The organism is Streptosporangium lutulentum, assembly GCF_030811455.1.
Taxonomy (GTDB): domain Bacteria; phylum Actinomycetota; class Actinomycetes; order Streptosporangiales; family Streptosporangiaceae; genus Streptosporangium; species Streptosporangium lutulentum.
Map to the genome: position 1 here is coordinate 6,476,942 of NZ_JAUSQU010000001.1, position 57,671 is coordinate 6,534,612.

Sequence of the window (57,671 nt, forward strand, 5' to 3'; positions counted from 1 at the left end):
GTGATCGGGGCGTCGGGGCGGGACGGGCGGCTCTGGGCGACCGCGCTGACAGGAGCCGCGGGATTCACCCGGGCCACCGGCGAGCGGACGATCGTGATCGACGCGCTGCCGGGCGAGCACGATCCGTTGGCGGGCCTCGCCGAGAACGCCGAGGCCGAGATCGGGATGCTCGCGATCGAGCCGCGGACCAGGCGCAGGATGCGGGTCAACGGCCGTGCCGTGCGGGACGGTGCGCGGCTGGTCGTGCACACGGAGCAGACGTATGCGAACTGCCCCAAGTACATCCAGGCGCGGGACATCACCGAGGAGCCGGCGGAGCCCGGCGCCGGAGGCTCCTCCTCCGCGAGGCTCCTCACCGGCGAGCACCGGGCGTGGATCGAGAGCGCCGACACGTTCTTCGTCGCCACCCGGGCTCCCGGCCTCGGCGCCGACCTGTCGCATCGGGGCGGCGACCCGGGGTTCGTCCGGGTCGCCGGCGAGCGCCGGCTGGTCTGGCCGGACTACGTGGGCAACTCGATGTACATGACGCTGGGGAATCTGGAGCTGGACGAGAGCTGCGGCCTGCTCTTCCTCGACTGGGACAGCGGTGACGCGCTGCACCTGACCGGACGCGCGCACGTCGACTGGGATCCGGGCGAGGTCCCGGGCGCGCAGCGGCTGGTCGAGTTCGAGCTGGACCTGGCCGTCCTCGTCCGGGGAGCCAGCCCGCTCCGCTGGAGGTTCGAGGACTACTCCCGCTTCAATCCGCCCGTCTCATCCGCTTCGCCGGCGTCAGCCGTGGACGACGAAGAGCACCGTGGAAAGTGAGATGAATCGGCAAAGGCATTAAATAGATGGTGAAGGAGGGTATTGAGCAAGGGTTGACCCGGAACTACAGGGGCGTAGGTTCACATTTGTCGGCTTTCACAGCTCCATCTCTTCTGGGTGCACCTGGAGGATGTATGCCCCGAATCACCATCACCGTCGACGGAATCACCTACCAGGAGGACGTCGAGCCACGTCTCCTCCTTGTTCATCTATTGCGAGATCGGCTCGGTAAGACCGGTACTCCCATCGGCTGCGACACCGGAAACTGCGGCGCCTGCACCGTGATGCTCGACGGCGTGAGCGTGAAAAGTTGTTCCGTGCTCGCCGTACAGAGCGACGAGAGCGACGTCGTCACGATCGAGGGCCTGGCCCGGGGGAACGAATGGCACCCCATGCAGAAGGCCTTTCACGAGGAGCACGCCCTGCAGTGCGGATACTGCACCCCCGGCATGATCATGGCCGCGATCGACCTGCTCAGGGATGATCCCGACCCGTCGGAGGAGACCGTCCGAGAAGGGCTCGAAGGCAACCTGTGCCGCTGCACGGGTTACTGCAACATCGTCCGGGCGGTACGGCGTGGCGCCCGGGAGATGTCGCAGCGGAGCGCCGGCGAGCGGGCCGAGCAGGAGGTGCCGACGCCATGAGCGAGCAACTCGACGCCGGTATGATCGCCGAACAGATCGCCGAGAGCGACCAGCTCAGCAGGCCCACCGACGCGCGCGAGATCGGCAGGGCCCGCAGGCGCAAGGAGGACGCCCGGCTGGTCACCGGCCGGACGACCTGGACCGACAACATCCAGCTTCCGGGCATGCTGTACGTGGCCTTCCTGCGCAGTCCGATGGCTCACGCCCGGATCACCCGGGTCGACACCTCGGCCGCGCGCACCCGGCCCGGCGTGGTCGCCGTCTACAGCGGGCAGGACTTCGCCGACGAGCAGGGCAGCCTTCCCTGCGCCTGGCCGGTCACCGAGGACATCGTGATCCCCGACCACCCGCCCATGGCCGTGAACGAGGTCCGCTACGCCGGTGAGGCGGTGGCCTGCGTGGTCGCCACCGATCGCTACAAGGCCGCCGACGCGCTGGAGGCCATCGAGGTCGACTACGAGCCGCTGGAGGCGGTCGTCGACATGACCGAGGCGCTCACCGAGGGCAGTCCCAAGGTCCACGAGAGCGGCAACAAGGCGTTCACCTGGAAGTTCGCCGGAGGCGACATCGACGCGGCGTTCCGCGACGCCCCCGTGGTGATCGACCGCACCTACGTCCAGCAGCGGCTCATCCCGAGCGCGATGGAACCCCGCGCGGTCGTGGCCACCACCGACGGCGAGACCTTCACCCTCTACTCCGCGACCCAGATCCCGCACGTGCTGCGCGTCATGCTCGCGCTGACCACCGGCATCCCCGAGCACAGGCTGCGAGTGATCGCCCCCGACGTGGGCGGCGGCTTCGGCTCCAAGCTCCAGGTCACCGCGGAGGAGGTGCTCGGCCTGCTCATCACCCGGAGGCTGGGCAAACCGGTCAAATGGACCGAATCCCGGTCCGAGGGCAACCTGACCGTGCACCACGGCCGCGACCAGCTCCAGCGGATCTCCATCGCGGCCGAGCGGGACGGCCGCATCAGGGGCGTCCGGGTCGATCTCCTCGCCGACATGGGCGCGTACCTGATGCTGGTCACGCCGGGCATCCCGATCCTCGGCGCGTTCATGTACAACGGCATCTACAAGATGGACGCCTACGATTTCACCTGCACCGGCGTCTTCACCACCAAGATGCCGACCGACGCCTACCGGGGCGCGGGGCGTCCCGAGGCCACCTTCGCGATCGAGCGGGCGGTGGACGAGCTCGCGCACGAGCTGGGCATCGACCCGATCGAGGTACGGCGCCGCAACTGGATCACCCATGAGGAGTTCCCGTACACCACGATCTGCGGGCTGACCTACGACTCCGGCAACTACGAGGCCGCCACGGACAAGGCGCTGGCGCTGTTCGGCTACGACAAGCTCAGGGCGGAGCAGGCCGACCGGCGCGACCGGCGTGATCCGGTGCAGCTCGGCATCGGCGTCTCGACGTTCACCGAGATGTGCGGGCTGGCTCCCTCGCGTGTGCTGGGAAGCCTGAGCTACGGCGCGGGCGGCTGGGAGCACTCCTCGGTCCGGATGCTTCCCACCGGAAAGGTCGAGGTGATCACCGGGACGAGCCCGCACGGCCAGGGACACGAGACGGCCTGGAGCCAGATCGTGGCCGACACGCTGGGGGTGCCGTTCGACGACGTCTCCGTGCTGCACGGCGACACGTCCATCTCGCACAAGGGCATGGACACCTACGGATCCCGCTCGCTGGTCGTGGGCGGCATCGCCGTGCTCCAGGCGTGCGAGAAGGTGAAGGACAAGGCCCGGCAGCTCGCCGCGCACATGCTGGAGGCCTCGGCCGACGACATCGAGTTCGCCGGCGGCTCGTTCAACGTCCGCGGCACCGGCTCGGGCAAGACCATCCAGGAGCTCGCGCTGGCCACCTTCGCCGCGCACGATCTCCCCGACGGCTTCGAACCGGGGCTGGACGCCGACGCGACCTTCGACCCGGACAACTTCTCCTTCCCGCACGGCACCCACCTGTGCGCGATCGAGGTGGACACCGAGACGGGCGAGTCGAAGATCCGTTCCTACGTGGCCGTGGACGACGTGGGTTCCGTGGTGAACCCGCTGATCGTCGAGGGCCAGGTGCACGGCGGCATCGCGCAGGGCATCGCCCAGGCGTTGTTCGAGGAGGCGGTCTACGACTCCGAGGGCAACATGCTCACCACGACGATGGCCGACTACCTGATCCCGTCGGCGTCCGACCTGCCCGACTTCACCACCGACCGGACCGAGACCCCGGCCACCAGCAACCCGCTGGGCGTCAAGGGCGTCGGTGAGGCGGGGACGATCGCCTCGACCCCGGCCGTCGTCAACGCGATCGTCGACGCGCTGCGCCCGTACGGCGTGCACGACGTGCGAATGCCCTGCACGCCGGAACGGGTCTGGAGGACCGTCGCCGAGGCCGGCGAGACCGCCTGGGCAGGGCCGCCCTCCGCCGGCGACACCACCGCATGGGTGGGACCCACCGCCGCCGGCGACACCACCGCATGGGTGGGACCCACCGCCGCGGAGGGAACCGAATCCGAGGGAGGAGACCGATGATTCCCGCACCGTTCGACTACGTCAGGCCCTCGTCCCTGGACGAGGCCTGCCGGGTGCTGGGCGAGGCCGCCTCCTCCGGAGACGACGTCAAGGTGCTGGCCGGCGGGCAGTCCCTGCTGCCGCTGCTCCGGCTGCGGCTCGCCTACCCTTCCACGCTGGTGGACCTCGGGCGGCTGCCCGAGCTGCGCGGGGTGGAGGATCGGGGCGACCACGTGTTCATCGGCGCGCTCACCACGCATGACGAGGTGCTGCGCTCCAGCGTGGTCAAGGAGCGGATCCCGCTGGTCGCGCTGGCGACGGCCACGGTGGCCGACCCCGCCGTACGGCACCGCGGCACGTTCGGCGGGTCGATGGCCCACGCCGACCCGGCCGGAGACCTGCCCGCCGTCGCGCTGGCGCTGGACTGCGTGTTCGTCGCCCGGTCGGGCGAGGGCGAGCGGGAGATCCCGGCGTCCGAGTTCTTCCTCGACTACCTGGAGTCGGCGCTGGAGGCCGGTGAGGTGCTGCTCGGCGTCAAGGTGCCCGCGCTCGGTCCCGGGTGGGGCTTCCACTACGAGAAGTTCCACCGGACCGCGCAGGCGTGGGCGATCGTCGGCGTGGCGGCGGCCGTACGGCGGAGCAACGGGACCATCGAGGAGGCCCGGATCGGGCTGACCAACATGGGTTCCACGCCGGTTCGAGCGCGGGCGGTGGAGGCCGCGATACGCGGCGTGAGCATCGCGGCGGCCGGTTCCAACGGCGCGCCCGATCCGGTCGGGGACGCCTGCGCCGGGGCGGACGAGGGCACCTCGCCCCCGGCGGATCTGCACGCCCAGCCCGACTACCGGCGCCATCTGGCCCGGGTGCTGACCCGCAGGGCGATCGGGGCCGCGAGCCGCTGAACCTCGTTTCCGCAGGCGGGGGCTCCGCTTCCCGCCTGCGGTAGCGGCATACTGGTAAATGCGCTCCCGTATGTGGTCGTAATGTCGCGGGAGCGGCCGACCGACAAGGAGCGGGTCGATGGCGATGCGGTTCGAGCACGAGTTCACGGTTCCGGTGCCGGTCGAGCAGGCGTGGTCGGTGCTGCTCGACGTCGAGCGGGTGGCGCCCTGCCTGCCCGGTGCCGCCGTCGACAAGGTGGACGGCGACTCCTTCACCGGCCGGATCAAGGTGAAGGTGGGGCCGATCACGGTCACCTACCAGGGCGAGGCCACGTTCGAAGACGTGGACAAGGACGCCCGGTCCCTGACCATCAAGGCCGCCGGCAAGGAGGCCAGGGGCTCGGGCACGGCCGGGGCCACGGTCGTCGCACGGCTGCGCCCCGAGGGCACGGACACCCGGGTCACCGTCGACACCTCGTTCAACGTGACCGGCCGACCGGCCCAGTTCGGCCGGGGCGTGATGGCCGAGGTCGGCGGCAAGCTGATCGACAGGTTCGCGGCCAACCTGGCCGCGCTGCTGGGCACCGGCCCCGAGGTCTCCGCGCCGGCCGGGGGAGGCAAGGGCACGGAGGGCCCCAGGGTCATGGAGGGCCCGGAGATCACGGAGAGCCTGGAGGTCACCGAGGGCGAGCTCCTCGAACAGGAGGAGCCCGTCCGCCACCTCACCGCGGTGCCCTCGCCGTCCGGGGTCGCCACGACGGAGAAGGCCGTCTCCCGCGAAGCCCACCCGGCGGGCACCTCCCGCACCTCTCTCTCGCCGGACGAGGAGGCCCTCAACCTCCTGGAGGTCGCCGGTCTCCCTCTGCTCAAGCGCGCCGCCCCGGTGGCCGCCGTGCTGGCGGGCGTCGTCCTGATCGGCTGGCTGGTCCGCTGGGTCCTGCGCCACCGCTGACCCGTCGGTCCAGCCTCCGTGACGGGTCCAGGCGCCCCCGTCGGCCCGGCCTCCGCGACAGGGCCGGGCGTCGTCGTCCGTTTCCCTTTCCCGTCCCGGAGATCCGCCGACGTCAGCGAACGCACACTCCGCCCGTCTTCTCCATGCTTGACGGGCAGTTCCCGGGAAGCCGGAAGGACTCGTCGGTCCAGCCCATCTTCACGAATGCGACCTCGTATATGACCGTTCCCGGTGACAGGCCGGTCTGGTCGGCCATAGAGCCCTTTTGCAACGGATCCGGCTTCAGCAGCACGGACCGGATGGCCGTCAGCGTCCCTGTCCTCCGGTCGATCACGACGTGGCTTTCCCGGTAGGGCAGGAAGGGCCGCGCCACCGTCACCTCCTTCACCCCGCCCAGGACACGGGAGCCGGGAATGTCCGCCAGCATGCGGTAGAGGGCCGCGCGGGCCTCCGGGGAGGTCGGCATCTCTTCGAGGATGCCGACGCCCACCTCCCAGAGCCAGTCGTCCATGGTCATTTCCGGCTTCACACCCGCCCGTACCCGCTTCTCCAGGTAGGCGGGCCAGGATTCGAGCAGTTCGGACCTGAGCGTGACGGGATCACGCGGCAACTTCATGGATTCCGCGGTCTCCAGGTCGAGACTGAACAGCCCTTGGCGAACGGTCCTCGCCTTCTGGCGTGTGTCCAGTGTGTATCGCGTCTGGCCCGGTAGGACCGTTTCGCCTTCGCACGGCAAGCCGTTATCGCACAGCTTCGGTGAGCCCGCGCGCTTCCATGTGGCGCTGTCGGCCGAGGTGAGCGGTTTCATACCGACGAATTGCTGCTCGGTCACCTTGGGCTGGTCCGTGCTCCACCACAAGGTCTGCCGGGTGGTCCCACGAACGAAATAGCGCGAGTCGATCCGCTCAAGGCGTGTCTGCTCTGTCGTCGTTCGCCAGTACCGGCCGGCCGCGGGCTCGGATCGCCCGGCGAGCGAGGCGGCCGCCGCGTCCAGTTCCTGCCTGGGACCGACTGCCGGGAGCACCGGAGACACCTCGGGCGCCCTCAGGCGAGGCACGACCATGACCGACACGACCACGACCACGGTGGCCACCGCGGCGACGACCCATCCGAAGCGTCCCGGGGACAGTCCTCCGAGCCGCCGTCGCGGAGGCCTCCCGCCGTTCAGCGCTCCGGCCCTGGCCTCGGCCGTCTTCCCCGGATCGGAGGGCGGGACGTCCGGCATCACGTCGTCGATGAGCCTGAACTCGTTCATCGGGCCTCCACTCCCAGCGACTTGTGCAGCTTGGCCCTGGCCCGGCTGAGCCGGGAGGCCACGGTGCCGTAGGCGACCCCGAGTGCCTCGGCGACCTCGTCATAGGTCAGCCCGCCGTACGCGATGAGCAGCACCACGTCGCGCTCCCCCTTGGACAGTCCCGCCAGCGCCTCCGAGAGCCGGCCGACCGTCACCCCCGCCGTGACCCGGTCGGCGACCCGCTGGTCGTGGCCGTCCTCGTCGGGGGGCGGGCCGGTTCTGGCCAGGGCCCGGTAGCGGCGCAGCTCGGCCCGGCGGTGGCGGCCGATCAGGTTGGTGGCGATGCCGTACAGCCAGGGCCGGATCGTGCCCCGCGCGGGGTCGAACCGGCCGCGCCGCCGGAACGCGATCAGGAAGGTCTCGGCGGCGAGGTCCTCGGCGACGCCGAGGTCGAGCCGCCGCCCGATGTAGCGGCGGATCTCCTCGTAGTGCGCGTCGAAGACGGTGCCGAACCGCTCGGGATCGACGACCGAGGCGGTGTCGGAAACAGCGATCATGCAAGGGTCTCCCCTGCCGGAAGAGTGGGACACCCCTTCTTCCCCGGTGGTCACACCACCCTTCCCTGTTTTTTCAGCCGTGCCACCATCGCCGATCAGCCGCGCCCAGCCGTGCCGAGCTCACGACCGGACAGGGCCACGACGGACCTGAAGGCTTTCAATGTGACCGGTGACGTGGGAAAGCTTCGAGCGATCATCGATCGGTCACGCCCGGCCTTCGCCACAAACAGGATGCCGTTCGAGGTATCGGCCGATGACGATGATCCCGGAGGACCGCCACTTCCGCTCTGTCCGAAGCCAATCGTCTTTGGTCATATCCGACGTCGCACCCTGGTCCAGAGCATCTGTGTCGCGACAGACTCCAAGGTTGTCGATTTATTGTCGATTTCGTTGTAGATTTAGATTGTGGATTTGAGAGAGCTTAGAGCGATCATCGGCCGGTTGCGCATAGAGGGCGGAGACGTTGCCGATATCGAGGCAAAGACCGCCGCTGACGGCTTTCCGAAAACCGTCACTTCAACCCTTTCCGCCTTCGCGAACACTCCAGGAGGCGGTCTGTTGATCTTTGGGGTGGATGAGCGCAGCGGCTTCACCGCCACTGGCGTCTATGACGTCGCTCTCTGCAAGAGCGCTCTTGCCACTGTGGCACGCCAGAACCTGGTACCTCCCATCACGTTCGAGGTTCAAGACTTCGAGTTCGAAGGTGCCCGCGTAGTCGTCGCTCAGGTCCACGAGATTCCCAACTCGGCTAAACCCTGCCACGTTCGAAGCACAGGAAAAGCGTATCTACGCGCACATGACGGTGACTATGAACTCTCGCAGATCGAAGAACAAGCGTTTCTTGCATCCAGAGATACTCCTCGGTTCGATCAGGCGACCATCTCCGGGGCAACTCGCGATGACCTCGATCCAGAGTTGCTGATTTCCTACATCGTCAGCTCCCGAGCCGGTTCGACCAGCCTCGCCCGACTCAGCGACGATGACATTCTGTTCCGCACTGGCGTCACTGCCGGCCCGGACCGAACGCCTACAGTGGCCGGCCTGCTCGCTCTCGGCGTTTATCCCCAGCAGTTCATGCCCAACGCGATCATTCAAGCCAGTGTCACAGCGAGAAAGGCCGATGCCGCAGGTATCCGTGTTCTCGACGTGCAACGTTTCGACGGTCCCATCCCCTTGATGCTGGAACAAGCTCTCAACTGGGTCCAGCGAAACAGTCAGACCCGCATCCGCCAGTCGACTCAAGGACACACGCACGATGAGCGGGAATATCCCCCCGAGGCGGTGCGAGAGTTGCTCTCCAACGCCCTCGTACATCGTGATCTGGGCCCCTATGCGCTCACTCAGGCCATCACCTTGCGACTCGAACCCGGCCAACTGATCTTGACCAATCCTGGCGGCCTGTGGGGGGTGACGGTCGACAACCTCGGTCGGACAGGAGTGACCTCGTCTCGCAACGCCTGGCTCCTACGAATCTGCCAGAACGTCCGTTTCGGACCCGAACGAAGAGTCGTGGAAGCACTCGCCTCCGGGATTCCCACCATCCTCACCAGCCTCCAGGCCGCTCAGATGCCTCCACCTCATTTCCATGATCAAGCGATCCGGTTCACAGCCCGACTCGTCAATTCCGCCCTACCGGCAAAGAAAGGGAAGCCTAAAAAATCACGATCCGTTAATGCGGCCCTTTTAATGGAAGCTCTCGAAAAAAAGGCTGCCACCATGACCCAGTTGGTGGCAGAAACCGGGCTCAGCGAACGCCAAATCCAATACGCGCTTAAGCCTCTGCGGGCCGACGGCCTGGTGCGGGTACATGGAGGCCGCGGAAGCCACACCGTGTACCGACTGGCTGGATCAGACAACGAAACCTGATACTGGCTGAGACCCACATCTCCGTCGTGCCCCCTGGTCAATGGCGGGCATGAGGCCGGAAGACAAGGCGACGAAGCGAGAATCATCTTCTTTCAGATAAGCCCCAAAATACGGTCATCACTCCACAGGACGGACAAGACCACCTTTAGTTACGGGAACAACTCACAGTGTGATCAAAACACCAGAATGCAGCGTGGTCGTCATCGGTTACAACGACGACATACGGCTTCCCAGGGCCGTGCGGTCCGTGCTCGGCCAGTCGCTGCGGAACCTGGAAGTGGTCATCGTGGACGACGCGAGCACCGACGACACCGAACGGGTCGCCGGTGAGCTCCGGCGGGAGGACCCCCGGATCCGCTACCTGCGGAGGGACGTCAACAGCGGCGGATGCGGGGCGCCGCGGAACGACGGGGTCGAGGCGGCCCGCGCGCCGTACGTCATGTTCCTCGACAGCGACGACGAGCTGCCCAGGCACGCCTGCAAGAGCATGATCCTGGAGATCGAGCGGACCGGCGCCGACTTCGTCACCGGGCAGATCTCCCGGCTGTACGAGTGGAACGGCAAGACCCGGCCCTACTATCCCGAGCTGTTCGCCAGGCGCAGGACCGTCGAGGGGATCGCCGAGGCGCCCGAGATGTTCCTCGACTCCTTCAGCACCAACAAGCTCTACCGGACCGAGATGCTCAGGCGGCTGCCGTTCCGGGAGGACCTGTACTACGAGGATCACGTCTTCACCGCCGAGCTCTACTGCGCCGCCCGGCGGTTCGCCGTGGTCCCGTGGGTCGTCTACCTGTGGCACCGGGCCCTGGAGGAGGGCGACGCTCGGCTGTCGATCTCGCTCCGCATCAAGGAGATGGACAACGTCCGGCAGCGGATCAGGGCGGCCCGGCTGAGTGACGCCATCCTGCGCGAGAACGGCCTCGCCCACCTGGTGCCCGAACGGCAGCACCGGTTCGTCCTCCAGGACCTGCGGGTCTACCTCAACCCGCTGCCCTCGCGCGACGCCGGATGGGCCGAGGAGTTCGTCTCCCTGGTCCGCCCCTACCTGGCGGAGCTGGACCCGGCGGCGTTCGAGCCGATGGATCCGGTCGTCCGGGTCTGTTGCGATCTGATCCTCGGCGGCCGGACCGACGAGCTCCTGGTCGCCGCCCGGTCCCTGAACGGACCGAGGGCCGCGCCGCGCTTCGCCGTACAGGAGGACGGGCGGACCTACTGGGGCACCGTCCCCGCCGAGGGACGGGAGATCACCTCGCTCCGGATGGCCGAGCTGCCCTATACCGAGGCCCGGCTCCGCCACGAGGCGGCCTTCACCGGCGAGGGCACCACGATCAAGCTGACCGTCAGGACCTACGACCCGTTCGGGGTGCTCGCCGCCAACCCGGGCTGGAGCGCGTTCCTGCGGTTCAAGAACCACGAGGTACGGCTGACGCCGCGAGAGCAGGACGACGGCAGCCACCTGAGCGAGGCGACCGTCGACCTCGCCACGCTGAGGCACGGCCGCCTGGGCTTCGACGGCCGCTACGACCCGAAGATCGCGATCGTCCGCGCCGACGGCCGGATCACCTCCGATCAGTTGCTCGTCGACCCGGCCGCCGAACCGGTCAGGGTGCTCGTCCCCTGGCACGAGGTCACGGTCGGGGCGGAGGGTCCGGCCGCGTTCCTGCGGGTGCGGTGGCGCCGGAGGGGCTCGGTCTGGAAGATGCCCCGACTGCTGTGGCGAACCCACGTCAAGCTGCTGAAACGGCTGGGCCGGCCACATGTGAAACTCCGCGTCTACAAGGGACTGATCAGGATCCTGCCGCCTCGCGAGAACCTGGCGCTGTTCGAATCGGACGTCGGCGCCGGATACACCGGCAGCCCGCGCTACGTCTACGAGGAGCTCAGGCGGCGCGGGACGCCGCTGGAGATGGTCTGGTCCGTCGCCAGAGCCCGGCGGAACTTCCCCCCGGACGCCAGGCTGGTGCGGCGGATGAGCTGGCGCCACATCTGGACCATGGCGAGGGCGGGCTACTGGGTGGACAGCCACGGCATGCCGCTGGCCTATCCCAAACCGGCCGGGACCCGCTACCTGCAGACCTGGCACGGCCAGGGCATCAAGTCGACCGGCTTCAACTCACCCGACCTGCGCGCCGACTTCCCGGGGCCGAGAGCCCAGTGGCGGGCCGCGGTGGAGCGGTGGGACGCGCTGGTCTCGCCGAGCGCCGAGTTCGAGCGGACCTTTCTGCCCGCCAACGACTACAGAGGACTGGTCCTGCGGTACGGCTCGCCCCGGTGCGACGTCCTCGTCCACGGCGACGACGAGGCGGCCAGGCGGGCGAAGGCCCTGCTGGAGATCCCGCCGGGGCCCAAGGTGCTGCTCTACGCGCCCACCTATCGGGACCAGGCCAGGTCCTCGGGGCGGTCCGTCAGGGCCGACCTGACGATGATGGCCGAGGCGCTGGCGGGCGAGTGGGTGGTGATCCTGCGCCCCCACCCGGTCGAGCGCTACCGGGTGCCGCAGCACCTGCGCCACTTCGTCCGTCCCGCCGGGTGGTATCCGGAGGTCAACGACCTGATGCTCGCCTCGGACGCGCTGCTGACCGACTACTCGTCCCTGATGTGCGACTACGCGGTCACCGGCCGGCCGATGCTGTTCCTGATCGACGACTGGGACGAGTACCGGAGGGTGGAGCGGGGGGTCTACCACGACCTGCCCGAGATCGCCCCCGGCCCCTGCCTGACCACCACCGAGGAACTGATCCACGTGCTGAACGACCTGGACGACGTGGCCGCGTCGTTCACCGCGAAGTACGTCGAGTTCCGCAGGATGTGGTGCTCCGACGAGAAGGGGCACGCCGCGGCGAAGGTCGTGGACGCCTTCTTCGAGCCCACCAGGGCACAGGTCCCCGTACAGGTCTGGCCGCCCGTCACCGCGCGGCGCCCGATCCGGCTGCCCCTGCTGGAGTGGCCGTGGTGAGCGGGCCGGAAGCGCCTTCGGTGGTGTTCGCCTGCATGGACGCCGACACCCTGGGCGGCATCCAGCGGGTCACGCACACCGTCGCCCAGGGGCTGGCCGAGCGGGGACACGACGTGCACGTGATCGGGTTGCACCGTGCCGAGATCCCGTTCCGCTACGTGGAGCGGCCCCGCTACACCCGTCACGTGATCCACCGCACGCCCGTCGGCAGGCTCTCCCCGCGGGGCGCGCGACGCGAGCGCCGGACGCTCCGAGGGCTGTTCCGCCAGGTGGGACCGGGCTTCGCGGTGCTCTCCTCCCCCGGCGTGGTGACCCGGCTCAAGCCCCTGCTGCCCGAACGGCTGCTCCCGATCGGCCAGTACCACGGCTCCTACGAGCACGCCCGGGGGTCCTGGCACCTCGGCTCGGTCCGGGGCCACTACGGCGGGCTGGAGAAGGCGGTCTTCCTCAGCGAGGACGACGCGTGGCTGTTCTCCGAGCACGCGTTGCTGCCCAACACCTGGACCATCCCGAACCCGCTTCCCGTCTGGCCGTCACGGACCGCCGACCTGAGCGGCCACCGGGTGCTGGGGGTCGGCAGGCTGGAGGGCGTGAAGCGGTTCGACCGGCTGATCTCGGCCTTCGCGGAGGCCTGCCGGGGGGACGTGGACGCGGGCTGGGAGTTGCACCTGATCGGCGAGGGCGCCGAACTGGACCGGCTCAGGGCGCACGCGCTGACCTGCGGGGTGGCCGGACAGGTGGTGTTCCGCGGCACGGTGGCCGCGAGCGGGATGGAACGCGAATATCTGGAGGGGTCGGTGCTCGGGCTCTCCAGCGAGCACGAGGGGCTGCCGCTGGTGATCGGCGAGGCGGCGTCCTACGGCGTGCCCACGGTGGCGTTCGACGTCTCGGGCGGGGTGCGGTCGCTCGTCCTCGACCGGGAGACCGGGCTGCTGGCGCCCCCCGGCGACGTGACGGCGTTCGCGACCGCGCTGGGCACGCTGATGGCCTCGGCCCGGGAGCGGCGGCGGCTGGGCACCGCCGCTCGCGCGCACGTCGGGGCGTTCACGCTGGACCGGGTTCTGGACCGGTGGGAGGCTCTTTTCGAACAGGTCACCCGTTGACCGCGATGGGTTCGTTGCGGGGCATCGGCACCCCTGCCAGCACGATCTGACCGGAGGTCAGCCGAGCGCCCAGCTGGTTCGGCTCGCGGAGCCGCATCAGCCGGTCGAAGGCGACCCGCTTGACCCTGGCCAGCTTCCGCTTGGCCGCGGTCTTCTCGTAGGTGACCATCCGTGAGGTTTCGATCTTCGGCGCCCCGCTGAGCTCGTAGCCGTAGGTCTCCAGCCGGTCCCCCAGGACGCTCTCGCACAGCGAGATCTCACCGGGGTCGAGCCGTTCCCGCCACGTGCCCGTCCGCGAGGTGGTCACCTCGTCGTGCGTGCGCGCGTGCCAGGTCTTGTGCGAGGGCACGGCGATCCCGGCCAGCGTGCTCGGCTCGCACATGGCCGGGGCGAAGTCCTCGCCGAGGAACTCGCACAGCCTGCGCAGATGGGCCTCGGGATCGGCCGTCAGGTCCTCGTAGCGCAGCTCGTGGTAACTGCCCTCGGGAAGCTTCGGCGCGCCGTGCCGAGCGAAGTCGATCGCCTCCGCCCACGCGCAGACCGCGCTGTAGACGCTTCCGGTGTACCAGGGCATCTCCTTCAGCGACGCCACGCAGTCCCGGCCGTCCCTGATCAGGTGGACGAACTGGGCGTCGGGGAAGAGGCGCAGCAGCACATCGGTGTACTGGAAATACGACGGCCGCTTGTCACCCCAGCGCGGCTTCTCGTGCCTGATCGCGTAGGCGCGCAGCACGATGCCCAGCGCCGAGCCGAGCGTCGGCGGGCCGTCGACGATCTGCCGGGTCACCTCGTCACCGTCCAGCCCCAGCTCGTGGAAGCGTGACTGGGTCCGTTTGACCACCCACTCGGCCAGCTCGCGCCTGCGTTCCGGCTCGTTGAGATTGCCGAACTGGAGCCGCCGCTGGTAGGCGGAGACCATGAACCGGGTCTCCGGCGGAATCGCGATACGCGGGTGGGCGTGCGTCATGAGCTGAAGCATCGTCGTCCCCGAGCGGGGACAGCCCAGGATGAATATAGGTCGATCCGATTTCATGGTCAGACCTTCGCCAGTTCGCCCAGTTGCCTGGTGGTGAGCTGCGCGGCCACGGGACCCGGCTCACGGAACCGGTTCAGGCGGTCGCGGATCTCCTTGCGCCGGCGAGCCCAGCGCCGCTTGGACGCCGCCTTCTCGCACGCCGCGACGTGGCTCTTCTCCGCCTTGGGCGCGCCGCTCAGCTCGTACCCGTTGGCGGTCAGCCGGTCGGCCAGCACGGTCTCGCACACCGAGATCTCCCACGGCTCCAGCCGGGACTTCCACGAACCGGACCGGGCGGTGGTGACGCCGCCGTGGGTGTTGCTGTGCCAGACCTTGTGCTGCGGGATCGCCACCCGGGCCACGTGGTACGGCTCGCTCATCGCCGGGTCGTAGTCCTCCCCGAGGAAGTCGCACAGCTTGCCGAGCTCGGTCTCCGGATAGGCCGTCAGGTCCTCGTAGCGCAGCTCGTAGTAGCTGTCGGCGGGGAGCTTCCTGGCGTGGTGCCGGCCGAAGTCGATCGCCTCACCCCAGTTGGTCACCGCGTGGAAGACGTCCTTGGTGTACCAGGGCATCTCCTTCAGCGACGCCACGCAGTCCCGGCCGTCCCTGATCAGGTGGACGAACTGGGCGTCGGGGAAGAGACGCAGCAGCAGGTCCACGTGGTGGTAGTAGCTCGGCCGCTTGTCGCCCCAGCGGGACTTGCCGTACTGCTCGGCGTAGGAACGGAAGGAGATCCCGAACGCCGAGCCCAGCGTCGGCGGGCCGGCGACGATGTCGTCGATCAGCTGGTCCCCGTCGAGTTTGAGCTCCTTGAACTTGGTGTCCTTGTCGCTCACTATCCATCGGCCCAGCCTGCGCCGGTTGTGCTGCTCGCGCAGATCTCCGAAGAAGAACCTGCGGTAGTAGCCGGGCACCAGGAAGCGCGTCTCCGGCGGCACCGCGATGCGCGGATGCGAGTGCAGCATGAGCTGCAGCATGGTGGTGCCGGAGCGCGGGCAGCCGATCACAAAGATCGGTCGGTCGGATTGCATGACAATGAACCCCCGTTGAGTTTGATCAGACAGATACACGCGGCGCTTCCTGCGGGTGCGGCGCAGCAGGCACCACCCGGGTGAACAGCCACATTCGGTAGATCAAAAAAATCTCGTTCAGTAGAAGCAGCGCCCCTGCCACGATCGAGACGGGTATCAGCGCCGCCACCCCGATCAGCGGTGCGACGACGAACACCGCGGCGTGGAACTCGATACCGCTGATCAGATGACTCCGCACCCGGTGACGGGCGAAGAACCGTCCCAGCCGGCGGCCCCTTCTCCCCGACCTGGACGCCCTGGGTGTCGCGCGTTCGATCGGCTCCGGAATCTCCTGATCCAGGCTCTCCCGGCACTCCAAGCTCTCCAGGCTTTCCCGGCTCTCCGGAAGCGCCGTGAGCGCGGTGAGCGCGGCCGCCTCGGCGTCCGCCGCCAGTCGTTCAAGCCGGTTCTCCTTGACCACCTCGCGCACGCGCTTCATCTGCGGCGCGTTCACGTAGCGGAAGAGGTCCAGTACGGCAACTCCGGCGCCGAGCAGGATGTAGGCGACGTCCCCCGTCGTCACGTACTGCCCGAACGCCAGACCCACGGCACAGCAGACCACCCGGATCCGGTCGCCCACGTAGTCGAGCCAGAGGCCGAACGCGGTCCCCGTCCCCTTGAGCCGGGCGATCTTCCCGTCCATGCAGTCGACCGCGAAACTCACGTAGAACACCAGGGCCCCCGCGACCAGCTGCCCGAACCCGAAGCAGACCGCGGAGACCATCCCGAGGATCAAGGACAGGCGGGTGAGGCCGTTGGGCGTGATCGCCGTGTGGTTGGCGACGAACAGCGTGAGCCTGCACGCCACCGGGTCGACCAGGAAAACGGTCCACCAGGAGTCTCTTCGTTTCCGGGTCGCGTGAACGTCGTTCAACGAATAGGCCCTCATGCCTTCCAGCATGGCGACACTCGGCCATCAACTCGTGACTCTCTGCAACCGCCTGGAATTCTCCATGCTGGTTCTTGACCAAGAGTGGGCGGTGGCCCATCAATCGGACTGGACCACGACCACCAGGCGACCGTCCTTGCCCAGCGCCGCCCGGACCCCGGCCCGCCCGCCCTTGGGCAGTTGCCGGGGGCTCGCTCCGAGAAGGCTGCTCAGGCGCATCCCGTTGGCCGCGACCTCCGCGTGCACGGACCACCGGCCGGGAGCGACCCCCTCGATCTCGGCCACGAACCGGGCGCCGTCCTGCCGGGCCGGCAGGACGATCCGTGAGGTGCCCTTCTTCGCCTTGCCCTTCCCCTCGATCCACACCTTGATCCGGCTCTGCCGCTCGTCGAGCCGCTTGATGGAGGCCTGTCCCTCGACCAGGAGCCGCCCGCCCGACCAGCGCACCCGGTCGGTGTGAACCCGCAGGATCAGCTCCTGGGTGACGTCGTAGAGATGGTCGGGAATGCCGCGCGATCTGTCCCTGAAGAACGGGTAGGCCGCGTACCACCGGGGCGGTTTGCTCCCCCGGCGTACCACCTTCACCTCCTCGTCCCGCCGGAACCGCCGGACCTCGCCCAGCTCGGACGCCATCCGGTGGTGCAGCAGATACAGCTCCAGCCGTCGCGAGGCGGGCAGTCCGGCCACCATCATCGGGTCCAGGGCTTCGACGCAGGGGGCCACGACGTCGAAGAGCCGCTCCAGGTCCTCCCCCGCCTCCTCCTCCAGCGCCTCCACCACCGCGTCCTTCACGAACTTCAGATCCCAGGAGACGACCATGTCGTCGAAGTCCCGCTTCAGGTGGGGCGACCGTTCGGCGAGGAACGCCTGCACCCCGCGCAGGGACGCGACCCGCTCCTCGACGTTGGCCACCTCCGTGCGGCGCTGGGTGGTCGACGCGGCACCGGTGTCCCGCAGCCGCCAGTGGTAGACCACCTCGTTCAGGATGTCCACGCTCCCCGCCAGGACGTGCGCGGCGATCGCGACCGGCACGTCCTCGTAGAGCCCGCGAGGGAACTCCAGGCGGTGCTCCTCCCAGAAGGAGTGGCGGTAGACCTTGTTCCACACCGTCCGATCGCGGATCAGGTCGGGAAAGGTCTCTATGTGGGTCCGCCGTGCCGGCTTCCGGAACAACTTGGCGTACATCGCCGACGGGACGAGCCCGTCGGAGGTGATCCTGCGGACACCTCCGCAGGCGATGTCGGACCCGCTCTCCTCCAGCGAGCCGACGAGCAGCTCGTAGGCCTTCTCCGGCACGACGTCGTCGCCGTCGGCGAAGGCGAGATAGGTGCCGCTCGCGTGCCGGATCCCCAGGTTCCTGGCCGGCCCCGGCCCCTGGTTGTCCTGTCGCAGAACCCGGAATCGGGAGTCACGGGCCGCGAACTCCTTGGCCGTCACGTCGCCGCCGTCCATGGAGCCGTCGTCGACCAGGATGAATTCGACGTCCGTGAGGGTCTGCGCGGCGAGAGAGGTCAGACACTCCTCGATGTAACCCACCACGTTGTAGAACGGCACGACGACACTGAGCAGTGGCGCTTTCAAAGAAAGTCCTCCGGTCGAGGGCGTCCATTCAGTCGCCGCCCAGAATGCCCCTCTCCGGGATTCTCCATGACCTACCCTGCCTCTCCCTGGCTGATCCTTTGCCCAACCGTGAGCGGGCCTCCACCGGAACGGCCCATCCGGAAACCGGTGCGCCCGGAGCCGGAACGACGTGACCGCCGGAACGGCCCGCTCAGCGGCCACGCCGATTACGCGGGCTGCCGACCTCGAATTCGCTGGCGACCGGGAAGTAACCCGCCAGGAAGACGGAGATCGCGCGGCGCTTCTCCTCCTCCGGCATGTCACCCTCGTCGGCGTCGTTGACGCAGAAGGCGTCCCGGTCGCGAAGGGTCAGCAGCCGGGTCAGCCGGGGCAGGTGTTCGCGCTCTCCCAGGGAGATGTAGTCGACGGCCATCTCCCCGGGAGCGGCCTTCCCGCTGCGGAAGGCGTGGTAGTGATGCAGCGACGACGGCAGCGAGACGTCCTCGCGCGAGCGGGACCGGCTCCGGCTGGTGGCCGTGACCTCCGGGGCGTATCTCTCCGCGAGTTCGCAGAGCACGCTTTTGCGGAGCGCGTACGGCGCGTGCAGGAAAGTGTTCGCCGTCGTGCAGCCGAACTCCCGCTCCATGAGGTCTCGCGTCGTCTTCGCCGCGGCGTAGAAGGATTTCTCGTCCTCCTGGATCGGCGTCGGGAGAACCGTCGCCGGAGACCGGAAGAACAACGGGATCCCGCTGGGCAGGAAGAAGAGGTCGGGGTTCAGCGGACGCCCGAGGAAGAAGTCGTCGTTGAAATAGAGGAAATGCTCCGCGAGCCCGGGGATCACATGGAGCCGGCTCTCGATCGCGTGCGAGTTGAACGTGGGGAGCGCGTCGGCGTCGCTGAAGATCTCCTTGTGGTCGACGACGCTCACCTTGGGATGGGAGACGTCCAGCCAGGAGGGAACCTGCTGGTCGGTGACGATCCAGATATGACGGACCCAGGGCGCGTACATGGCCAGCGAGCGCAGCGAGTAGCGGAGCTCGTCGCGACTGGCGTAACGGTTGTCGGCGCGGTCGGCCGCGTTCGTCACCGCGTTCCGGCCGGACAGGGTCTCCTCCCGCCGGGCCCGCCAGCTCGGATCGGCGCCGTCCACCCACGTGTAGACGACGTCGATCGGAAAGGTGATGTCGTCCACGAAGGGCCGCGTGAAGGGTTCGTACGTGGGATGGCTCCGTTCGCCCACCCTGAGCGTCGCGGGGCGCATCGCCTCGCGGGGCAGTTCGCGGCCGAGAAGGGTGGGGCGCACGGCCCGCAGTCCGCCGTCCTCGGTCGGGGTCCAGAACTCGACGTCACAGCCGAACGCCGACCCGTGGCGGAGGGTGCGCGAGGCGACGGAGTAGATCGTGTAGACCCGCAGGCCACCGACCTCGCCCCAGCCGGCGACCTGCCCGGCCAGGGCGACCGGAGGGGCGCACACCGTCGGCTTGAGCGGCTGGACGTAGACGGGCTCGTCGGCGAACTCCCGTGCGACCGCGGAGAGCACCGCGGCCCGGTGCGCCTGGTCGACGGCCACCCGATGACGCGATCCCCGGTCCCGGACCAGCGCGTACGGAACGGCGGCGTCACGAAGGACCCTCGTCACGGCTTCCAGGTTCAGGCGGAGGGCGTCCTCGGGTGTGACGTCGTCACGGATCACGCAGAGCCGGGCACCGGAGCGGGCCAGGGCCGGGTTCCCGTCCGTCAGCCGCGCTTCGAGCTCCCGCAGGCGCGGCCCTCCGCCCGGCTCCGGATCGGCGGAGGCGACGGGCACGAACCCCGAGACCGACCGGAGCGCGTGGTGGGCGATCCGCTCGGCTCTCCGTACGGATCTCGTCTCCCTCTCCGCGCCCAGTCTCTCGAAGAGCTCCAGCCAGGATCCGGCGATCCGCTCGGGCGACAGCCAGGTCCTGATCTCCTGCGCCGCCGTCCCGAGCTCACGCAGCGTGCCGGGGCTCTCCATCAGCTCGGTCATCGCGGCGGCCAGGGAGTCGATGTCGCCCTCGGGCACGAGGAGGCCGTCGACCCCGTGCCGCACTATCTCGCTCGTCCCTCCGGGGCAGTCGTAGGCCACCACCGGGACCCCCGCGGCGAGGGCCTCGGTCAGCACCAGCGGGAATCCCTCACTCGTCGAGGTGAGAAGGCACACGCTCGCCTTCGCCCACTCCTCCGCCATGTGCGGCGACCTGCCCATCAGGTGGACCTGGTCCTGGAGCTCAAGGCTCTGGACCAGGTGACGCAGTCCTCCGGCCAGGGGACCGTCTCCCAGGATCCGCAGCGACCAGTCGGGAAACCGGCCGGCGATCAGGGCGAAGGCCCGCACGGCGTGGTCGACCCGTTTCTCCCCGACCAGCCGCCCGGCGATGACGAGCGTGCGGGTGTCCAGACCGGACCGCGGGCGATACCCGCTCGGCAGCGCGTTCGGGATCGTCGCGAGACGGGGCGCGGCGTCCTTGAGGGACTGCGCGCACCACAGCTGGGTCCGGTGGGTCAGCGAGACGAGCGCGTCCAGCCGGGGGGCGAACCTCAGGAGCGGTTCGCCGGACGAACCTCTCAACTCCGAGCAACGGTGATCCTGATGGACGATCATCGCGCGCTCCGGGCACAGGTGTACGGCGAGCGCCATCAGCGCGGGGGTGGACGAGATGACGACGTCCGCGTCGAGACCGCGGAGCGCGTACTCCACCTCCACGTCGGCCAGCCGGTTGAACGCGCCCTCCCAGGCGGGATCGACGAGTTCGCTCGGCGTCGCGGCGAGCGCGGCGCAGGTGGCGTCGTCCAGGTTCGTCTCGCGGCACGGGCGCCGCGCGGCACCCGTCTCGTCCACCAGGTAGCGCAGACGGACCTTGGGAGAGACCTCGCAGAACGGGGCCTTCTCCCTCCGGAAGACGCTGATCACCTCAACGGCGTGGTGTTCGGCGAGATGCGAGGCGAGGGTGAGGACCGCCGCCTCCGTGCCCCCCATGACATCCGCCCACATGAGCAGAAAGGCAATCTTCAAGGTAAGTCCTCAGAATGGGAACAGGAAAGCAGAAGCCTTCCCGCCGGGGAGTAACCGGGCCGCACGTGGAGCAGGGACCTGCCTGACGCCGCGATATGACGCCCCTCGTATTGAACGACGCGGTGAGGGTGGCGAAAATCATTCAGAAAGCGACCGACCTCGATGTCTCCGGCCCGGGACGAGACGACGTCGAAGACCCACGTCGCCTCCGCTCCGGCCAGCGCGTCGCCGGGCACCTCGAAACGGAACAGGGCTCCGTCCGTCGTCACCGGAAGCCGGTGAGAGACCCGCCGCCCGTCGAGGCGCCGCATCCGCGCCTCCGTGCCGTCGACCCGGGCGACCCCGCTGAGCCGCCCCTCGACGACCACCCGGTCCCAGTCGGCGCGCACCCTGGTGACCTGCGCCCGCGGGCCGGGAGGCGACGCGGAGATCGTGACGTGCCCGGCCGGGCCGGTCTCGACGGCGTAGACCGTGCCGGTGCGAGGACAGAGCGGGGCCGCGATCGCCGGGCCCTCCGGCAGCACGTCCTTGACCGGGCCGAGCAGGGGCACCTCCACGCGGCCGCCGTCGGCGAGGATCATCTCGATCCGAGGTCGCCAGAGACCCGTGCCGAGCAGGGCCAGCGGGCCGCCGTCCTCGCTCAGCCGTATCGCGCCCCCGGCGAGGCCGTCGCCGTCGAGGCCGAGGTCACCCCGCCACCGCCGACGCCCTCGCACCGCCACGAACCTGACGGCCCGCACGGGCGCGCTGCCGCCGCGGGAGGGAAGGCGAACCTGAAGGTTCAGGGTGCCCCCGTCGAGGATGCCGGCGTATGTCACCGCGGCCCCCTCGGAACCCCTCCGGCCCACGACCGCCGAGAGGACCGCCGGCAGCCTCACGGCCCGCGTGAACGCCCGTCTCCCGCCCCCGGCCCCACGGAACCGCTCACGGAACGCGGAAGGCAGCCGCTCGGAGGCGATACGTCGCAGCCTGACCGGCTTACGCTCCATTGGTCTCCCCCCGAAGAAAGAACGTGACGGAGAGAATACTCTCCGTCACGTCGAGAGAATGCCGGTTCTCCGTCAGGCCGTCCCCGAGAAGGCGCCCGCTCGCTGAAACGGCCCACAGGGATCGGTGAGGAAACGGTTCGGGAAGGTCAGCGCCGAATCTCCTCGAAGAGCGAATCCCACTTGTCGAGGATTTTCTCCAGAGAGAACTCGCGCACGTGGTCGCAGGCGGTGCTGCCCATTCGCGCCCGCAGCTCCGGGGCACGCATCAACCTCGCCAGCGCGGCGGCGAAGGCCCCGACGTCCCCGGCGGGCGCCAGGAGTCCGGAGACGCCGTCGGCGACGAGGTTCTTGACCCCGCCCGAGACGTCGAACGCGACGGCCGGCAGGCCGAGCGCGGCGGCCTCGGCCAACGCCATCGGATGCCCCTCGTGCTCGCTGCTGAGCGCGAAGATCGCGGCATCCCGGTAGTGCGAGTGCACGTCCTTGCACCGGCCCTGGAAGACGACACGGTCCGCGACCCCGTGCTCGGCCGCGCACGCGCGAAGCTGCTCCTCCTCGTAACCGTCGCCCACCAGGTGAAGCTCCCACCGCTCGGGAACCTCGGCACTCGCCCTGGCGAACGCGGCGATGAGCAGGTCGTAGCGCTTGATGGTGGCGAGCCTGCCGACCGTGACGATCCTGCGGCTCTTGTCCGGGGTCGCCACGCGCTCGGGTTCGAAGGTCAGCGGATTGCCGATCGCCCTGGCGTTCGGCAGCCGATGACGGCTGAAGGAACGGGCGTCGTCCTCGCTGAGGAACACCGACTTGGCGAGGTTGGGATAGAGCCGGCGGATGAGCTCCAGGTGGGAGGGCGAGGAGAACTTCGCGTGCTCGTAGGAGGAGTGGTACTGCCCGATCCTGGACAGATGCGGCGCGGGCACCGCCGACGCCCATTTGACGCTCCAGGGCGTCCCGAGGATCAGATACCCGGACCTCGCCCCCGCGAACAACTCGGCGAGGCGCTTCCTCGCATCGGCGAGAAGCACCGCCGGCGTGTCACGACGCCCCCGCTTCTCCCGATAGAGAATCGTCTTCTCGTACGCCAGGCCGTCATCGAACCCGAACGGGGAATGGACCCGCTCGATGCCCACCAGGCGGACCCGGTGCCCCCGGAGTCCGAACCCCTGCGCCAGCACGTGAAAAACCCGCTGGGTTCCGCCGAGATTGTCGATGTTGGGCGCGAGAATGAAGATGTCCCTGGGCACTCGTCACCCCTTGGTTTTTTTGAGGTCGGAAAAGAAGGCGTCCACCACTGCTTTGGCGGCCTCGCCGCCCTCCCAGGAACACCAGGTCACGCGGAAGCGCTCGTAGGCCTCGGCGTACCGGGCGGCGGTCGCGGAAAGGTCCGCCAGGGCGTCGGCCAGCTCGGAGGTCTCCGTCAGCATCGGCCCCGGCGCGATGTCGGGCAGGTGGTGGTTGAGACCGCGCTCGTTCCGCACGTACTCGTGGTAGTCGTCGGTGAACAACAGGATGGGCTTGCCGGTGTTCGCGTAGTCGAACATCACCGACGAGTAGTCGGTCAGCAGGGCGTCGGACGCCAGGATGAGATCGTTGATCTCCGGATAGGCGGTGACGTCCTCGACGAACCCGCGCAGTCTCGGTGGAAGCTGGTACCGGGCATAGGGATGAACGCGCAGCGCGACGATCCACTCGTCGCCCAGCCGCGCGGAGAGCTGGTCGAGGTCGACCCGGACCGACGTTCCCGGCCCCCGCGTGCGATCACGGAACGTGGGCGCGTAGAGAAGCACCTTCTGCCCGGGGCGGACACCGAGTTTGGCGCGGACCTGCCTGGCCACCGCGAGCTGTTCGGGCTCGGCGCAGCGCACCAGGACGTCGTTGCGGGGGTAGCCGGTCCGGAGGACCTCACCGGAGAAGCCCGTGCTCGCGCCGAAGACCCGCTCGTACTCCGCACAGGGAGCCACGATCGTCGTCCAGCGATCGACGCTGCGCTGCCACCGGTGACGCTCGGGCCACTGGTCGCCGCGCAGCCCCGGCGTGTTGAGCCCGATGGTCTTCAACGTCTGCCCGTGCCAGGTCTGCAGGTAGCGGGTGCCGCGCCGCCTCTCGTAGCAGTAGGGCAGGTTGTGGCTCTCCACCCAGTAACCGGCCCGGGCGAGGGTCCACATGAACCTCCAGCCACCCTGCTTGACCACGCGCGTGCCCGGCGGGAACTGCGAGCGGTTGGACGCGTACGACCACACGCAGCGCGCGCGGATCCTCTGTCTCACGACCTCCTCGTAGATGTAGCGGGGATTGCCGGTGTAGGCCCTGCCCTCCGAGCTCTCGAACAGCACCAGCCTCTTGCTGCGCGGGACGAACCTCATGACGATCCGGTAGAAACCGAGCCTGGACCTGCCGTTGCTGACCCGCCCCACCACGTCGGTCCGCAACTTCTTCCAGCGGCGCGTGGCATGGGTGATCTTCCGGGAGGTCCACGTGATCTCCACCTTGTTCGTCGTGCTCATCCGGGTGAACGTCACCACGGCATCGGGCAGCAGACGCCGCGAACAGACGATCCTGCGGAGGGGAGGCCGTTCCGGGGCCACCAGCGGCGCCTGGTGCGAATCGCCCTTCCTGTGGATGAGCAGGCGAATCCCGGTCGTGCGGTTGATACCGCGCAGGGAACGCGGCGCGTTTCCCGGGTTCAGCGTGAACTCACTCCAGAAGTGCTCGCCCGCCGGGCGCAAAGTGATCGGCACCCGCCACAGCCCGCCTCCGGGCGCCCGGATCTCCACCGCGCCGGAGGCGCCCTTGGAAGGCAGCACCCCCAGGGGGTCGTAGGTCCGCACCCGTATCCGGATCCCGCGGTCCCCGGGCTCCACGCTCTCGATCTCATGCCTGATCGCGGCGCGGGAGAACGGTCTCCGATCGAGCTCCAGGCTGGAGATGTCGAGCTCGGCGGGCGCGTCGCCGGAGGGGTCGTGCACACCCCAGTAGACGCGATCGCCGATCTTCGTGACCCGGCGGGGAATCGGAGAGGACACCCGGAGCAGCCGGGCCGCCTCCCTGAGCTCCTCCGCCTGCCCCTCCCGGAGCAGGTGAAGACAGATCCGCAGCATCACCGGCAGCCTCAGAACCATCTTCCTCGGAAGACCGTCGAGGTAGTCACCCGTGATCCGCTGGAGCTCGGCCACCCACTCGTCGGACTGCCCGGGAAGCCGGCGCAGCATCGGGGCCAGCTCCGCCCGCAGGAAACGCCGGATCAGCCGGGGCGCCAACCGGCCGAGCCCCTCCCCTCTCAAGAACTCCATCGCCCGCCGCTCCGCCGCGAGCCGCGCGGCGAAGGAGTCGAGGCCTGCCCGGCCCTCCTTCGTGCCGGAGACGTCCGCCGTCTGCCGGACGATGGGCCAGGGAACGACCGCGAACCGCTTGCTCGCCAGGTAGGCCTCGACGGCGAAAAGCCGGTCGGGTTCCCGCAGGGCGTGGTCGAACTCCAGTTGGTGCTCGTCGATGAAACCGCGGCGGAAGAGCTTGTTCTCCACGAACCCGTCGGTCAGGAAAGCCGGTTTGCGCTCCACCCCGTCGATGGTCACCCGGTCGCCGAACAGTCTGACGGAGGGATACCTGATCTTCTTGCGCCTGGGCGGGCACCGCCCGACCTGGCCCACCGCGAAGTCGGCGCCGGTCTCCTCGATTTCGAGGAGCAGGCTCTTGCAGGCGTGCATGTACAGCAGGCTGAGCACGTTGACGAACATCACCGCCGGCGCGACCGACACCTTCAGCGCGGCCTCGCGCATGCCGGAGATCCCCACCTTCTCCGCGAGGTACGGCACCGGCACGACACGCGGGTCTCCCATCGCCGACCGGGCGAGCGCCTCGGCGAGCCGCCCGTCCTGACCGTCGAAGACGACGAGGACCCGCAGGTTGTTCAGTGACTGCTCAAGGATGTGAAGCACGGTCTCGGACAGGGCCGCCTCCGTGCAGTCGAAGGCTGTGACCACGACGTCGACGTCGGGACGCGTATTCATGAGCGCGCTCAATTCAGTCAGGTGTGGCCTGGACGTCCAGCATCAGCGCGGACACCAGGGGGTGGATGCCGGTGAGCGGTGGGCTGACGGCTCGTTCACGGTCCGCGATCGTAGCGGATACGCTCCGTCACCATGAGCTCAAGTGTCATAAAGAGCCGATCAGACGGGGGATTCCGGGTCCGGCCCGGAGACGACGGCCTACCGTGCCGTCGTGGCGGTGGATCCCGAAACCACGGTCGCCGTCGTGACCTTCACCGATTTTTGAACGGGTGCCACCCTGAGTGATGGCTGGCAGAAGCCTGAACGGGGGCTGGCAGAAGCCCGAACATCAAACTCATGGGCGAAGTGTCCGGATACGATGCTTTCTTCTGTCCCTCGTACATCACCCGCAACGTCCGGAGCTCCCCTCATGAAGTCTCCAGCCAAATTACTGATGGCAGCCGTCTCCGCGGTCGCCCTGGTCGCCACGCCGACAGCCGCGTGGAGTGCGGCGCAGCCCACCCCGACCCCGAAGCCCACCACGACGGCCAAGGCCACCACGACGACGGACAAGGCCAAGTCCGCCGCCCCGGTCGCGCCCGTCGACTGCGCGAAGGTCAAGTGCATCGCGCTGACCTTCGACGACGGCCCCGGCAAGTACGCCGGCACGCTGCTCGACACCCTGAAGAAGTACAAGTCCAAGGCCACGTTCCTTCTCGAAGGCCAGTACGTGAAGTCGCGCCCGGCCTTCGCCAAGCGCATGGTCGTCGAGGGCCACGAGATCGGCAACCACAGCTACACCCACCCGCACCTGCGCGACCTGTCCGAGGACAAGATCCGCGAGGAGCTGGACAAGACCCAGGCCATCGTGAAGCAGGCCACCGGGAAGTACCCGACGATCATCCGCCCGCCGTACGGCGAGTTCGACTCGCGCGTGCAGGCGATCGCGACCGAGATGAAGATGCCGATCCTGCTGTGGAACGGCGGCTCACGCGACTGGGCGACCAAGAACGAGACGGCCATCTACAACGAGGTGCTCAAGAACGCCAAGCGTGACGGGGTCATCCTCATGCACGACTGGGTCGAGCAGACCGTCAAGGTGATGCCGAAGCTGCTGGTCGCGCTGCAGAAGCAGGGCTACCACGTCGTGTCCGTCTCCTCACTGCGCGGCGCCAAGGACCTTGAGGCGGGCGACATCTACCCGGTGGGTTCCGAGCTGGAGAAGGACCTCTTCGTCGACGCGCCCACCACGGGGCCGGATCTGTACGCGGAGTCTCCGGCCGACAACCCCGGCTGAGCCAGTCGCCTGCCCAGCCGCTGCATGGGAAGCTCCAGGTAGCGGTAGGTGAATCGGCTCAGGCCGAGCACCAGCGCGATGAAACCTGCCGACAGCATCACCTGCACCACCGGCTGCATGGCTCGCACATCTCCGGCGACGGCGTATGTGAGCCTCAGCAGCGGGTGGTGCAGGAGGTAGACCGAGTAGCTGACCAGGCCCAGCCAGACGAGGAAGCGGGGCATGCTCCGGTGGCGCAGGGCCATCGCGCCCGCGAACGTCGCGCCCGCGAGGGCCATGGTGATGAACCACGGACCCGGCTGGACCCACCACCAGCCCGCCTGGATCGACCACACCGGGGACAGCGCCACCAGCACGGTCGCGACGGCCACGGGCCAGAGGCGGCCGGTGCCCTGTTCCCAGCGGCGGATCGCGGTCCCGGCGAACATCACCGAGAGGATCGCCGCCCCCAGCCACGGCACGAAGCCGGCGAAGAGCAGCAGGACCACCGCCATCGCGGCGAGGACGTAGGCGGCGACGGCCCGCAACCGGCCGCTGATCAGACACACCATTCCCACCAGGAAGAGCACGCCCGACACGTAGGCCGGCCAGGGACCGCCGAGCAGCGGCGCCGACAGCACCAGGCCCGCGACGACCGCGACGACGCCGAATCCGATGGAGAGGATCCCGCTCCTGCGGTGCAGCCCGCCGATGAACAGCGCGGTGACCACCAGGTAGAAGACCATCTCGTAGGAGAGCGTCCACATGGTGTCGGCGAGGCCGCCGATGTGCAGCACGTCCAGCAGCATCGTGACGTGCGCGGAGACGGCGGACAGGTCCCTGGGCACCTGCTCGCGGACCGGCATCCAGAAGGCCATCACCAGGACGAAGACCGTGACCAGCAGATAGACCGGGTAGAGGCGGAACAGCCGGCTGATCCAGAAGGCCCGCACATCGCCGCGCGCCTCCAGCGAGACCGGGATGATGTAGCCGCTGACCAGGAAGAACACCAGGACGCCGTACATCCCCAGGCTGAACAGGTATTGCCGCGGGAGGGCGGGCAGGAGCCAGGGCAGCATGTGCTCCAGCAGCACCGCGACGGCGGCGAGCCCGCGCAACGCGTCCAGCCACGCCAGCCGGGGGCGGGACGTGGTCATTGGGGGGCCGACTTCGATCGCTGACGTGGACACCCGCCCAAACTTACCGCCCCGCACGTGACGAAACTGGATGAACGGCCACCTTTCACCAGCACGGCTCCCCCTTCGCCGCCCGACAGGCGGCGATCCGGCTCTCGACAGGCGGCGGTCCGGCCGAGGGCCGGACGCGGCGGTGACGAAACACCGTCCGACATCGCCTTGAGTGACGCTCCGAACACCTTACGTGACAGGCGTCGTCACCGGTAAGCCGGGGGCGGCGACGACGGAAACGACGGATACGGCACCCCGGAAGTACCGGTGAACGACAGATTCCGCGATCCGCCGATCTCCGTAACGTCATGACCCGTAAGAACCACCGCGGGAAACGGAGAAACACGATGAACGAGATCACCAAGCTGGTCGAGCGTTACCTCGCCACCTGGAACATCACCGACGCCGCCGAGCGTCGCGCGGAGATCGAGGCCGTCTGGGCCGAGGACGCCCGCTACGTCGACCCCCTGGCCGACGTCGCCGGACGCGACATGATCGACGCCACCATCGGCGCCGTCCAGCAGCAGTTCCCCGGCCTGGTCTTCACCCTCGGCGGTGACGTCGACGCCCACCACAACCTGGCCCGCTTCACCTGGAACCTCGGGCCCGAGGGCGGCGAGGCCATCGTGGTCGGCTTCGACGTCGCGGTCCTGACCGAGGACGGCCGCATCCAGACCGTCCACGGCTTCCTCGACCGGGTCCCCGCGGCCCTCTGACGGGCCACGGCCTCCCCTCGAAGCCCGACCGGCCCTCCCGCCCGCCTCCGCCGGCCTCGGCGCCGCGGAGCCCGACCGGCTCTCCCGCCGCCTCCGGCCGGCCACGGCGCTCGACCGGGTCCTCGCCTCCGGCCGGCCTCGGAGCTCGGCCGGCTCCCCGCCGCCCTCGGCGCCCCCCGAAAGCAGGCTCTCGGGGGGCGCGGTCAGCGGGCGGGGTCTTCGGGCGGCACGACCGGCAGGATGATCCTTGACGGTCTCGCCGCGTCGTGGAAGACGGTCTGGTCCGCGACGCGCATGGCGGTCGCCCTCTCGGCGGGTTCTCCGGTGTTGAGGTTGCGGTCCCATCTCGGGAAATTGCTCGACGTGATCTGGACGCGGATCCGGTGCCCCTTGAGGAACACGTGACCGATCGACCACAGATCGATCTCATGGTCGGCGGGTTCGCCCGCCGGGCCGGAGACGCGGACGATCCCGTCCGTGAGGTTTCGCGACACGGAGTCGACGCCGACGTCGCAGAGCCGGGCCACCCAGTCCGTCGAGGGCGCGGTGGAGGCGGCGGTCAGCGACACTCGTACGCGGCCGGTCACCTCCAGGTCGGCGTCGAGCGGCTCGCCGGTGTAGACGAGCACGTCCGGCCGTTCCTCGACGCGACGCTGGTCGTGGGGGCCCGGAGGAAACTCCCCGGACATCAGCAGGGTGCCGCCGAGGGTGACGACCGGATCGGCGGGGTCGTACCGGTAGGTGTCCGGTCGCTCATCGGCGCCCGGCGCCTCGGACGAGAGCCCGCCGTCCTCGCGCAGGTACAACGGGGTGTCCACGCTCCGGGCCAGGGGCCACGCGTCCTCGTCGCGCCAGCGGTTGACCCCCGTGACGAAGATCCGTACCGGCTTGCCGACGGGGGCCGGCCGGTCCGGTCTCAGCCAGCGGTCGAGCCAGTCGATCCGCAGGTCTCCCAGGGAGGTCCGAAGGTCGATGCTTCCCTCGTCGGCGGCCGTTCCGAAGCCGACCTCGCCCTGCCGGCTCGACTGCTGCTGGTGCGACCATGGCCCGACCAGCAGGGTCGTGGGCCTGCCGGCGGCGCTCATCGCGACGTGGTTGTCCAGGGTTCCCTGCAGGAAGACGTCGAACCAGCCGCCGACGTTGAAGACGGGGACGTCGACCCGGTCGTACCCTCCCGCGACGCGGCAGGCGGCCGCGGCGTCCGGGTCGGCGAGGGCCCGCTGGTAGCCCAGGTCCGGAACCCCCGCCCGCTCGAACGCGGGAAACGCGCCGGAGGGTAGCTCCCAGTACGTCGTCTCCGCCAGGGCGTCGATCTCGGACACCAGGGCGGTGAGCTCGCGATCGAGATCGGCGGGAGACGCCTTCCACCTGCGGTTCAGGAGGTCCGGGCCCTGGGAGAGGGACCAGCTCGCGCTGAGGCCCAGCTCGATCGCCCCGCCGCGGCCGAACAGGCCGTCGAAGGGCTCGGACCAGGTGAACGCCGGGACGATGGCCCTCAGCTCCGGCGGCCCGCCGACCGCCGCCATCCACTGCGCGTTGCCCAGGTAGCTGGGGCCGTACATGCCGACGAGCCCGTTCGAACCGGGCAGCGCGGCCGCCCAGCGCACGGTGTCGTGCCCGTCCGCCCGCTCGTTCGTCAGCGGTTCCCAGTCGCCGTCGGAGCCGGCGCGTCCGCGGGTGTCCTGGATCACGACCATGTATCCACGGCGCACCGCGGCCAGGGGGTCCAGGATCCTGAGGATGTGCGGATCCCGCTTGCCATAGGGCGACCGTACGAGCAGCACGGGCCAGGGGCCGTCACGGGTGGGCCGGAAGACGTCGGCGCGCAGGACCGTGCCGTCGCGCATCGCGGCGGGGACGTCGAAGTCGATCAGCGCGTCTCCCACCGGAGCCCCCCTGAAGAGCGAAACGAATCCTGGCCGGCATGGTATCGCTTCACGGGGAGATAACGTTATCGCACCGGTGGGAAGCGATGCTTGAACAAAAGATTCCCGCGACGTGGCGCGAACGTTGCGCAACGGGCGTTCGACCGGCCGCCTACGGCCGCAGCTCGCCCGATCCCCTCGGGATGAGCTCGACCGGAACCGTCACGCTCTCGACCGGCCGGGAGGGGTCGGCGGCGCGGGCCAGGAGCAGCTCGATGGCCGTCCGCCCGATCGTCGCGCTGTTCTGGGCGACGACGGTCAGGGCCGGGCGCAGGAGGTCGGCCAGCAGGAAGTCGTCGAAGGCGACGATCGCGATCCGGCCGGCGTCGGCGCCGAGGTGGCGCAGGACCTCGACGGTCGTGGCGGCGTTGCCGGTGATGAGGGCGGTCGCGGGTGCGGGACCGCCGAACGCGGTGGTCAGGGCGCCGGCGATGCGCGCGGGCTCGACGGCCCCGGCGTGGACCATGCCCTCCAGCGGGCCGCCGCCCGCCGTGACGCAGGCGCGGAAGGCGGCGGCCCGCTCCCTGCCGGTGAATATGCGCTCGTGGTCGCCGATGTAGGCGACGCGGCGGTGCCCGTGCTGGACGAGGTGGCGAAAGGCCATGCCGATGCCCGTGGCGTTGTCCGAGAGCACGGCGTCGGCGGGGACGCCGCCGGTCGGCCGGTCGAAGGCCACCACGGGCATGCCGGCCTCGATCTCGGGCGCCAGGTACTGGTGGTTGGCGCTTATGGGCTCGATGATGATCCCGTCCACGCGCTTGCGGCACATGGACATGACCGCTTCGCGCTCGCGTTGCTCCTCGTCCTCGGTCGACATGGCCAGCACCGTGAGCTTGGCCTTCCGCGCCGCCTGGTCGATGGCGCTGAGCACGGGGTGGGCGTCCGCGAGGTTGCGCACCGCCGCGCCGATGGTGCCGCTGACGCCCCTGCGCAGCTGCTGGGCGCGCTCGTCGGGCTCGTAGTCGAGCGTGACGATGGCCGCGCGGACCCGGGCGACCAGGTCCTGGCCCACGGTGGGGTCGTCGTTGACCACCCGGGACACGGTGCGCAGCGCGACTCCGGCCGTGCGGGCGACGTCCAGCATGGTCGGCCGCTTGCCACGGCGCCGCCCCGCGGTGCCCCCAACCGTGCGCTCGGTCATCGCTGCGATCCTCCCCTGTTCTCCGGGTGCCAACCTATCCACCCGGGTATCCGCGCCTGTGTCCCGTCGAGCTTCGATCCGGGCGGCACTCTTGACACACCGTCGAAACTTCCTATCCTCGGGATAACGTTATCGCAAGGTGCCTGCATACAGTCCGCCGGACCATGCTCGACGAACCTTGAACCGTGCGACACGACCGAAGGAGGACGATCTTGATACGTAGGACCATGCTCGCCGCATGCGTTGTCGGTGCCCTCGCCCTGACCACCGCCTGTACGAACGGCAGCACCGGCGGCACCGGCACCCTGACCTACATGACGTTCGAGACGCCCAGCCTCAACTCGACCTTCTGGAACGACTCGATCGCTGCCGCCGTGAAGGACGCCCCCGGGGTGAAGATCAACCGGATCACGTCTCCGAGCACCGACCGCGACGGCTACGCCAAGCAGTTGCAGGCCTCCGGCCAGTTCCCCGACCTCCTGCAGTCGATCACACCGTCCACCTTCGCCGGCGCCGGTCTGCTCGTCCCCTACGACCAGGCCTGGGTGGACGCCAACTTCCTGCTTCCCCAGGGAAACGCGCTCAAGGGCAAGGTGTACATCCCGCCGACGAACTCCCAGATCATCCCGGAGGTCTTCTACAACAAGGAGCTCTTCGCCAAGGCGGGCGTCGAGCCGCCCAAGACCTGGGCCGACTTCCTGACCGTGTGCGAGAAGCTCAAGGCCGCCGGCATCACTCCGATGGAGCTGGGCGGCGGTGACCCGTTCGCGGCGAGCATGCCGCTGGTCGGCATCCTGAGCGCGGACGTCCTGGGCAAGAACCCCCAGTGGCTGCAGGAACGGTACGCGGGCAAGGTCAAGTTCTCGGACGCCAACGTCATCGCGGCGGTCGAGAAGTATCGCAAGCTGGTCACCAGCGGATACTTCGACGAGGGCGCGCTCGGTGTGAAGTACGCGGACTCGATCACGCAGTTCACCGGCGGCAAGGCCGCCATGTACATGATGGGCAGCTGGTTCCTGGGCTCCGTCCCGAAGGACGACGCCGACAACTTCGGCGCGTTCCCCGTCCCCACCGCCGACGGCTCCGTGGTCATCCCCTTCGCCGTCGGCGGCTCCATGGCCATCAGCTCGAAGACCAAGGACCTGGACGGCGCGACCAGGTTCGCACAGGCGTGGTCACTGGACCCGGGCAACCTGAAGGCGCTCATCGAGAGCGACGGCGCGTTCCCGATGCTCAAGGGCAAGACCCTCGACGACTACAACGTCACGGTGAGCCAGGTGTTCAAGGACTCCTTCGCCTACGTCACCGACAAGAACACCAAGGTCGCCGCCATCGGATGGGCCAGCAACGACGACGCGATGCCCCCGGGCCTCAACGACCAGCTCTACGCCGCCAGCCAGGCGCTGTTCACCAGCGCGGACGTCAAGGGTGAGATGGCCAAGCTCGACGCGGCCTGGGACACCGCCACCAAGTAGTCCCCATCGGCCAACGAACGACGACCCGTGTTGAGGCACCGCCTTTCGAAGTCCTCGACACGGGCCTGAAGGAATCGACATGCGGACTCGGAAGAGTCGGGCGAGCAGGGACAACGGACTCTTCGCGATGGCCGCCGTGGCCTTCGGCCTGTACCTGTGTTTCCTCGTGCTACCGCTCCTGCTCAGCCTCAAAAGCAGTTTCACCGACGAGAACCCGTTGCGGTCCACCAGTGGTTTCGTGGGCCTGGACAACTACGGCGAGATGATCCACGACGATCAGCTCCACGCCAGCCTCGGCTTCACCCTCATCCTCGCGGTGGGGGTCACGATCGCGGCCAACGCCATCGGCATCGCGTTCGCCATGATGCTGAACCGCACCACCCTGAGCTACCGGGTCATGAGGACGATCGCGTTCCTGCCCCAGGTGCTGTCCGGAGTGATCGTCGGCTTCGTGTGGCAGACGATCCTGACCCAGCAGGGCCTGCTGAACGTCACCCTGCAACGCATCGGGCTGATCGACTCGCCGATCGCCTGGCTCGGCAGCCCGAACCTCGCGCTGCTGTCCATCGGCGTCGTCGTCACCTGGATCCTCACCGGTTTCACGACCGTCGTGTATCTCGCCGCCCTGCAGGGAGTCCCGGTGGAGCTGTACGACTCGGCCGCCATCGACGGCGCCACCACGTGGCAGAGGTTCGCCAGGATCACGTTCCCGCTGATCGCTCCCGGAATGACCATCAGCGTCACGATCTCGCTGATCACGGTGCTGAAGCTCTACGACGTCATCACCGTCCTCACCGGAGGCGGCCCCGCGAATTCCACCCGATCCACCGCGCTCTACATCGTGAAGCTCGCCTTCACCGACAACCGCTTCGGATACGCCTCGGCGGTCGCGATGCTGGTGCTCGCCATGTCCGCGGCCATCGCCCTGTCGGTCACGAGCCTCCTTCGCCGCCGTGAGGTGAACTTTTGACCGCCATCAACGACGTGCTGCGCTCCCGGGCACGCCTCGTCATCGCGGGTGTCGTGACCCTGCTGTTCGTCGCCCCGATCTACCTGACGATCGTCAACGCCTTCAAGACGCAGTCGCAGATCCTCAAAAGCCCCGAAGCGCTGCCGATCCCGCCGACGCTCGACAACCTGAGCACCGCGCTGGCCAGGCCCGACGGCCTGATCCAGCTCGGCCTGCAGAACTCCCTGATCGACGTCGTCTTCTCGGTGGCGCTGCTCATCCCCCTCGCCTCCGCGTTCAGCTTCTACATCTCCCGGAGGAAGACGAAGGCACGGGCGGCGGTGCTCGCCCTGCTCGCGGCAGGTCTGATGATCCCGCCGCAGGTCATCCTGCTGCCCACCATCCAGATCCTGACGTTCTTCGGTCTTGATCACAGCTATCCCGGGCTGATCCTCTCCAACCTGGGCGGCGGCTACCTCTCCTTCGCGGTCTTCGTGTACGTGGGCTTCATGCGAGCCGTTCCGAACGAGATCATCGAGGCCGCCCGCCTCGACGGCGCCAGCGGGCTGCGGATCTGGTGGGGGATCGTCATGCCCCTGGTCCGCCCCGCCACGGCGACGGTCGCGATCTTCTCCTCGCTGTGGATCTGGAACGACTTCCTGAATCCGCTGTTCATTCTCGGCCCGCTACAGGGTCAGACCATCACAACCGGCCTGTACCTGACGATTGGTCAATATTCCGTGGATTACGGACAGCTGTTCGGCATCATGTTCCTCGCCGCGATCGTGCCGGTGGTGGGTTACCTGTTCGTGCAGAAGCAGTTCATCGCCGGTCTCACCTCCGGGTCGTCGAAGTGACCATCAAAACGGACACTTTCAGCGCGGCGCCCTCCACCCGTCCCTCCGCAGGCGGCCGGCCCGCGGGTGTCCCCGACCTGGACGACGTCGCCGGCGAGTGGATGGACGCCTCCGAGCTCGCGCACCTGCCGTCCCTGCGCAACCAGCGCGGCCAGGGCCATGTCAACCACGACCTCACGTCGCTGTCCTGGGTGGCGGCTCCGCCGTTCTCCCTCGGCTACCACACCGGCGTTCTCCGCCTCGACGGAGTCGCGCTCGCCGCGCAGCGCCACCGGTGGAAGCCCTGGGGCGTGCAGCGGGAGCATCGCTCCGCCGAGGTGACCGTACGGTCGGACACGCGCATGGCCCTGTCGGAGAACCTGCTGCTCTGGCAGGTCGACGTCACCAACGAGCGGGCCGTCCCCTGGACCTGCACGGTCAGCCAGGACCTGTTCGCGATGATGTCCCATTCGGAGGTGGGCTGGGGCTGGCTCTACGACGTGCCGTGGACCGAGGGCGACTACCACGACTTCGTCACCCTGGAACGGATCCGCGACACGACCCGCGCCCGGAGCGAGCACCTGCCCTACCTGCTCGGCGCGGGACCACGGCGGATGCGCCTGGGCCGGCCGCGGGTCCCCGGAATCCAGCGGGACGAGGCCGACGCGGCCATGCTGCTGGAGTACGAGCTGCCGTCGCACTTCAGCCAGGACAAGGTCCTCCCCCGGCATGACTCGGCGAGCGGCACGATCCGCGGCCTCCGGTGCGTCCCCGCGTCCGGCGGCGACCCGGTCTTCGTCTTCGCCGGCGACGCCGAGCTGGAGCCGTCGACGCAGCGGACGCTGGACGGCGACGAGTTCGAGCTGCGCGACGGTCTCGTGCTGAGCTTCGAGTTCCGCCCGTCCACGCCGGAGGGCGACGGCGTCATCCTCACCCACGGCAACCACCCGGACTCGCTCCAGCTCGGCATCGAGGGGGGCCGGCTCTGGTTCGGCATCTCCGGCGAACGGGAGCACGCCGACGCCCCCTCCCTGACCGCCGGGCAGTGGCACGCGGTCTCGGTCGTCCTCGGCGACCGGCAGGTCACCCTCGTGCTCGACGGCCGCGAGGTCGCGACGACGCGGCACTGGTCGCTGTCGCGCCGGTGGAGCACCTCGACGGCCGACGGCGTCGTCGCGGTCGCCGACCGGCACTCGCCGGCGCGCGCGGCCTACGCCTTCGACACGGCGCCCACCGAGATCCGTGAACTCGGGGCGGGCGCGCAGGCGATCTGGTCCCTCACCCTCGGCCCCGGAGAGACCCGGACCATCGGCGTCGTGTGCGCCTACGGGACCGACCAGGCCGACGTCGCCGCCGCCGCGGGCCGTACGGCCCGCGCCTTCCCCGAGGCCCTCGACGGCACCGAGCGGGGCATGCGCCGGCACTGGGACAACATGTTCACCCCGGGGAACGACGACTTCAGCGGGCACCTGCCGACGCTGCGGGCCGACGACCCGGAGCTCGCGCGGGCCTACTACATGGGCGCGCTGACCGTGCTGTACATGCGCAACCTGCACGCGAGCCCGACCGAACCGATCTTCCTCACCGGCGGGCCCCGGCTCGGTCCCACGACGACCTTCTACTGGGACCACTCCGAGTGGAGCCGCATGTACGCGCTCCTGGAACCCGCCGGGCTCAGGTCATGGCTCCGGCGCGTCCTGAGCGGGCCCTACGGCGACTCGTTCGGCATCGACGCCAGGAACGGAGGCCCGCTCGGCAACTACTACGCCGCCAACGACTGCTCGCTGTTCCGGCTGGTGGAGCACTACATCTGCGTCAGCGGCGACCTCGCGTTCCTCGACGAGCGGGTGGGTGAGGCGACCGTCGCCGACCACCTCGAACGGCTCGCCTACGGCTGGAAGGGCAGGCGCAGGGAGGCCACCGGGGGTGTCCTGGCCGACTTCGGCGACGACTCCTGGCGGCTCCTCGAATGCGTCCCCAACTACGTCAACGTCGTCACCTCGTTCAACGCCGCCTACGTGACCATGATGCGCTCGCTGGCGGCCCTGCTCCGTTTCCGCGGCCGCGACGACGACGCCGTCCGCGCGGAGGCGGAGGCCCGCACGCTCGCCGACGCGGTGCTCGACCTCTACGTCGAGGGCGGACGCTGGTCGATCCGTCACCCGGACGGCGTCGAGACCATCGGCCACTCCCTGGACTTCGGTCTGGTGGCCGCCGCCATGCACGACGACCTCAGCGAGACCCAGCGCCGCGACATGGTCGCGTTTGTCACCGAGCACCTCCTGACGGGCACCTGGATGAGGGCCCTGTCGCCGGACGATCCCATCGCCGAGTTCTCCGACCGCCCGGACCACGGCGCGGGAGGGGCGTTCTGCGCGTGGCCGGGGGTGACGGCGAACGGGTTCGCCAAGCTCGGCCGCCGTGACCTGGCCATCGCCCTGCTCAGACTGACCCCGCAGTCGGCGTCCGGCGCGCTCTGGGGACAGGCGATGGAGGTCCTCGACGGCGATCCGGTCCGCGTACGGGTCGCGGAACGAGGGGTCTCCAACCGCGAGTCCATCGGCGGGGCGGCCACCGCCGAGGCGGTCATCGCGCTGTTCGACGTCGACCCCACATTCGCCGACCTCGGCACCGCCCCGGTCGCGCCGGCCGCCGGGCACGTGCCCGGCGTCGGAGTGCTGTCCAACCTCAACGTCGCACCGGCCTCCCCTCCCCCGGGGCCGCCCGGTGAGACCTCACCACCCCGCTAGACCGTACGACCGCAGGACACGACGGCATCGGGCGTCGGCCGGCACCGGGACCCACCGGAGCCGGCCGGCACCCGGGATCCATCGGAGTCGGCCGGCACCCGGGATCCATCGGAGTCGGCCCGCACCCGGCAGCCACCGGGGAACCGGCCGATCTCCGGGATCCGCCGGGGAACGGCCGGGTCCGCCCGGAACCGGCCGGCACCCGGCTCGATCGGGGCGACGTCCCCGATCTCATCGAGAAAGGACATGTCGTGATCGGTAAACGACGATGGCACCCCCTGCGGACCCTGTCCGTTGTCCTCACCGTCTCGGTTGTCACGAACCTCGCGCTGATGCCTCAGGCGCAGGCGGCAACCCCCACACCGACGCAACAGTGGACCGAGGTCCAGCAACTGCTGGCCGGCATCAAGGGTCAGTGGACCAACCAGGCGTACAGCGATGCCGTCAGCCGGAGCATGCCCAACACCGCGCTCCTCGGCAACGGCGACATCGGCGTCACCTCCGGCGGCGGTGACGGTTTCAAGACGTTCTACATCTCCAAGGGAAACTTCTGGGCCGGCAACCCGTCGCCCTCCCTGGTCGCGCTCGGCGGCGTGACGATCGCGCCCGCGGGCGGCAGCACGCCCTCGGCGAACCTCGCCCTGGGATCGTCGGCGACGGCGTCCAGCTCGCACCCCAGTTTCCCGGCGAGCCGGGCGGTGAACGGGCAGTGGGCCGCCGGCTACGAGGGCTGGGTCTCCGAGGTCGGAAAACCCCAGTCGATCAGGCTCGACCTCGGATCGGCCAAGACCATCGGCCGCTACGTGGTCAGGCACGACGGCGCGGCGCGGTCGGGTGAGACGGCCAACAACACGAAGAACTTCGTGCTGGAGACCAGCGCCAACGGCACGACCTGGGCCACGGCCGACACCGTCGTCAACAACACGGCCAACGTCACCGACAAGACGATCACCTCCGTCAGCGCCCGCTACGTACGGCTGAGCATCAGCGAACCGACCCAGGGCACGACCTCCGACTCCCAGCAGAACCCCCGCGCCCGCATCGGCCAGCTGGAGCTCTACGGCCCGGGAAGCTCGGGACCCCCGCCGACCTCGGGCACGTTCCTTGAGGAGCAGAACATCCTCAAGGGCGACGTCGACACCACGATGACCATCGGCGGCGTTCCCGTCACGATGAAGACCTGGACGGCGGCCAACGACAACGTCGTGGTGACGCAGATAACGTCCAACGGCTCCACCGCGACGCAGCTGCAGGCCCAGACCTGGTCGGGCTCCCAGGACGCCAGGTCGGGCTTCACCAACACCTCGGGCGTGTCGGGCTCCACCACGTGGGCCACGCGGGCGACCCCCACGGGCTCGCGCTGGGTCTCCCGGGCGTCGCTGGCCACCCGCGCGATCGGCGCGAACCTCGTGGGAAGCCCGTCCGCGAGCGGGGCCACCGCGAAAATGGTCTTCGACCTCCAGCCCGGCCAGACCGTCCGCATCGTGACGAGCGTCGCCGGCGGCGGCCAGAACCCCGCCGACCCGGCCCCCGGCGCCCGGACCATCGTCGACGGCCAGACCCCCGCGTCGCTCGACACCCTCTACGCCCAGCACGTCGAGTGGTGGAAGCAGTACTGGCTCAAGTCATACGTCGATCTCAACGACGACGTGCTCGAGAAGTACTACTACGGCTCCCTCTACCTGCTCGGCTCCTCCAGCAGGGCGGGCAAGACCGCGCCCGGCCTCTACGGGATCTGGGCCACCACGGACTCACCCCAGTTCAGCGGCGACATGCACCTGAACTACAACTTCGTGGCCAACTTCTACGGCGCCTACTCCAGCAACAGGGCGGACCTCGCCCTGCCCTACTACGACCTGATCCTCGCGTACGTCCCCGAGGCGAGGCGCCGGGCGCAGCAGGATCTCACCCGCGTCAATCCGAGCTACATCAGCAGCCGGTTCCCGAGCGGCGGGATGTCGAGCGGCCTGCTCTTCCCCGTCGGAATCGGGCCCTTCGGGTCGACGGCCGACGACAACTACCACCAGCAGGTGGGCAACTCCCTGTTCACCGCGTCGCAGTTCGTCGCCTACTACGACTACACCCAGGACAGGAACTTCCTGTCCACGAAGTCCTACCCCTTCATGAAGGAGGTCGCCGCCTTCTTCAAGAACTACCTGGAGTGGGACGCGGCCGCGCAGCAGTACAACCTCTTCTCCGGCCCGCACGAGGGTCTCTGGGGGAAGAACTCAAGCCCCGACGTCGGGCTGCTGAAGTATCTCCTCACGGGTCTCATCGACGCGAGCACCGACCTGGGGGTCGACACCGCGGACAGGGCGACCTGGACGCAGATCCTGCAGCACCTGCCGGCGACTCCGACGACCGTCTACAACGGGCAGACCGTCTACGCGCTCGCCGACCCGGGAACGATCACGGGTAACGACACCCGCAACATCCACCCGGGCGACAACACGGTCAACCTGGAGTTCATCCACCCGGGAGAGGTGCTGGGCATCAACTCCCCGGCCGCCGACCGCCAGATCGCCATCAACACGCTGAACGTGATGAACTCCTGGGGCCAGGACAACAGCTTCCCCAAGGTCTTCACCCAGGCGGCCCGGGTGGGCTACCCGGCGCAGAGCCTGATCGACCAGCTCAAGAACCAGATCACCACGAAGATGGCCGCCAACCTGCGCATCCGCGACAACTTCCACGGTCTGGAGAAGGGCGGGGCGACGGAGGCCGTCAACAACCTGCTCCTGCAGAGCGACGACGGCATCGTGCGCCTGTTCCCGGTGTGGCCGACGAACAAGAACGCGAGCTTCGTCAAGCTCCGAGAGAAGGACGCGCTGGTGATCTCCAGCTCCTTCCAGAGCGGACGCGTCACCTACGTCGACATCACGAGCGAGGCGGGCAAGACCGTCAAGCTGCAGAACCCGTGGCCGGGCCAGACGGTCGTGGTCAACCGCGTCGGCGGCGGAACCGTGACCCCCACCGTCAGCGGCAACGTGATCACCTTCGCCACCCAGGCAGGATCGACCTACACCATCGCGGCCCCCTGACCGCGATCACAAAAGGCCGTGACATCAAGGCATACGGCCTGACAGACACAAGCTCGCCTGTTCTCCCTCCCCGGTGAACAGGCGCGATGGCCCCCGGCGACACTCTCGCCGAGGGCCATCGCTCTGTCCGTCGGACGGGGGCACGACGGCCGGCCGTCACCGCCGATCGGCCCCGATCGTCCGGCGGCCCCGGCCGTCGTGCAACGAGTAGGTTGCACGACGATCGGTCGACGTGCAACAATCTGGTTGCACGTCAATGCCGGAACTTGAAGGAGTTTCCCCATGAGCGAAGACATGATCAAGCGCGACACCCTGATCGACGCCTCGGTCGAGCGCGTCTGGTCGCTGGTGTCCGCACCCGGCTTCTGGGTGGCCGACCCGGAGAGCATCAAGGGCACCACCGCCGTCGAGGGCGAGTCGACGGTGGCCAAGAACCCAGGGCAGAGCGACTTCCCGGTGCTCGTGGTGAAGGTCGAGCCGCAGTCGTACGTCGCGTACCGCTGGGCCCCCGCCTCCCCCGGCCAGGAGCTGACCGAGAACAACAGCACCCTCGTGGAGTTCACGCTGTCCGCCGAGGGTGACAAGACCCGCCTCACCGTGGTCGAGAGCGGCCTCTCCGCGCTGGCCGTGTCCGAGGAGGTGCGCGCCAGGACGATCGAGGACCTTTCCAGCGGCTGGCCGCAGGTCCTCGACGCGGCGAAGAAGCGCGTCGAAGAGTCGACTGTGTGAGAGAGGAATCCGACGACGCGATCGAGGAGGTCAGCAGCGTTCTCGTCGCGCTCGCCGACCCCACCCGTCGCCGACTGCTCGACCTCCTCGCCGCGCTGGGCGCGGCCACCGCGACGACGCTCGCCGAGCGGCTCCCCGTCTCCCGACAGGCGATCGTCAAGCACCTCGCCATCCTGGACGCCGCCGGACTCGTCGTCGGCAGCCGGGTCGGACGCGAGGTGAGGTACTCGCTGCGGCCCGACAGCCTGGACGCCACCACGCGGTGGATGTCCTCGCTCGCGGCCGACTGGGACCGTCGACTGGCGGCCATCAAGCGCGCCGCTGAAGCAGCGGAACGCGATTCCAAGTAGCACCCCGGGACGCGTGGGGTGGCGATGGCCTCTGCCGCGACCCGTGATCACACAAGAAAGAGATTCGACATGACGACGCTGAAGCCCGGAAGCCTACTGCTCGGCACGACCCGTCCCGCCGAGCTGCGGGCCTGGTACATCAAGGCGCTGGCGCCGGAGTCCACCGGCGAGGGCGCGATCGACCTGGGCGGCTTCCTACTGGTCATCGACGGGCGCGACGACGTCGAGGCGAAGAACAGCGACCCGGCTCGCACGATCATCAACTTCCACGTCGACGACTTCGACGCCGTGAAGGCCCAGCTGGACGCGGCCGGCGTGGAGTGGATCTCGGTCGAGGACCGGGAGAAGGGCAGGTTCGGCACGTTCGCCGACCCCGACGGGAACTACCTCCAGATCATCGAGTGGAAGTAGGACACCTGAGACCAGACATCCTCTGGATGAACGAACCCACGGGGTCCCCGCGGAAATAGGGCGAGGGCACTCAGCATCGATATGTGACGAACACCCTCGCAACGGCACTCTATGTATGATCACCGACGCGTTGAAGGCATCGCCGGACCTGGCCCCCTGGCGCCCGAGGCCCGGCATCTCGCCCACGCTCGGTGACGCGGAACCGGTCACGCCGGCGGTGAGGCCGGCGCTGCTGGGTTTCACCTCCGAGCGGCGCCGACCACGCCACGCCCATGCCCGGCTCAGCGGCATGTTCCCGTATCCGCCCGGCCGGTCCGGCTACGGCAAGCGACTACGCAAGGCATCCGGCCTGATAGCAAGCATGATCAGAATGCTCGCCGTCGACACGTCGCCGTAGAGCGACGACGCGTGGGTGGTCGGCTCCACCCCGGTGAAGTGCGGCCGGTCGCGGGAGACGGCCACGCGCGGCGAGCCGGCCTCATCGAGTCGATCAGTCAAACCTTCAAGGCCCGGCTTGGCCTGGAGCCTCACGGCGGTCGCACACCTCGTGGGGTGGTCGTTCGCGTGCTTGCGCGGGTCCTCGTGCTGAGCGCCGCGATCTGACTCAACGACAGAACCGGCCGGCCGATCAAACGATGAGGCAGGTCTGACACCCGCGACGGCAGACCGCCGGTCGCCTCTTCCAGATCATTCAAACTCCGATCTCGCCTATGACCACTGAACGTGACCGGATCCCTCGGATTCATTCATTCAGTGAGCAACAGGGCCGTGGCAATCCTCGGTCGCGCCAGGCACGCGGGTCGGTCGACCCGTTCGTTGAGACGACTCCACACAACACGACAGGAAGAAAGAGCTCACATGAGTATCCGGCAAACGGCGCTGAGCCCAGGCAGGGCCAACCTGGCCCTGGCCACGCTGTTCTTGGGAATGTTCGTACTGGGCAGTGGCGAACTGCTCGTAGTCGGCGTGCTGGACCGGATCGCCGCGGATCTCCACGTGACCATCCCCTCGGCCGGCCATCTGGTGACCGTGTACGCGCTGGGCCTTGCCATCGGTGGTCCGATCCTGACCGCGCTGACGATCAAGCTGGAAAAGAAGATCGTCCTTATCGGCGCGGTCGCGCTGTTCATCGCGTGCAACCTGGTCGCGGTGCTGACCCACGTCTATGGCCTGTTCCTCGTGCTGCGCTTCCTCATCGGTGCGTTGCAGGGCCTGTTCATCGCGGGTGCGTTCATCGCGGCCATGTCGATCGTCCCGCCGGAGCGCATAGGCAAGGCGATCGGGATCGTCGTCTCCGGTGTCGCGATGTCGGGGGCGCTCGGCTTGCCGCTGGGCACACTGGTCGGTCAGACCCTCGGCTGGCGCGGCTCGTTCATGGCGATCGTGGCGGGCGCCGTGGTGACACTGATCGGTACGGTGGCACTGATCCCGTCCGTGCCACCCGCCGGCGCCGGTGCCGGCCACCAGGCCAAGTACGCGTTCGCCCCCAGGGTGCTCGCCGTGCTGTTCCTGAACTTCATCGTGTTCTCGGCGGTGTTCGCGGCGCTGACCTACCTCGTGCCGTTCCTGCAAGAAGTCACCGGCATCTCCGGAGCCATGCTGAGCGTGTTCCTCCTGGCCTACGGTGCGGCCACGGCGGTCGGCTCGTTCGGCGGCGGAAGGTTCGCCGACCGGAACGCCGGGCGCACCCTGATCATCGGGTCCGTCGGCATCGCGGTCTCCCTGCTGGCTCTCTACCTCGTCGGCTCGATCGCGTGGCTCGTCGCGCTCGTGCTGCTCGCCCTGGGCCTGTCCTTCTACAGCATCGTGCCCTCGCTGCAGGTTCGGGTGATCGTCCTGGCAGGCCCCGGTGGCCAGCTCGCGCAGTCGTTGCCTGTCTCCGCGGCCAACGTCGGTATCGCGTTCGGCGCGTTCGCCGGTGGTATCGCGATCAACAACTACAGCGCTTCCGCCACCGTGATCACCGGTCTGGTCTTCTCCGTGGTCACCATCGCGGTCGCCTGGGGGACCGGCTTCCTCAAGCCGCCGAGGGTCGAGGAGTCGTCGCCGGCAACCGCCCGATCCGTACCCGCATAGAACAACCCGTCAGACCACTTCTCGCACCCCTCAGGCGGCACGGTGGTGGCGATCCCCGATCCCGTCACCACCGTGCCTCCGCCTCGAATCGCGTTCCGAGCCCTGCGGCGTGAGATGAGGAGGGCGGCTCCTTCCAGAGCGTGAAGACCCCGGAACCCCAGAGCTCACCGCCCGCACCAAGGACACGCTGCGGACCCAGCGCTACACGATGGCCTCGTGCGCCCCTTGCACTACTCCCACTCGATGGTGCCCGGGGGCTTGCTGGTCACGTCGAGCACCACGCGGTTGACCTCGCGGACCTCGTTGGTGATGCGGGTGGAGATCCGCGCGAGCACGTCGTAGGGGACGCGGGACCAATCGGCGGTCATGGCGTCCTCGCTGGAGACCGGGCGCAGGACGATCGGGTGACCGTAGGTGCGGCCGTCGCCCTGAACACCCACCGACCGGACGTCGGCGAGCAGGACGACCGGGCACTGCCAGATCTCCCGGTCGAGACCGGCGCGGGAGAGCTCCTCACGGGCGATGGCGTCGGCCTCGCGGAGGATCTCCAGGCGGTCGTGGGTGACCGCGCCGACGATGCGAATGCCCAGGCCGGGGCCGGGGAACGGCTGGCGCCAGACCATCGCGGCGGGCAGGCCCAGCTCCTCGCCGGCACGGCGGACCTCGTCCTTGAACAGCGCGCGCAACGGCTCCACCAGCGAGAACTGCAGGTCGTCGGGGAGGCCGCCGACGTTGTGGTGCGACTTGATGTTGGCGGTGCCGGTGCCGCCGCCGGACTCGACCACGTCGGGGTAAAGAGTGCCCTGGACGAGGAAGTCGACGGGGCCGTCGGCGAGGATGGCCCGCTGCTCGTCCTCGAAGACCCGGATGAACTCACGTCCGATGATCTTGCGCTTCTCCTCGGGGTCGCTGACCCCGTCGAGCGCCTTCAGGAAACGCTCCTGGGCGTTGACCACGCGGAGCTTGACGCCCGTGACGGCCACGAAGTCGCGCTCGACCTGCTCGGCCTCGCCCTTGCGAAGCAGCCCGTGATCGACGAAGACGCAGGTCAGACGATCTCCGATGGCCCGCTGCACCATGGCGGCGGCGACCGCGGAGTCCACCCCGCCGGAGAGCCCGCAGATGGCGCGGCCCTCCGGGCCGATCTGGGCCCGGATCGCCTCGACCGCGTCCTCGACGATGTTGAGCATGGTCCAGGAGGGACGGCAGCCGGCGGCGTCGAGGAAGTGCTTCAGCACGGTCTGGCCGTGGTCGGAGTGGAGGACCTCCGGGTGGAACTGCACGCCGTACAGGCCCATCTCGGGGTGCTCGAACGCGGCGACGGGGGTCCCGGCGGTCGCGGCGGTGACGACGAACCCCTCGGGGGCGGCGGCGACGCTGTCGCCGTGCGACATCCAGACCGACTGCTCGGCGGGCAGCCCGGCGAAGAGCACGCCCTCCGTGGTCACGTCGAGCCGGGTCCCGCCGAACTCCGCGGTGCCGGTCTTCGCCACCTGGCCGCCGAGCGCCTGGGCCATGACCTGGAAGCCGTAGCAGATGCCGAAGGTCGGCACGCCGGTCTCGAACAGGCCTGCGGGCGCGGCGGGCGCGCCCTCGGCGTAGACCGACGAGGGACCGCCGGACAGGATGATGGCCTTGGGGTTCTTGGCCATCATCTCCTCGACCGGCATCGTCGACGGGACGACCTCGGAGTAGACGTGGCATTCACGAACCCGCCGCGCGATCAGTTGCGCGTACTGCGCACCGAAGTCGACGACCAGGACCGTGTCGAACTCAGACACCAAAGACCCCCAGGGAAACTCAAGCGGTGGGCCCAGTCTATCGGCGCTCGTCAACGCGCTCACTCGCGACGGGGAAACGGGGGCAGACCGCCCGAGATCAGCGTCTCGGTCTGCTCCCGCAGGCCCTCCGCGTATCCGGGGTGGGTGAAGACCAGGAAACGCTCCTCCCGGATGCCCTCCACCGCGGCCAGCGCGGCCTCCGCGGGATCTATCCCGTCTTTCAGGAGATCGACCATGAAACCGATCGAGGCCACCTCGTCCTCGGTGCGCTCCGCGACCGTCAGGTTCTCCGGCCTGACCCTCTCGGAGTGACCGATGCCGGTCTTGACCAGGCCGGGGCACAGCGCCGTCACGCGGAGCTTGGATCCGGCCATCGCCAGGTCGTGAGCCAGGGACTGCGAGGCGGCGAGCGCGGCGTACTTCGAGATCGAGTAGGCGCCGCCGAACGGCATGGCGAACAGCCCCGCCACCGAGACGGTGTTGAGGATGTGGCCCTCGGTGTCCTGGGCGATCATGCGGGGCACGAAGGCCCGGATGCCGTGGAGCGTGCCCAACAGGTTCACCCCGAGCAGCCAGGCGAAGTCCTCGGGCTCCCGCGTCCACATCTGACCGCCCTGGAACACCCCGGCGTTGTTGCAGAGGACGTGGACCGCGCCGAACTCCCCGAAGGTCCGGTCCGCCAGATGCTGTACGGCCGCCGCGTCGGAGACGTCGGTGATCTGGGTGAGGACCTTGACCCCCTCGGGAACCCCGTCGAGCAGGGAGGCGGTCTCCGCCAGACCTCCGGGATCCACATCGGCGAGCATCAGCGCCATACCCTCCGCGGCCAGCCGCAGGGCGAGCGCCCGGCCTATCCCACCGGCCGCCCCGGTGACAACTGCGATCTTGCCTGACAGTTCACGCATCCCACTGCCTCCAGCCGTGCAATACCCCGCGATCGGTTGGCCACACGCTAGCTCGAAGGTCATCACCAGTCGAGGTGATCGGCGCCCGCGTCACCGGGCCGGGGCCCGGCGCCGTGGTCGACGGCGGCCCGGCCCATCGGACCGATGGGCCGACGGTCCGATGGGCGCGAGGCGGCTAGAGCGCGCGGTCGAGCAGGCCGAGGGGCGGGGAGCCCAGGTCGAGCATGGCCGTGTGGAAGCGCTTGAGGGTGAACCCGGCGCCCCACTCGGCCCTGGCCCGCTCCCGCAGGCGGAGGATCTCCAGCTTGCCCCAGGTGTAGCGGCCGTAGGTCGGGTCGAAGGTGGCCCGCGCCGCCTCCGACATCGCCGCGGGACCGGCGAGGTGGGTGTCGGCCTCGAAGCGGCGGGCGCCCTCCTCGACGGTCATCGCGCCGGTGTGCACGCCGATCGCGCAGGCCAGCCGGGTCACCCTGATCAGCGCCTCCAGCCACACGCCGATCTCGAAACGCGGGTCCTCGGGCGCGAAGCCCTCCTCGACGCAGAGTTCCTCGCCGTAGTGCGCCCAGCCCTCGGCGAAGGCCATCGACATCAGCGTCCGCCGCACGTCGGAGCGGGCGTGGCGCAGGGCCCGGCCATGGGAGAAGTGACCGGGGGCGACCTCGTGCACGTTGATCGCGGGCAGCGTGGTCTCGCTGAAGACCTCCAGCCACTCCTCGATGTCACGCTCGGGCCAGGAGGGGTCGGGCGGGGTGATGTGGTACCACGAGGGGGCGTCCGGCTCACCGGGCGCGGCCCAGCTCATCATCGCCATGCTCCACCGGCGGGACTCGGGTGCGATGCCGACCAGGCACTCACCGTCGTGGTAGGGGACCAGGTCCTTCTCACGGGTGAACGCGATCGCCCTCTCGGTGCCGACCCTGGCCGCGTCGATCACTCCGTCGATGCCGGGGTGCTGCCGGACCAGCTCGCGCGCGACGTCCAGCGGCGACCGCCCGGCGAATCCCAGCCTGGCGCAGGACTCCGTCAGCCGGGCCATCAGCCGGTCGCGTTCGGCGTCGGCGCGCTCGGCGAGCCCGCCCAGGTCCACCGGGAGGCCGTCGCCCGCGCCCATCAGCCGGGCCAGCCCCTCCGCGCCGAGGGACGCGTCCGGGGCGCCGGAGCGTGAGGCCTCCTCGACGTGCTCCACCAGGCGGGCGTGGGCCTTCAGCGCCGCCTCGCGCACGTGCTCGTCCGCGTCCGCCGGCACCCCGGCGGCCAGACCGCGCACGGCGCCGAGCAGCGCGGTCGCCACCGGGGCGCTGAGCCTGTCGAGAGAGGCGATCGCGTGCTCCACGGCCTCGGGCCAGAGCGCGAGGTGGGCGTGCTTGGCGGCGGTCCGCTCGGCCTCGGGGGCGTAGTCGCGGTCGTAGGTGGCGAGGTCGAGGTTGTTCAGGTGATCGAGCGGGCTGCGGCGGTACAGCTCCAGCTCGCCGAACTGGACCCGTACGGCCTCCTCGAAGATCTGCAGGTGCGCCGCGTCGTAGGAATCGCCGGGCAGGGGCCCTTCGCCCAGGGCGGCCAGTCCCGCGCGGACGCCTCCCGGCGAGAGATCCTGGATCACGCCGTCGTATTCGTGCCTGCCGGCCATCTCACGGACGTCCGCGACGGAGAGATCACACACCGCGCGGAGGCGGCTGTCGAGTTCGGTCATGAACGCGACGTTATATCAGGACGAGTTCCCGGTGATCAGGTTGAACGTCCGGCCCTCCCCTCCCGTACGGCTCACACCCGAGCACGAGCCGTACCAGCAGGTCAGCCTTCTCTCCCGGTGCCGGCGGCATTCGGGCACGGAACGCGCCCCCGTTGCCGGCCGCCGTTCCCACCGGACGGGACCCGCGGCTCGGACGATCACGATCCCTACTGCGGAAACCATATGGTCCGCCAGACCGTTGGATCCACAAGGGCCAGAGGAGAAGATGCCATGGGGCGCGCGAAAACTGCTCGGAAACGGCGCAGACTGAAGCGACTCCATCAGCCGGGCAGGCAAGCCGCTCCTCGGTTGGAGGATTATTCCCCTCCCGAGCCGTCGGCGTGGCATCGGTTGCCGATCGGGCGCCGGCTGTCCACCATCCATGGCGAGGCCGTGATCATGACGGTGATCGTGGCCGCCGTCATCGCGATGGCGACGGTGGATGACTACAGGCGTGTGTATGGAGTACAGGAACGTGGCGTCGTGGCGACGGCCACCATTGTCGCTGTGGAGTCGCGCAGGCAGAACACGGATGAGCTGGTGGTCAGGTTCACCACACGTGAGGGCGTGGAGGTCCAGGCCCGGGTAGGTCCTCAGCGCTGGGACGGCTCACCGACGATAGGTGATTCCCAGGAGGTGCTCTACGATCCCGCCGACCCGGCGAACGAGGTGCTCTCCAGGGGGGCGAGGTTCGCCCACTACACACATTTCCTGGGCGCCGGTGTGATGATCCTGCTCCTTCTCCTGGCGGTGGCGATGTGGCGCCACGGACCGTTCATACTGGGCGGCCCGACCAGGAACCGACGACCTTCTGGTGAGAGCGGGTGAAAGGGGCTGTCGTGGCCCGCCCCGGGGACGTAGGCGGGCCACAACAGGTCTCGGTGCCGAGCCGGGGGCCGGCCGTACGGCCCGGCCCGGCGCCCCGGCGGGGGGATCTCCCCGCCGGGGAGCGGGTCATCTCAGGCCGGCGTCCAGGGCGGTGGTCAGGGAGCCGGGGTCACCGGACATCTCCCAGATCATCGCGCCGAGCAGGCCCTTGCTCTTCAGCCAGGCGGTCTTGCGCGCGATCGACCACGCGTCGTCGAAGCTCCACCACTGGCCGCCGTCGCCGGTGAAGCAGTAGGTCGCCACCGCCTGTTCGTCGTGCCGCACGGTGCATCCCGGCACGCCTGCCACCAGGTTGGCGTAGCCGCGGGTGCCGGCCTCGTCCGGGAACTGGCCCGTCGCGGCGCCGGTGGCCGACTGCCACTCCCCGGACTTGCCGCCGTCGGCGACGCCCTGCCAGCCGCGGCCGTAGTACGCGAGACCGATGGTGATCTTGCGGGGGTTCACCCCGGCCCGCAGGTAGGTGTCGACCGCGTTCTCGACGCTGAAGTGGAAGGGGTAGGGGTCGTCGGCGTCCGCGTACAGGTTGGCCTGGTGGCCCGCCCGGTTCGGCTCCCACGAGTTGTCGCTGCCCGAGCCGTGGAAGTCGTAGCCCTGGACGTTGAAGATGTCCAGCGACTTGGCGACCTCGGGCAGGTCCCAGCCCGCGGAGATCTTCGCCGGGTCGGCCGGGGTGAAGGCGGTGAGCTGGTAGCGCTTGCCGGTCTCCTCGGTCAGCGCGTCGAGCTGCCTGCGGAACTCGGCGATCAGCAGCGTGTTGTTCGCCTTGTCGTTCGGGCCGATGTGGTTGCCCGGGTGGCCCTCCGCGCCCGGCCACTCCCAGTCGAGGTCGATGCCGTCGAAGATCCCGGCGGCGCTGCCCGGCCCGCCCGCGGCGTTGTACAGCGGCAGGTTTCCCTTGATGTACGTGTCGATGCAGGAACTCACGAACTTGCGCCGGGACGCGTCGGTGGCCGCCACGTCGGAGAAGTACTTCGAGTAGGTCCAGCCCCCGAGCGAGATCAGCACCTTCAGGTTCGGGTACTTCGCCTTGAGCTTGCGGAGCTGGTTGTAGTTGCCGCGCAGTTTCTCCCAGCCGGTGTCGGCGACGCCGTCCACCGACTGCGAGGCGCTCATCGGCCTGGCGTAGTCGGCGTCCGCGTCGCCCGAGCCGTCGCCCTGGTTCGGGTCCTGGGGGTTCGGGGTGGTGCCCTTGGTGACGCCCTGGAGACAGGTCAGATTGACCGGGTCGATGTTGCCGAAGGCGTAGTTGAGGTGGGTCAGCTTCGCCGCGGCGCCGGTCGTGTCGAGGTTGCGCACGAAGTACTGCCGGCCGTAGATGCCCCACTGCACGAAGTAGCCGATCCTGGCGTACCCGCTGCCGATGATGTCGCCGGTGGTCACCCTCAGCGCGTCGCCGGGCGCCGAGACGTTGTCGTACAGGTCGCGCGCCCGCACCGTGAAGGTGTATTCGGTGGACGGTGACAGCCCGTTCACCGTGGCCGAGGTGCCGGGCACGGTCGTCTTCAGGGTCGTCCCGGCGTAGACGTCGTAGCCGGCGATGCCCCTGTTGTCGGTCGACGCGTCCCAGACGAGCGAGACGCTCGACGAGGTCTTGCCGGTGCTGCGCAGGTTCGCCGGCGCGGTCGGCGCCTGGGTGTCGTCACCGGCGTTGTTGGTCGTCACCCTGAGCGGGGCGGAGGCCGGGGACAGGGTCCCCTTGCGGTCCTTGGCCCTGACGGTGAACGTGTATCCGGTGTTCGAGGTCAGGCCGGTGACGGTGACGCTCGTGCCGGTGACCGTCGTGACGAGGTCGGCGCCGTTGTAGACCTGGTAGCCGACGATCGGGAGGCTTCCCGCGGTCGCGGCGTCCCACGCCAGCGACACCGTCCTGGTGGTCTTGACCGTGGAACGCAGGTTCCCGGGGGCGGTGGGCGGCGAGTCCGCCGCGCCGTCGCACCGCACGTCGTTGATCCGGCAGTTCGCGGGCTCGGCGGACGCGCTGAGCGTGAACGCGGGGCTGTAGGGCTCGGTGGTCCCGCGCGCCGCCACCGTCGTGTTGTAGTGGGCCGGGCTGAGCGTGACCTGGCGTCCGTTCTGGCTGAGCGAGCCGTTCTGGGCGTTGCTCGCGGTGACCCCGGCCGGCAGGTCGAACTGGATGGACCAGCCGGTGACCGGGGTGGCTCCGGGGTTGCTCACCACGAACCTGCCCTGGACCCCGGTGAGGGTGAAGGCCGCAGTCAGGCGGACGGCGGCGCCGGCCGGAACGGTCATGGCCATCACCATGGCGATGAGCAGCAGTACAGAGGCTGATCGGCGCATGCGGACACTCTTTCCTAAAGGAAAGTTTCCTAATAATTATGCGGATCGTAACCCGGTTCCTGACCCCTGCAAGACCCAAAACGACTCGCCGCGCACCGGACGCCCTCGCGGCCGCCGCCCACCCCATCGGCCCCTTGAAGAGTGGCGTCCGTTGGCCGCCGCTCCTCGCGACGGCGCCCCACGCGATTGCCGTGCCCCGCCCGACCCGCCGCGGGCTCGAACCCGGTGACTTCGCCCCGGCCCCTTCGGGACCGCCCTCAATGCCGCCGGCCTTCCCTGCCCGCACCTTTCCTGAACCTGTAATAAATCCGGCGTTCCGGACATGAGATGGATGTCAACCGCTCAAGTGAGGAGATCGGATGGGAAGGGATCCCGAGAGCCGGTTCGTGGAGGTCTACGAATCCGCCTACGGCCCCATACTCGGGTACGCCCTGCGCCGTTGCCCCGATCCTGACGACGCCGCCGACGTGGTGGCCGAGACGTTCATGATCGCGTGGCGGCGGATCGACGAGGTTCCTCTCGGGGACGACGCCAGGCTGTGGCTGTTCGGCGTGGCCCGGCGGGTGCTGGCCAACCACCGGCGCGGTGAGCGGCGGCACGAGCAGCGGACGGCGGCGCTGTGCGAGCAACTGGCCGCCTCACCCGTGCTCGGTGAGCCGTCCGCCGAAGACTACTCACAGGTCGGAAAGGTCTTGCGGGGCCTGTCGGACGACGACAGGGAACTGCTGACCCTCGTCGCATGGGAGAGCCTCGGAACGCGGGAGATCGCCCGTGTACTCGGCATCTCCCGCAACGCCGTGGCCGTCAGGCTGTACCGCGCCCGCAGGCGCTTCGCCCGCGACCTGGCCAAGGCCGGGATCAACTGTTCGGGCTCCGTCGTCATCGAAGGGAACACGCTGTGAACATCGCCGACCTCGCGCGGGTGCGCAACGAGGACGTGGCCAGGGACCCGGCCGGGCAGGCCTCGGGCGCCGGCGCGCGCGCCCTGATGGACTCGATCATGTCGGAGGAGCGGGAACCGGCAGGGCGTCCGCGCCGGCACCTACCGGCCCGGCGCGGACTGGTGCTGGGTGCGGCGGCCGTCGGACTGGCGGCCGCCCTGGCCATCGGTGTCGGACTGCCCCGGAACGGCCCTGTCACCGAGTACGCCAACGCGGCCGTCTCGCTGAAGAGGACCGCCGACTACCTCACCATCACCGTCAACGACCCCGACGCCGACGCGAAGTCCTTCTCCGAGGCGTTCCGGGCCGTCGGACTGGACGCCACCGTGGACAAGATCCCCGTGCCGCCGCAGATGGTGGGCAAGATGTTCGGCCCCTACCTGGCCGGTGACTTCCCGCCGGGCACGGGGGTGACGTACAAGCCGCAGCACGCCTGCGGATCGGCGTGGTGCGGGGAGGTCGTCGTCCCGGCGGCCTACACAGGGAAGATCACCTTGAGCATCGGCCGCGAGGCGGCGCCCGGCGAACCCTACGCCGGACTGTTCACCGTCAACGAAAGCGCTGCTGACTTCACCTCCGTGGACGGCTATCCGGTGCGCGGCAAGACGGTCGCGGAGGTCAGGACCGAACTGGCCCGGCGCGGACTGAAGATCCGATATGTCTTGATGCAGACCAACCCCGACGGCAGCGGTTCCGGGACACCTGTCACGCCGGACCGGATCAGGGACGACTACATCGTCACGATGGCCATGCCCTACAGCTCCGACACCGTGCGGCTCCACGCCGGCCCGGACTCCGACCCGCTCGTCCGCGAATCCCGCGGGGACTAGGAACGCCACGACCCCCGGTTCCCGGATCCGCCGGGAACCGGCTCGCCGGAGACCGTGCTCAGTCGGACGGCAGGAGGGTGCCGAGCGGTCCGAGGTCGAGGTTGAGGTCGGACGGAGACAGGCCGAACCGCTCGCACAGCTCGGTCATGGCGTCCTCCAGGCGCATCAGCGTCACGCCCAGTGTCTCGATCTGCTCGTCGGACAGGTCACCCTGGTCCATCCGCCGCACGCACTGGCGCTCCACCAGTTGGCGCACGAGCTCCACCAGGGTCAGCACGAGGCGGGACAGATCGCGCTCGGCCGTCTCCGGGTCGGTTCCGAGGCGCCATCGGTTCGGCCGCTCCGCTTCCTCCGGCGACTCGGCGATCTCCACGGCCTCCTTCAGCGGCCCCGCGATCCGCACGGTCGGCTCACCCCCAGGGCGGCGCATGCCGGTCTCCCTGGTCCGCCACGTCGGACTCCTCCCGCACAGACATGATCAGCGCGCGCAGGGAGATGCGCACGAGGTCGATGTCGGCGATGGACAGGACGATGTCGCCGTTGACGACGACTCCGCCCGCCAGCAGCCGATCCAGCAGGTCGACGAGGGCCACCCGCTCGGCGGGAAGGCGGCCCTCCGCGGCCAGCGCGGAACCCCGCGGGGCGTCATACGTCACCGGAAACCTCCAGATCGGCTCTGTCGAACTCCAGGGCGATGAACGAATAGGGCGCCCACGGGCCGGTGAGTTCCAGGTCGACGTCCTGCCCGCGGAGGGCGTCCAGGGCGGCCGCGAACTCCTCGCCCAGGCCCTCGTCGACGAGGTAGGCGCCGTTGAGCACCATCCACTCGTCGCGCCCGGACAGCTGCGGATCCTGAGGACGGTGAAGCCGGCTCGCGGCGGCGACGGCCGACAGCGCCGCGTGGATGTGCTCGGCCCGTGCCGTCGCCTGGCGCCATCTCTGCTCGCGGTTGCGCAGGCTCGCCTGACGGCGTTTGAGGTAGGCCGTCCCGGGCCTGCCCGTCCCCGCGGCGCTCTCGCCGCCGCCGTCACCGCCGCCCTCCCCGGCGGGCGCGGACGCGGAGGTGGCGGGATCCACATACGCCTTCACCCCCCACTCCCTCCGCCCGGCCACGTGGGAGAGCACCTCCACGAAGTCGTCGTGCCACCGTTCCAGCAGGTCGCGCACCTGTTCCTCGCTCCTGTACACGGTCGCGAGGCGGACCGGGGCCGTCGCGACGGTCTCCGCCACCGCCTCCACGACGCGGTGGTGCGCACGGGCCATCGCGCCGACCCAGTCCAGGTCCTCCAGGGAACGGCGGAGCGGCTCCTCCCCGAACTCCTCCAGCGACACGGTGCTCACGTACGCGACGAGACCGGCGTGCGTGATCTCGTGCACGGGCGTCCCGGCCACACCCGCCAGATCCACCGGGCCGGTGTGTCCCCCGTCGCGCGCGACCGCGTAGACGTACGTACCCGAGTCAGTCACGGTGGCTCTCCGATCCGGACGACCGTCTCCTTCCGCGTTCCTCCCCCGCGTCAAGGGATCGGTACTCCCTGTGGTCTCCCCGTACGGCGCGCTCCTCCTCCACGGCGTCGTCTCCCTCCACGGTGGCCAGCCGGCGCCGGAGCCGGCGGTTCTCCTCGATCAGATCCTTGTTCTTGGAGGTGAGCCACGGATCGTGCTCCCACCAGTCGATGCCGAGTTCCCGTGCGGTGTCCACCGAGGCGATCACCAGCCGCAACTTGATGGTCAGCAGCTCGATGTCCAGCAGGTTCACGCGGATGTCTCCCGCGATCACCACGCCCCTGTCGAGCACTCTCTCCAGGATGTCGCCAAGGCTCGACGCCCCTCCCGATCTCTGTCCCGCGGATCCTCCCCCGCCGTAGACCGGGGAGGAGCCGGCAGAACCGAACCGCGCTGGATTGGTCATCTCACGACGCCTCACTGCTGTCGCCTCTGCCGCGCCTGTAGCGCCGCAGCCTGCGGTATGACAGGAGGTCCCCCTCCATGTCCATCTCGGCCTCGTAGAGCGCCAGGATGTCGCCCGAGGACGGGACCCGGCGATCTTCGACGACCTCGACCTGGACCAGCCAGCCGTCTTCCGCCGGCTGTACCTGCGTGACCCCTTCGCTCGTCCTCCCGGTCAGAGCGGCGATATGACGCTGTCCGACCTCGCCGGCCGACATCGCCGACAGGGCGCGGGACCGTTTCTTCCTCGGCGTCTCGTCCTCGTCTTCGTCCTCGTACTCATCCTCGTCGAAAGGCTCGTCGTCGATCTCCTCGTAGAGATCGTCGGAGACGTTCGCGCCGCTGGCGCGCTCATCCGTCGATCTGCGCTTGGCGGGCACGAGATCATCTCCCCCCTCGGCTTCCTTCCCGCACGATCACCTCGGCGGGTCCGGCCGAAACCCTCGCGATCACTCTGACGGGCCCGGCCGAAGCCCGAACGACCATCTCGGCAGGCCCGGCCGAGGTCCGCACGATCACCCTGGCGGGCTTGGCCGAGCCCCGCACGACCGCACCGGCGAACCCGGCCAGGGCCCGCATGATCACCTCGGCGGGCCCGGCGGAGTCTCGTACGACCACCTCTGTGGGCTCGGAGGAGTTCCGCATGGTCACCCTGGCGGGTCCGGCTGGTCGATCATCTGTCCGAGGATCTGCTCCACTTGCTGTTCGGCCTCCTCATCGGAGATCTCGCCGCTCGCCCTGGCCTCCTCCACCGCGTCCAGATGACGCCGGACGGCGGCGGGGCTGCGGGTCTCAAGCTCGACCTGTTCCTGGATGAGCTCGGCGAGCCGGATCAGCCCGCGAATCGGCATGAACGGCAAGCCGATGGTCAGGTTCATCAGGTCCACGGGTCATTCCCCCTCCTGCTCCTGCTGCGGCGTCATGACGAAGTCGTACGCCGCCAGCGGGCCGATCAGGCGCAGGTCGACCCGCCCTTCCCATTGACCGGCGAACTCGTCCAGGGCCTGTTCGAGCTCGTCCTGCCGGCCGGTCTCCACGAGGACGGCCAGATGCACGGCGTCCTGCTCGTGGGTCGGCTCGCGAACGGCGATGGCGACGCACCGCGGAACGAGGGCCTCGATCATCGCCTGCGTGTCGGCGTCGCGCTTGGCCTCGACCGACTGGTTGATCACCTCTCCGAGCCGGATCCGCGCGTCCCACGTCGCGTCTTCCGGCTTACCGACGATCTCCTCTCGCAGCCCCGCGGCCTCGCTGTTCTCCGCGAGCACCTCCGCGAGGATCGCCCGCTCGACGTAGCGGCCCTTGATGACGTATTCGGCCCGCCCCTCCAGCTCCTTCAGCCCGGCGAGGAACGCGTCGTGGTGCGGAGCCAGCAGCTCGTCGACCACCGATTCCTCACTGGCCATCACCGCTCCGAAGCGGAGCGGGAGCACGGGT

General features: G+C 69.1%; 46 protein-coding genes and 2 pseudogenes (2 of these 48 running past the window's edge). 23 read left to right on the top strand and 25 right to left on the bottom strand.

Annotation, left to right across the window (positions count from 1 at the left end):
* The 5 genes from J2853_RS28705 to J2853_RS28725 all read left to right on the top strand — a co-directional run.
* Positions 1 to 807 carry the 3' portion of a pyridoxamine 5'-phosphate oxidase family protein gene (locus J2853_RS28705; protein WP_307563341.1) on the top strand. 129 nt of this gene lie to the left of the window's left edge, so the window shows 807 of its 936 coding nt (coding positions 130-936); the start codon falls outside the window, past its left edge; it ends in the stop codon at positions 805 to 807.
* A 134-nt stretch (positions 808 to 941) separates the two neighbouring features.
* Positions 942 to 1,451 carry a (2Fe-2S)-binding protein gene (locus tag J2853_RS28710; protein ID WP_307563343.1) on the top strand — a complete coding sequence of 170 codons (510 nt, stop codon included), beginning with the start codon at positions 942 to 944 and terminating at the stop codon, positions 1,449 to 1,451.
* Positions 1,448 to 3,979 (top strand): xanthine dehydrogenase family protein molybdopterin-binding subunit, encoded by a 2,532-nt coding sequence (locus tag J2853_RS28715; protein ID WP_307563346.1) that lies wholly within the window; start codon positions 1,448 to 1,450, stop codon positions 3,977 to 3,979. Before J2853_RS28710 ends, J2853_RS28715 begins: the two co-directional genes overlap by 4 nt.
* A complete protein-coding gene (locus tag J2853_RS28720; protein ID WP_307563347.1) occupies positions 3,976 to 4,860 on the top strand; it encodes an FAD binding domain-containing protein in 885 nt (294 codons plus the stop codon). Before J2853_RS28715 ends, J2853_RS28720 begins: the two co-directional genes overlap by 4 nt.
* A 118-nt stretch (positions 4,861 to 4,978) precedes the next feature.
* A complete protein-coding gene (locus J2853_RS28725) occupies positions 4,979 to 5,791 on the top strand; it encodes an SRPBCC family protein (protein ID WP_307563349.1) in 813 nt (270 codons plus the stop codon).
* Between the two features lie 112 nt (positions 5,792 to 5,903).
* On the opposite strand, the gene J2853_RS28730 is transcribed toward J2853_RS28725, so the two are convergent.
* Together J2853_RS28730 and J2853_RS28735 are read right to left on the bottom strand one after the other, a co-directional pair.
* Positions 5,904 to 7,046, bottom strand: coding sequence for a hypothetical protein (locus J2853_RS28730; protein WP_307563351.1), 1,143 nt, complete (start codon positions 7,044 to 7,046; stop codon positions 5,904 to 5,906).
* Entirely contained in the window at positions 7,043 to 7,582 is a 540-nt protein-coding gene (locus J2853_RS28735; protein WP_307563353.1) for an RNA polymerase sigma factor, read from the bottom strand. The genes J2853_RS28730 and J2853_RS28735 overlap by 4 nt, the downstream gene beginning before the upstream one ends.
* A 405-nt stretch (positions 7,583 to 7,987) precedes the next feature.
* Between J2853_RS28735 and J2853_RS28740 the strand changes: the two genes are divergently transcribed.
* The 3 genes from J2853_RS28740 (at position 7,988) to J2853_RS28750 (ending at position 13,507) form a co-directional block, all read left to right on the top strand.
* Positions 7,988 to 9,448, top strand: a complete 1,461-nt coding sequence (locus J2853_RS28740) for an ATP-binding protein (RefSeq protein ID WP_307563355.1) — start codon at positions 7,988 to 7,990, stop codon at positions 9,446 to 9,448.
* 169 nt (positions 9,449 to 9,617) lie between these two features.
* Positions 9,618 to 12,404 (top strand): bifunctional glycosyltransferase/CDP-glycerol:glycerophosphate glycerophosphotransferase, encoded by a 2,787-nt coding sequence (locus J2853_RS28745; RefSeq protein WP_307563357.1) that lies wholly within the window; start codon positions 9,618 to 9,620, stop codon positions 12,402 to 12,404.
* The gene (locus J2853_RS28750) at positions 12,401 to 13,507 is read left to right on the top strand and encodes a glycosyltransferase (protein WP_307563359.1); all 1,107 of its coding nucleotides are present in this window, start codon (positions 12,401 to 12,403) and stop codon (positions 13,505 to 13,507) included. Before J2853_RS28745 ends, J2853_RS28750 begins: the two co-directional genes overlap by 4 nt.
* On the opposite strand, the gene J2853_RS28755 is transcribed toward J2853_RS28750, so the two are convergent.
* The 8 genes from J2853_RS28755 to J2853_RS28790 all read right to left on the bottom strand — a co-directional run bounded on the left by J2853_RS28755 (position 13,497) and on the right by J2853_RS28790 (position 26,071).
* The gene (locus J2853_RS28755) at positions 13,497 to 14,540 is read right to left on the bottom strand and encodes a sulfotransferase family protein (protein ID WP_307563361.1); all 1,044 of its coding nucleotides are present in this window, start codon (positions 14,538 to 14,540) and stop codon (positions 13,497 to 13,499) included. The two genes, J2853_RS28750 and J2853_RS28755, sit on opposite strands and share 11 nt — an antisense overlap.
* A 2-nt stretch (positions 14,541 to 14,542) precedes the next feature.
* On the bottom strand, positions 14,543 to 15,553 hold the full coding sequence (locus tag J2853_RS28760) for a sulfotransferase family protein (protein ID WP_307563363.1): 1,011 nt from the start codon (positions 15,551 to 15,553) through the stop codon (positions 14,543 to 14,545).
* A 25-nt stretch (positions 15,554 to 15,578) separates the two neighbouring features.
* Positions 15,579 to 16,481 (bottom strand): CDP-alcohol phosphatidyltransferase family protein, encoded by a 903-nt coding sequence (locus J2853_RS28765; RefSeq protein WP_307563365.1) that lies wholly within the window; start codon positions 16,479 to 16,481, stop codon positions 15,579 to 15,581.
* Positions 16,482 to 16,580: 99 nt separating this feature from the next.
* Entirely contained in the window at positions 16,581 to 18,062 is a 1,482-nt protein-coding gene (locus tag J2853_RS28770) for a glycosyltransferase family 2 protein (RefSeq protein WP_307563366.1), read from the bottom strand.
* Positions 18,063 to 18,252: 190 nt separating this feature from the next.
* Positions 18,253 to 21,075 carry a stealth family protein gene (locus J2853_RS28775; RefSeq protein ID WP_307563367.1) on the bottom strand — a complete coding sequence of 941 codons (2,823 nt, stop codon included), beginning with the start codon at positions 21,073 to 21,075 and terminating at the stop codon, positions 18,253 to 18,255.
* Positions 21,072 to 21,893, bottom strand: coding sequence for a hypothetical protein (locus tag J2853_RS28780; protein ID WP_307563368.1), 822 nt, complete (start codon positions 21,891 to 21,893; stop codon positions 21,072 to 21,074). The genes J2853_RS28775 and J2853_RS28780 overlap by 4 nt, the downstream gene beginning before the upstream one ends.
* Before the next feature lie 317 nt (positions 21,894 to 22,210).
* Positions 22,211 to 23,308 carry a glycosyltransferase gene (locus J2853_RS28785; protein WP_307563370.1) on the bottom strand — a complete coding sequence of 366 codons (1,098 nt, stop codon included), beginning with the start codon at positions 23,306 to 23,308 and terminating at the stop codon, positions 22,211 to 22,213.
* Between the two features lie 3 nt (positions 23,309 to 23,311).
* Complete coding sequence (locus J2853_RS28790) at positions 23,312 to 26,071, bottom strand: bifunctional glycosyltransferase/CDP-glycerol:glycerophosphate glycerophosphotransferase (protein ID WP_307563372.1); 2,760 nt, start codon at positions 26,069 to 26,071, stop codon at positions 23,312 to 23,314.
* 409 nt (positions 26,072 to 26,480) lie between these two features.
* Here J2853_RS28790 and J2853_RS28795 point away from each other — a divergent pair, with 409 nt between their 5' ends.
* Positions 26,481 to 27,347, top strand: a complete 867-nt coding sequence (locus J2853_RS28795) for a polysaccharide deacetylase family protein (RefSeq protein WP_307563373.1) — start codon at positions 26,481 to 26,483, stop codon at positions 27,345 to 27,347.
* Here the strand turns inward: J2853_RS28795 and J2853_RS28800 are convergent.
* Entirely contained in the window at positions 27,248 to 28,516 is a 1,269-nt protein-coding gene (locus tag J2853_RS28800; RefSeq protein ID WP_307563376.1) for an acyltransferase family protein, read from the bottom strand. The genes J2853_RS28795 and J2853_RS28800 overlap by 100 nt on opposite strands.
* A gap of 344 nt (positions 28,517 to 28,860) precedes the next feature.
* Here J2853_RS28800 and J2853_RS28805 point away from each other — a divergent pair, with 344 nt between their 5' ends.
* Positions 28,861 to 29,229 (top strand): nuclear transport factor 2 family protein, encoded by a 369-nt coding sequence (locus J2853_RS28805; protein ID WP_307563378.1) that lies wholly within the window; start codon positions 28,861 to 28,863, stop codon positions 29,227 to 29,229.
* Positions 29,230 to 29,432: 203 nt separating this feature from the next.
* Here J2853_RS28805 and J2853_RS28810 read toward each other — a convergent pair whose 3' ends face one another.
* Both J2853_RS28810 and J2853_RS28815 read right to left on the bottom strand, forming a co-directional pair.
* Positions 29,433 to 31,115, bottom strand: a complete 1,683-nt coding sequence (locus tag J2853_RS28810) for a CocE/NonD family hydrolase (RefSeq protein ID WP_307563379.1) — start codon at positions 31,113 to 31,115, stop codon at positions 29,433 to 29,435.
* A gap of 151 nt (positions 31,116 to 31,266) precedes the next feature.
* Positions 31,267 to 32,295: a LacI family DNA-binding transcriptional regulator gene (locus J2853_RS28815; RefSeq protein WP_307563381.1), complete on the bottom strand. Its 1,029-nt coding sequence runs from the start codon at positions 32,293 to 32,295 to the stop codon at positions 31,267 to 31,269.
* 212 nt (positions 32,296 to 32,507) lie between these two features.
* Between J2853_RS28815 and J2853_RS28820 the strand changes: the two genes are divergently transcribed.
* The 10 genes and pseudogenes from J2853_RS28820 to J2853_RS28865 all read left to right on the top strand — a co-directional run bounded on the left by J2853_RS28820 (position 32,508) and on the right by J2853_RS28865 (position 44,912).
* Positions 32,508 to 33,770, top strand: coding sequence for an ABC transporter substrate-binding protein (locus J2853_RS28820; protein WP_307563384.1), 1,263 nt, complete (start codon positions 32,508 to 32,510; stop codon positions 33,768 to 33,770).
* A 79-nt stretch (positions 33,771 to 33,849) separates the two neighbouring features.
* Complete coding sequence (locus J2853_RS28825; protein ID WP_307563386.1) at positions 33,850 to 34,740, top strand: carbohydrate ABC transporter permease; 891 nt, start codon at positions 33,850 to 33,852, stop codon at positions 34,738 to 34,740.
* Complete coding sequence (locus J2853_RS28830; RefSeq protein ID WP_307563387.1) at positions 34,737 to 35,576, top strand: carbohydrate ABC transporter permease; 840 nt, start codon at positions 34,737 to 34,739, stop codon at positions 35,574 to 35,576. Before J2853_RS28825 ends, J2853_RS28830 begins: the two co-directional genes overlap by 4 nt.
* On the top strand, positions 35,573 to 38,305 hold the full coding sequence (locus J2853_RS28835; protein ID WP_307563389.1) for a laminin G domain-containing protein: 2,733 nt from the start codon (positions 35,573 to 35,575) through the stop codon (positions 38,303 to 38,305). Before J2853_RS28830 ends, J2853_RS28835 begins: the two co-directional genes overlap by 4 nt.
* Positions 38,306 to 38,556: 251 nt before the next feature.
* Positions 38,557 to 41,346, top strand: coding sequence for a discoidin domain-containing protein (locus J2853_RS28840; protein ID WP_307563390.1), 2,790 nt, complete (start codon positions 38,557 to 38,559; stop codon positions 41,344 to 41,346).
* 282 nt (positions 41,347 to 41,628) lie between these two features.
* Positions 41,629 to 42,075: an SRPBCC domain-containing protein gene (locus J2853_RS28845; protein ID WP_307563392.1), complete on the top strand. Its 447-nt coding sequence runs from the start codon at positions 41,629 to 41,631 to the stop codon at positions 42,073 to 42,075.
* Entirely contained in the window at positions 42,072 to 42,425 is a 354-nt protein-coding gene (locus J2853_RS28850; protein WP_307563394.1) for an ArsR/SmtB family transcription factor, read from the top strand. The genes J2853_RS28845 and J2853_RS28850 overlap by 4 nt, the downstream gene beginning before the upstream one ends.
* Before the next feature lie 15 nt (positions 42,426 to 42,440).
* Positions 42,441 to 42,836, top strand: a pseudogene (locus J2853_RS28855) (VOC family protein); the annotation flags it as partial.
* A gap of 83 nt (positions 42,837 to 42,919) precedes the next feature.
* Positions 42,920 to 43,439, top strand: a pseudogene (locus J2853_RS48165) (hypothetical protein).
* Between the two features lie 255 nt (positions 43,440 to 43,694).
* The gene (locus J2853_RS28865; protein WP_307563399.1) at positions 43,695 to 44,912 is read left to right on the top strand and encodes an MFS transporter; all 1,218 of its coding nucleotides are present in this window, start codon (positions 43,695 to 43,697) and stop codon (positions 44,910 to 44,912) included.
* 230 nt (positions 44,913 to 45,142) lie between these two features.
* Here the strand turns inward: J2853_RS28865 and guaA are convergent, their stop codons facing one another.
* From guaA to J2853_RS28880, 3 genes are all read right to left on the bottom strand, one after another.
* Entirely contained in the window at positions 45,143 to 46,729 is a 1,587-nt protein-coding gene (gene guaA / locus J2853_RS28870; RefSeq protein WP_370879539.1) for a glutamine-hydrolyzing GMP synthase, read from the bottom strand.
* Between the two features lie 23 nt (positions 46,730 to 46,752).
* A complete protein-coding gene (locus tag J2853_RS28875) occupies positions 46,753 to 47,598 on the bottom strand; it encodes an SDR family NAD(P)-dependent oxidoreductase (protein WP_307563402.1) in 846 nt (281 codons plus the stop codon).
* Positions 47,599 to 47,773: 175 nt separating this feature from the next.
* Positions 47,774 to 49,288, bottom strand: coding sequence for a DUF885 family protein (locus J2853_RS28880; protein WP_307563404.1), 1,515 nt, complete (start codon positions 49,286 to 49,288; stop codon positions 47,774 to 47,776).
* A gap of 438 nt (positions 49,289 to 49,726) precedes the next feature.
* Between J2853_RS28880 and J2853_RS28885 the strand changes: the two genes are divergently transcribed.
* A complete protein-coding gene (locus tag J2853_RS28885; protein WP_307563406.1) occupies positions 49,727 to 50,155 on the top strand; it encodes a DUF3592 domain-containing protein in 429 nt (142 codons plus the stop codon).
* A 126-nt stretch (positions 50,156 to 50,281) separates the two neighbouring features.
* Here J2853_RS28885 and J2853_RS28890 read toward each other — a convergent pair whose 3' ends face one another.
* Entirely contained in the window at positions 50,282 to 52,513 is a 2,232-nt protein-coding gene (locus tag J2853_RS28890; protein ID WP_307563408.1) for a glycosyl hydrolase family 18 protein, read from the bottom strand.
* Between the two features lie 359 nt (positions 52,514 to 52,872).
* Between J2853_RS28890 and J2853_RS28895 the strand changes: the two genes are divergently transcribed.
* Entirely contained in the window at positions 52,873 to 53,415 is a 543-nt protein-coding gene (locus J2853_RS28895) for an RNA polymerase sigma factor (protein ID WP_307563410.1), read from the top strand.
* Positions 53,412 to 54,284 carry a hypothetical protein gene (locus J2853_RS28900; protein WP_307563412.1) on the top strand — a complete coding sequence of 291 codons (873 nt, stop codon included), beginning with the start codon at positions 53,412 to 53,414 and terminating at the stop codon, positions 54,282 to 54,284. Before J2853_RS28895 ends, J2853_RS28900 begins: the two co-directional genes overlap by 4 nt.
* A gap of 58 nt (positions 54,285 to 54,342) precedes the next feature.
* Here J2853_RS28900 and J2853_RS28905 read toward each other — a convergent pair whose 3' ends face one another.
* The 8 genes in view from J2853_RS28905 to J2853_RS28940 are tightly spaced (at most 12 nt apart) and all read right to left on the bottom strand, a layout consistent with a single transcriptional unit that may run on beyond the window.
* Complete coding sequence (locus tag J2853_RS28905) at positions 54,343 to 54,714, bottom strand: gas vesicle protein K (RefSeq protein WP_307563414.1); 372 nt, start codon at positions 54,712 to 54,714, stop codon at positions 54,343 to 54,345.
* The gene (locus J2853_RS28910) at positions 54,695 to 54,940 is read right to left on the bottom strand and encodes a gas vesicle protein (RefSeq protein WP_307563415.1); all 246 of its coding nucleotides are present in this window, start codon (positions 54,938 to 54,940) and stop codon (positions 54,695 to 54,697) included. Before J2853_RS28910 ends, J2853_RS28905 begins: the two co-directional genes overlap by 20 nt.
* Positions 54,930 to 55,751: a GvpL/GvpF family gas vesicle protein gene (locus J2853_RS28915; protein ID WP_307563417.1), complete on the bottom strand. Its 822-nt coding sequence runs from the start codon at positions 55,749 to 55,751 to the stop codon at positions 54,930 to 54,932. The genes J2853_RS28910 and J2853_RS28915 overlap by 11 nt, the downstream gene beginning before the upstream one ends.
* A complete protein-coding gene (locus J2853_RS28920) occupies positions 55,744 to 56,196 on the bottom strand; it encodes a gas vesicle protein (protein ID WP_307563418.1) in 453 nt (150 codons plus the stop codon). The genes J2853_RS28915 and J2853_RS28920 overlap by 8 nt, the downstream gene beginning before the upstream one ends.
* A gap of 1 nt (position 56,197) precedes the next feature.
* Complete coding sequence (gene gvpO, locus J2853_RS28925) at positions 56,198 to 56,614, bottom strand: gas vesicle protein GvpO (protein ID WP_307563420.1); 417 nt, start codon at positions 56,612 to 56,614, stop codon at positions 56,198 to 56,200.
* 4 nt (positions 56,615 to 56,618) lie between these two features.
* Positions 56,619 to 56,879 (bottom strand): hypothetical protein, encoded by a 261-nt coding sequence (locus tag J2853_RS28930; protein WP_307563422.1) that lies wholly within the window; start codon positions 56,877 to 56,879, stop codon positions 56,619 to 56,621.
* A gap of 2 nt (positions 56,880 to 56,881) precedes the next feature.
* Positions 56,882 to 57,112 carry a gas vesicle protein GvpG gene (locus tag J2853_RS28935; protein WP_307568860.1) on the bottom strand — a complete coding sequence of 77 codons (231 nt, stop codon included), beginning with the start codon at positions 57,110 to 57,112 and terminating at the stop codon, positions 56,882 to 56,884.
* A gap of 12 nt (positions 57,113 to 57,124) precedes the next feature.
* Positions 57,125 to 57,671, bottom strand: the 3' portion of a protein-coding gene (locus J2853_RS28940) for a GvpL/GvpF family gas vesicle protein (protein WP_307563424.1). The gene runs 272 nt beyond the window's last position; 547 of the gene's 819 nt are visible here — the last part of the coding sequence; its start codon lies beyond the right edge, outside the window; its stop codon occupies positions 57,125 to 57,127.

Excerpts from the sequence above, each read along its gene's own strand:
- J2853_RS28865 (WP_307563399.1), top strand. The coding sequence starts at position 43,695 with ATGAGTATCCGGCAAACGGCGCTGAGCCCAGGCAGGGCCAACCTGGCC.
- J2853_RS28805 (WP_307563378.1), top strand. The coding sequence starts at position 28,861 with ATGAACGAGATCACCAAGCTGGTCGAGCGTTACCTCGCCACCTGGAAC.
- J2853_RS28875 (WP_307563402.1), bottom strand. The coding sequence starts at position 47,598 with ATGCGTGAACTGTCAGGCAAGATCGCAGTTGTCACCGGGGCGGCCGGT.
- J2853_RS28790 (WP_307563372.1), bottom strand. The coding sequence starts at position 26,071 with ATGAATACGCGTCCCGACGTCGACGTCGTGGTCACAGCCTTCGACTGC.
- J2853_RS28845 (WP_307563392.1), top strand. The coding sequence starts at position 41,629 with ATGAGCGAAGACATGATCAAGCGCGACACCCTGATCGACGCCTCGGTC.
- J2853_RS28825 (WP_307563386.1), top strand. The coding sequence starts at position 33,850 with ATGCGGACTCGGAAGAGTCGGGCGAGCAGGGACAACGGACTCTTCGCG.
- J2853_RS28765 (WP_307563365.1), bottom strand. The coding sequence starts at position 16,481 with ATGAGGGCCTATTCGTTGAACGACGTTCACGCGACCCGGAAACGAAGA.
- J2853_RS28930 (WP_307563422.1), bottom strand. The coding sequence starts at position 56,879 with ATGCGGAACTCCTCCGAGCCCACAGAGGTGGTCGTACGAGACTCCGCC.
- J2853_RS28815 (WP_307563381.1), bottom strand. The coding sequence starts at position 32,295 with ATGACCGAGCGCACGGTTGGGGGCACCGCGGGGCGGCGCCGTGGCAAG.
- J2853_RS28920 (WP_307563418.1), bottom strand. The coding sequence starts at position 56,196 with ATGACCAATCCAGCGCGGTTCGGTTCTGCCGGCTCCTCCCCGGTCTAC.
- J2853_RS28905 (WP_307563414.1), bottom strand. The coding sequence starts at position 54,714 with ATGCGCCGCCCTGGGGGTGAGCCGACCGTGCGGATCGCGGGGCCGCTG.
- J2853_RS28715 (WP_307563346.1), top strand. The coding sequence starts at position 1,448 with ATGAGCGAGCAACTCGACGCCGGTATGATCGCCGAACAGATCGCCGAG.
- J2853_RS28755 (WP_307563361.1), bottom strand. The coding sequence starts at position 14,540 with ATGAAATCGGATCGACCTATATTCATCCTGGGCTGTCCCCGCTCGGGG.
- J2853_RS28935 (WP_307568860.1), bottom strand. The coding sequence starts at position 57,112 with ATGAACCTGACCATCGGCTTGCCGTTCATGCCGATTCGCGGGCTGATC.
- J2853_RS28730 (WP_307563351.1), bottom strand. The coding sequence starts at position 7,046 with ATGAACGAGTTCAGGCTCATCGACGACGTGATGCCGGACGTCCCGCCC.
- J2853_RS28710 (WP_307563343.1), top strand. The coding sequence starts at position 942 with ATGCCCCGAATCACCATCACCGTCGACGGAATCACCTACCAGGAGGAC.
- J2853_RS28795 (WP_307563373.1), top strand. The coding sequence starts at position 26,481 with ATGAAGTCTCCAGCCAAATTACTGATGGCAGCCGTCTCCGCGGTCGCC.
- J2853_RS28735 (WP_307563353.1), bottom strand. The coding sequence starts at position 7,582 with ATGATCGCTGTTTCCGACACCGCCTCGGTCGTCGATCCCGAGCGGTTC.
- J2853_RS28725 (WP_307563349.1), top strand. The coding sequence starts at position 4,979 with ATGGCGATGCGGTTCGAGCACGAGTTCACGGTTCCGGTGCCGGTCGAG.
- J2853_RS28895 (WP_307563410.1), top strand. The coding sequence starts at position 52,873 with ATGGGAAGGGATCCCGAGAGCCGGTTCGTGGAGGTCTACGAATCCGCC.
- J2853_RS28885 (WP_307563406.1), top strand. The coding sequence starts at position 49,727 with ATGACGGTGATCGTGGCCGCCGTCATCGCGATGGCGACGGTGGATGAC.
- J2853_RS28890 (WP_307563408.1), bottom strand. The coding sequence starts at position 52,513 with ATGCGCCGATCAGCCTCTGTACTGCTGCTCATCGCCATGGTGATGGCC.
- J2853_RS28760 (WP_307563363.1), bottom strand. The coding sequence starts at position 15,553 with ATGCAATCCGACCGACCGATCTTTGTGATCGGCTGCCCGCGCTCCGGC.
- J2853_RS28720 (WP_307563347.1), top strand. The coding sequence starts at position 3,976 with ATGATTCCCGCACCGTTCGACTACGTCAGGCCCTCGTCCCTGGACGAG.
- J2853_RS28880 (WP_307563404.1), bottom strand. The coding sequence starts at position 49,288 with ATGACCGAACTCGACAGCCGCCTCCGCGCGGTGTGTGATCTCTCCGTC.